Source organism: Patulibacter defluvii (assembly GCF_034096925.1).
Taxonomy (GTDB): Bacteria; Actinomycetota; Thermoleophilia; order Solirubrobacterales; family Solirubrobacteraceae; genus Patulibacter; species Patulibacter defluvii.
On sequence record NZ_JAWZSQ010000008.1, the window covers coordinates 167,327 to 217,037 of the forward strand.

55 protein-coding genes, 1 pseudogene and 1 riboswitch (1 of these 57 only partly in view) are annotated in these 49,711 nt (G+C 76.2%); of the genes and pseudogenes, 20 read left to right on the forward strand and 36 right to left on the reverse strand.

All coding sequences use genetic code 11. The features are described 5' to 3' along the window. The 5 genes from cbiE to SH587_RS10940 all read right to left on the reverse strand — a co-directional run. On the reverse strand, nucleotides 1-394 hold the start of the coding sequence (cbiE, locus tag SH587_RS10920; RefSeq protein ID WP_320670641.1) for a precorrin-6y C5,15-methyltransferase (decarboxylating) subunit CbiE. Its footprint begins 872 nt before the window's first position; the window shows 394 of its 1,266 coding nt (coding positions 1-394); the start codon lies at nucleotides 392-394; its stop codon lies beyond the left edge, outside the window. Nucleotides 395-434: 40 nt separating this feature from the next. Then, nucleotides 435-1,196, reverse strand: a complete 762-nt coding sequence (gene cobI / locus SH587_RS10925) for a precorrin-2 C(20)-methyltransferase (protein WP_320670642.1) — start codon at nucleotides 1,194-1,196, stop codon at nucleotides 435-437. Between the two features lie 36 nt (nucleotides 1,197-1,232). Continuing rightward, nucleotides 1,233-2,588 carry a hypothetical protein gene (locus SH587_RS10930; RefSeq protein ID WP_320670643.1) on the reverse strand — a complete coding sequence of 452 codons (1,356 nt, stop codon included), beginning with the start codon at nucleotides 2,586-2,588 and terminating at the stop codon, nucleotides 1,233-1,235. A gap of 43 nt (nucleotides 2,589-2,631) precedes the next feature. Further along, a complete protein-coding gene (locus tag SH587_RS10935) occupies nucleotides 2,632-3,144 on the reverse strand; it encodes a hypothetical protein (protein WP_320670644.1) in 513 nt (170 codons plus the stop codon). Between the two features lie 117 nt (nucleotides 3,145-3,261). Continuing rightward, a complete protein-coding gene (locus SH587_RS10940) occupies nucleotides 3,262-3,645 on the reverse strand; it encodes a MarR family winged helix-turn-helix transcriptional regulator (protein WP_320670645.1) in 384 nt (127 codons plus the stop codon). 89 nt (nucleotides 3,646-3,734) lie between these two features. Between SH587_RS10940 and SH587_RS10945 the strand changes: the two genes are divergently transcribed. After that, nucleotides 3,735-5,264, forward strand: a complete 1,530-nt coding sequence (locus tag SH587_RS10945) for an MFS transporter (RefSeq protein ID WP_320670646.1) — start codon at nucleotides 3,735-3,737, stop codon at nucleotides 5,262-5,264. Between the two features lie 250 nt (nucleotides 5,265-5,514). On the opposite strand, the gene SH587_RS10950 is transcribed toward SH587_RS10945, so the two are convergent. Both SH587_RS10950 and SH587_RS10955 read right to left on the reverse strand, forming a co-directional pair. Further along, nucleotides 5,515-5,874 carry a cupredoxin domain-containing protein gene (locus SH587_RS10950; protein WP_320670647.1) on the reverse strand — a complete coding sequence of 120 codons (360 nt, stop codon included), beginning with the start codon at nucleotides 5,872-5,874 and terminating at the stop codon, nucleotides 5,515-5,517. Between the two features lie 84 nt (nucleotides 5,875-5,958). Further along, complete coding sequence (locus SH587_RS10955; RefSeq protein ID WP_320670648.1) at nucleotides 5,959-7,218, reverse strand: MFS transporter; 1,260 nt, start codon at nucleotides 7,216-7,218, stop codon at nucleotides 5,959-5,961. A 36-nt stretch (nucleotides 7,219-7,254) separates the two neighbouring features. On the opposite strand from SH587_RS10955, the gene SH587_RS10960 reads away from it, so the two are divergent. Next, on the forward strand, nucleotides 7,255-7,917 hold the full coding sequence (locus tag SH587_RS10960; RefSeq protein WP_320670649.1) for a GntR family transcriptional regulator: 663 nt from the start codon (nucleotides 7,255-7,257) through the stop codon (nucleotides 7,915-7,917). Nucleotides 7,918-7,924: 7 nt separating this feature from the next. Here the strand turns inward: SH587_RS10960 and SH587_RS10965 are convergent, their stop codons facing one another. The 6 genes from SH587_RS10965 to cobA all read right to left on the reverse strand — a co-directional run bounded on the left by SH587_RS10965 (nucleotide 7,925) and on the right by cobA (nucleotide 13,919). Then, nucleotides 7,925-9,322, reverse strand: a complete 1,398-nt coding sequence (locus SH587_RS10965; RefSeq protein WP_320670650.1) for a cobyrinic acid a,c-diamide synthase CobB — start codon at nucleotides 9,320-9,322, stop codon at nucleotides 7,925-7,927. Further along, a complete protein-coding gene (locus tag SH587_RS10970; protein ID WP_320670651.1) occupies nucleotides 9,319-10,431 on the reverse strand; it encodes an AAA family ATPase in 1,113 nt (370 codons plus the stop codon). The genes SH587_RS10965 and SH587_RS10970 overlap by 4 nt, the downstream gene beginning before the upstream one ends. Nucleotides 10,432-10,522: 91 nt before the next feature. Then, a complete protein-coding gene (locus SH587_RS10975; protein ID WP_320670652.1) occupies nucleotides 10,523-11,593 on the reverse strand; it encodes an alkaline phosphatase family protein in 1,071 nt (356 codons plus the stop codon). 10 nt (nucleotides 11,594-11,603) lie between these two features. Then, nucleotides 11,604-12,197 carry a cob(I)yrinic acid a,c-diamide adenosyltransferase gene (gene cobO, locus SH587_RS10980; RefSeq protein WP_375341755.1) on the reverse strand — a complete coding sequence of 198 codons (594 nt, stop codon included), beginning with the start codon at nucleotides 12,195-12,197 and terminating at the stop codon, nucleotides 11,604-11,606. A gap of 92 nt (nucleotides 12,198-12,289) precedes the next feature. Next, complete coding sequence (locus SH587_RS10985; protein WP_320670654.1) at nucleotides 12,290-13,135, reverse strand: energy-coupling factor ABC transporter permease; 846 nt, start codon at nucleotides 13,133-13,135, stop codon at nucleotides 12,290-12,292. Then, entirely contained in the window at nucleotides 13,122-13,919 is a 798-nt protein-coding gene (gene cobA / locus SH587_RS10990; RefSeq protein WP_320670655.1) for a uroporphyrinogen-III C-methyltransferase, read from the reverse strand. Before cobA ends, SH587_RS10985 begins: the two co-directional genes overlap by 14 nt. Nucleotides 13,920-14,014: 95 nt before the next feature. Beyond that, a riboswitch (adenosylcobalamin (AdoCbl) riboswitch) is annotated at nucleotides 14,015-14,109 on the reverse strand. Between the two features lie 172 nt (nucleotides 14,110-14,281). On the opposite strand from cobA, the gene SH587_RS10995 reads away from it, so the two are divergent. Continuing rightward, entirely contained in the window at nucleotides 14,282-15,808 is a 1,527-nt protein-coding gene (locus tag SH587_RS10995; RefSeq protein WP_320670656.1) for a hypothetical protein, read from the forward strand. Between the two features lie 48 nt (nucleotides 15,809-15,856). Beyond that, nucleotides 15,857-16,600: a precorrin-3B C(17)-methyltransferase gene (cobJ, locus tag SH587_RS11000; protein WP_320670657.1), complete on the forward strand. Its 744-nt coding sequence runs from the start codon at nucleotides 15,857-15,859 to the stop codon at nucleotides 16,598-16,600. 172 nt (nucleotides 16,601-16,772) lie between these two features. On the opposite strand, the gene SH587_RS11005 is transcribed toward cobJ, so the two are convergent. Continuing rightward, a complete protein-coding gene (locus SH587_RS11005) occupies nucleotides 16,773-17,852 on the reverse strand; it encodes a radical SAM protein (protein WP_320670658.1) in 1,080 nt (359 codons plus the stop codon). Nucleotides 17,853-17,947: 95 nt separating this feature from the next. Between SH587_RS11005 and SH587_RS11010 the strand changes: the two genes are divergently transcribed. After that, nucleotides 17,948-18,466: a hypothetical protein gene (locus SH587_RS11010; RefSeq protein WP_320670659.1), complete on the forward strand. Its 519-nt coding sequence runs from the start codon at nucleotides 17,948-17,950 to the stop codon at nucleotides 18,464-18,466. A gap of 46 nt (nucleotides 18,467-18,512) precedes the next feature. Here the strand turns inward: SH587_RS11010 and SH587_RS11015 are convergent, their stop codons facing one another. Further along, on the reverse strand, nucleotides 18,513-20,297 hold the full coding sequence (locus SH587_RS11015) for an energy-coupling factor ABC transporter ATP-binding protein, CbiO family (protein WP_320670660.1): 1,785 nt from the start codon (nucleotides 20,295-20,297) through the stop codon (nucleotides 18,513-18,515). 60 nt (nucleotides 20,298-20,357) lie between these two features. Here SH587_RS11015 and SH587_RS11020 point away from each other — a divergent pair, with 60 nt between their 5' ends. Further along, the gene (locus tag SH587_RS11020) at nucleotides 20,358-21,344 is read left to right on the forward strand and encodes a TIGR03557 family F420-dependent LLM class oxidoreductase (RefSeq protein WP_320670661.1); all 987 of its coding nucleotides are present in this window, start codon (nucleotides 20,358-20,360) and stop codon (nucleotides 21,342-21,344) included. Here the strand turns inward: SH587_RS11020 and cbiQ are convergent. Further along, nucleotides 21,341-22,117 carry a cobalt ECF transporter T component CbiQ gene (cbiQ, locus tag SH587_RS11025; protein ID WP_320670662.1) on the reverse strand — a complete coding sequence of 259 codons (777 nt, stop codon included), beginning with the start codon at nucleotides 22,115-22,117 and terminating at the stop codon, nucleotides 21,341-21,343. The genes SH587_RS11020 and cbiQ overlap by 4 nt on opposite strands. 19 nt (nucleotides 22,118-22,136) lie before the next feature. Then, nucleotides 22,137-22,562: a hypothetical protein gene (locus SH587_RS11030; protein WP_320670663.1), complete on the reverse strand. Its 426-nt coding sequence runs from the start codon at nucleotides 22,560-22,562 to the stop codon at nucleotides 22,137-22,139. A 51-nt stretch (nucleotides 22,563-22,613) separates the two neighbouring features. On the opposite strand from SH587_RS11030, the gene SH587_RS11035 reads away from it, so the two are divergent. From SH587_RS11035 to SH587_RS11045, 3 genes are all read left to right on the forward strand, one after another. After that, nucleotides 22,614-23,345, forward strand: a complete 732-nt coding sequence (locus SH587_RS11035) for a hypothetical protein (RefSeq protein ID WP_320670664.1) — start codon at nucleotides 22,614-22,616, stop codon at nucleotides 23,343-23,345. 120 nt (nucleotides 23,346-23,465) lie between these two features. Then, nucleotides 23,466-24,224, forward strand: a complete 759-nt coding sequence (gene cobF / locus SH587_RS11040) for a precorrin-6A synthase (deacetylating) (RefSeq protein WP_320670665.1) — start codon at nucleotides 23,466-23,468, stop codon at nucleotides 24,222-24,224. Between the two features lie 53 nt (nucleotides 24,225-24,277). Continuing rightward, nucleotides 24,278-24,400: a hypothetical protein gene (locus SH587_RS11045; RefSeq protein ID WP_320670666.1), complete on the forward strand. Its 123-nt coding sequence runs from the start codon at nucleotides 24,278-24,280 to the stop codon at nucleotides 24,398-24,400. Between the two features lie 58 nt (nucleotides 24,401-24,458). Here SH587_RS11045 and SH587_RS11050 read toward each other — a convergent pair whose 3' ends face one another. From SH587_RS11050 to SH587_RS11065, 4 genes are all read right to left on the reverse strand, one after another. Further along, nucleotides 24,459-25,226 carry an ABC transporter permease gene (locus tag SH587_RS11050; protein ID WP_320670667.1) on the reverse strand — a complete coding sequence of 256 codons (768 nt, stop codon included), beginning with the start codon at nucleotides 25,224-25,226 and terminating at the stop codon, nucleotides 24,459-24,461. Continuing rightward, nucleotides 25,223-25,996, reverse strand: a complete 774-nt coding sequence (locus SH587_RS11055; protein ID WP_320670668.1) for an ABC transporter ATP-binding protein — start codon at nucleotides 25,994-25,996, stop codon at nucleotides 25,223-25,225. Before SH587_RS11055 ends, SH587_RS11050 begins: the two co-directional genes overlap by 4 nt. 96 nt (nucleotides 25,997-26,092) lie before the next feature. Then, nucleotides 26,093-26,500 carry a cupin domain-containing protein gene (locus tag SH587_RS11060; RefSeq protein WP_320670669.1) on the reverse strand — a complete coding sequence of 136 codons (408 nt, stop codon included), beginning with the start codon at nucleotides 26,498-26,500 and terminating at the stop codon, nucleotides 26,093-26,095. A 37-nt stretch (nucleotides 26,501-26,537) separates the two neighbouring features. Next, nucleotides 26,538-28,031 (reverse strand): MFS transporter, encoded by a 1,494-nt coding sequence (locus SH587_RS11065; protein ID WP_320670670.1) that lies wholly within the window; start codon nucleotides 28,029-28,031, stop codon nucleotides 26,538-26,540. 131 nt (nucleotides 28,032-28,162) lie between these two features. Here SH587_RS11065 and SH587_RS11070 point away from each other — a divergent pair, with 131 nt between their 5' ends. Continuing rightward, entirely contained in the window at nucleotides 28,163-28,597 is a 435-nt protein-coding gene (locus tag SH587_RS11070) for a MarR family winged helix-turn-helix transcriptional regulator (protein ID WP_320670671.1), read from the forward strand. Between the two features lie 77 nt (nucleotides 28,598-28,674). Here the strand turns inward: SH587_RS11070 and cobM are convergent, their stop codons facing one another. The 4 genes from cobM to SH587_RS11090 form a co-directional block, all read right to left on the reverse strand. Next, nucleotides 28,675-29,472 carry a precorrin-4 C(11)-methyltransferase gene (gene cobM, locus SH587_RS11075; protein ID WP_320670672.1) on the reverse strand — a complete coding sequence of 266 codons (798 nt, stop codon included), beginning with the start codon at nucleotides 29,470-29,472 and terminating at the stop codon, nucleotides 28,675-28,677. After that, nucleotides 29,469-30,074, reverse strand: coding sequence for a hypothetical protein (locus SH587_RS11080; protein WP_320670673.1), 606 nt, complete (start codon nucleotides 30,072-30,074; stop codon nucleotides 29,469-29,471). Before SH587_RS11080 ends, cobM begins: the two co-directional genes overlap by 4 nt. Next, nucleotides 30,071-32,299 carry a VWA domain-containing protein gene (locus tag SH587_RS11085; protein WP_320670674.1) on the reverse strand — a complete coding sequence of 743 codons (2,229 nt, stop codon included), beginning with the start codon at nucleotides 32,297-32,299 and terminating at the stop codon, nucleotides 30,071-30,073. Before SH587_RS11085 ends, SH587_RS11080 begins: the two co-directional genes overlap by 4 nt. Nucleotides 32,300-32,364: 65 nt before the next feature. Then, nucleotides 32,365-32,853, reverse strand: coding sequence for a glutathione peroxidase (locus SH587_RS11090; protein WP_320670675.1), 489 nt, complete (start codon nucleotides 32,851-32,853; stop codon nucleotides 32,365-32,367). Nucleotides 32,854-32,979: 126 nt separating this feature from the next. Here SH587_RS11090 and SH587_RS11095 point away from each other — a divergent pair, with 126 nt between their 5' ends. The 5 genes from SH587_RS11095 to SH587_RS11115 all read left to right on the forward strand — a co-directional run bounded on the left by SH587_RS11095 (nucleotide 32,980) and on the right by SH587_RS11115 (nucleotide 37,296). Then, entirely contained in the window at nucleotides 32,980-34,044 is a 1,065-nt protein-coding gene (locus SH587_RS11095) for a methionine ABC transporter ATP-binding protein (protein WP_320670676.1), read from the forward strand. After that, a complete protein-coding gene (locus SH587_RS11100; RefSeq protein WP_320670677.1) occupies nucleotides 34,041-34,718 on the forward strand; it encodes a methionine ABC transporter permease in 678 nt (225 codons plus the stop codon). Before SH587_RS11095 ends, SH587_RS11100 begins: the two co-directional genes overlap by 4 nt. A 20-nt stretch (nucleotides 34,719-34,738) precedes the next feature. Then, nucleotides 34,739-35,578 (forward strand): MetQ/NlpA family ABC transporter substrate-binding protein, encoded by an 840-nt coding sequence (locus SH587_RS11105; protein WP_320670678.1) that lies wholly within the window; start codon nucleotides 34,739-34,741, stop codon nucleotides 35,576-35,578. A gap of 66 nt (nucleotides 35,579-35,644) precedes the next feature. Next, the gene (locus SH587_RS11110) at nucleotides 35,645-36,607 is read left to right on the forward strand and encodes an SDR family oxidoreductase (protein WP_320670679.1); all 963 of its coding nucleotides are present in this window, start codon (nucleotides 35,645-35,647) and stop codon (nucleotides 36,605-36,607) included. A gap of 131 nt (nucleotides 36,608-36,738) precedes the next feature. After that, complete coding sequence (locus tag SH587_RS11115) at nucleotides 36,739-37,296, forward strand: hypothetical protein (protein WP_320670680.1); 558 nt, start codon at nucleotides 36,739-36,741, stop codon at nucleotides 37,294-37,296. Nucleotides 37,297-37,309: 13 nt separating this feature from the next. On the opposite strand, the gene SH587_RS11120 is transcribed toward SH587_RS11115, so the two are convergent. Further along, a complete protein-coding gene (locus SH587_RS11120; protein WP_320670681.1) occupies nucleotides 37,310-38,218 on the reverse strand; it encodes an adenylate/guanylate cyclase domain-containing protein in 909 nt (302 codons plus the stop codon). Nucleotides 38,219-38,491: 273 nt separating this feature from the next. Between SH587_RS11120 and SH587_RS11125 the strand changes: the two genes are divergently transcribed. Both SH587_RS11125 and SH587_RS11130 read left to right on the forward strand, forming a co-directional pair. Further along, complete coding sequence (locus tag SH587_RS11125) at nucleotides 38,492-39,301, forward strand: SigB/SigF/SigG family RNA polymerase sigma factor (protein ID WP_320670682.1); 810 nt, start codon at nucleotides 38,492-38,494, stop codon at nucleotides 39,299-39,301. 80 nt (nucleotides 39,302-39,381) lie between these two features. Further along, nucleotides 39,382-40,182 (forward strand): glucose 1-dehydrogenase, encoded by an 801-nt coding sequence (locus SH587_RS11130; protein ID WP_375341756.1) that lies wholly within the window; start codon nucleotides 39,382-39,384, stop codon nucleotides 40,180-40,182. Nucleotides 40,183-40,195: 13 nt separating this feature from the next. Here the strand turns inward: SH587_RS11130 and SH587_RS11135 are convergent, their stop codons facing one another. Genes SH587_RS11135 through SH587_RS11150 form a run of 4 tightly spaced genes read right to left on the reverse strand, consistent with a single transcriptional unit; the run spans nucleotide 40,196 to nucleotide 43,304 of the window. Beyond that, complete coding sequence (locus SH587_RS11135) at nucleotides 40,196-40,618, reverse strand: Na-translocating system protein MpsC family protein (RefSeq protein WP_320670684.1); 423 nt, start codon at nucleotides 40,616-40,618, stop codon at nucleotides 40,196-40,198. A gap of 6 nt (nucleotides 40,619-40,624) precedes the next feature. Then, nucleotides 40,625-40,984, reverse strand: a complete 360-nt coding sequence (locus SH587_RS11140; protein WP_320670685.1) for a hypothetical protein — start codon at nucleotides 40,982-40,984, stop codon at nucleotides 40,625-40,627. A 46-nt stretch (nucleotides 40,985-41,030) separates the two neighbouring features. Further along, nucleotides 41,031-41,495 carry a hypothetical protein gene (locus SH587_RS11145; RefSeq protein WP_320670686.1) on the reverse strand — a complete coding sequence of 155 codons (465 nt, stop codon included), beginning with the start codon at nucleotides 41,493-41,495 and terminating at the stop codon, nucleotides 41,031-41,033. Between the two features lie 27 nt (nucleotides 41,496-41,522). Next, nucleotides 41,523-43,304: a thiamine pyrophosphate-requiring protein gene (locus tag SH587_RS11150; RefSeq protein ID WP_320670687.1), complete on the reverse strand. Its 1,782-nt coding sequence runs from the start codon at nucleotides 43,302-43,304 to the stop codon at nucleotides 41,523-41,525. A gap of 136 nt (nucleotides 43,305-43,440) precedes the next feature. On the opposite strand from SH587_RS11150, the gene SH587_RS11155 reads away from it, so the two are divergent. Beyond that, nucleotides 43,441-43,926, forward strand: a complete 486-nt coding sequence (locus tag SH587_RS11155) for an SRPBCC family protein (protein WP_320670688.1) — start codon at nucleotides 43,441-43,443, stop codon at nucleotides 43,924-43,926. Nucleotides 43,927-43,933: 7 nt separating this feature from the next. After that, nucleotides 43,934-44,545 carry a flavodoxin family protein gene (locus SH587_RS11160; protein WP_320670689.1) on the forward strand — a complete coding sequence of 204 codons (612 nt, stop codon included), beginning with the start codon at nucleotides 43,934-43,936 and terminating at the stop codon, nucleotides 44,543-44,545. 15 nt (nucleotides 44,546-44,560) lie between these two features. Here SH587_RS11160 and SH587_RS11165 read toward each other — a convergent pair whose 3' ends face one another. The 4 genes and pseudogenes from SH587_RS11165 to SH587_RS11180 form a co-directional block, all read right to left on the reverse strand. Beyond that, nucleotides 44,561-45,925 carry a cytochrome P450 gene (locus tag SH587_RS11165; protein WP_320670690.1) on the reverse strand — a complete coding sequence of 455 codons (1,365 nt, stop codon included), beginning with the start codon at nucleotides 45,923-45,925 and terminating at the stop codon, nucleotides 44,561-44,563. Between the two features lie 192 nt (nucleotides 45,926-46,117). After that, on the reverse strand, nucleotides 46,118-47,368 hold the full coding sequence (locus SH587_RS11170; protein ID WP_320670695.1) for an FAD-dependent oxidoreductase: 1,251 nt from the start codon (nucleotides 47,366-47,368) through the stop codon (nucleotides 46,118-46,120). 43 nt (nucleotides 47,369-47,411) lie between these two features. Next, a pseudogene (locus SH587_RS11175) lies at nucleotides 47,412-47,645 on the reverse strand (FAD-dependent oxidoreductase); the annotation flags it as partial. A gap of 9 nt (nucleotides 47,646-47,654) precedes the next feature. Beyond that, on the reverse strand, nucleotides 47,655-47,891 hold the full coding sequence (locus SH587_RS11180) for a hypothetical protein (protein WP_320670691.1): 237 nt from the start codon (nucleotides 47,889-47,891) through the stop codon (nucleotides 47,655-47,657). Nucleotides 47,892-48,033: 142 nt separating this feature from the next. On the opposite strand from SH587_RS11180, the gene SH587_RS11185 reads away from it, so the two are divergent. Then, the gene (locus SH587_RS11185; RefSeq protein ID WP_320670692.1) at nucleotides 48,034-48,315 is read left to right on the forward strand and encodes a hypothetical protein; all 282 of its coding nucleotides are present in this window, start codon (nucleotides 48,034-48,036) and stop codon (nucleotides 48,313-48,315) included. Here SH587_RS11185 and SH587_RS11190 read toward each other — a convergent pair. After that, entirely contained in the window at nucleotides 48,284-48,535 is a 252-nt protein-coding gene (locus SH587_RS11190; RefSeq protein WP_320670693.1) for a CDGSH iron-sulfur domain-containing protein, read from the reverse strand. The two genes, SH587_RS11185 and SH587_RS11190, sit on opposite strands and share 32 nt — an antisense overlap. After that, nucleotides 48,532-49,575, reverse strand: coding sequence for an iron-containing redox enzyme family protein (locus SH587_RS11195; RefSeq protein WP_320670694.1), 1,044 nt, complete (start codon nucleotides 49,573-49,575; stop codon nucleotides 48,532-48,534). Before SH587_RS11195 ends, SH587_RS11190 begins: the two co-directional genes overlap by 4 nt. Nucleotides 49,576-49,711: the final 136 nt, after the last annotated feature.

Genomic DNA, 49,711 nt, shown 5'->3' on the forward strand with positions numbered 1-49,711 from the left:
GGGCGGAGACGACCCGCGCGTCGTCCCACGGCAGCGCCACCCGCGACCAGGCGCGGGCGACCGACGAGGGGGCGGGGTGGACGACGATCCGCTCGGCCCCGATCCGCCGCGCCAGCGTCCGCACGATCCCGAACCAGCCGGGGTCGCCGGAGGCCAGCACCGCGACCGGGCCGGCGTGGGTGGCGATCCGCTCCAGCGCCGGATCGAGCGGCGCGGTCAGGGCGATCGTCGCCGGCGGCTCCGGGCGCGCCTCCAGCAGCGGGCGCAGCGCGGCCAGCGGGCCGATCCCGCCGGCGACCAGCGTCGCCCGCTGGAGCGCGGCGGCCGCCTCGGGGGTCGCGGGGTGGTCGCCGGCCAGGCCGACGACGTGGACGGTGGCGCGCGAGTCGCTCACGGACGGCAGATGATGACGGCGTCGCGGCCGCCGATCCAGCTCAGATCGCGCGGCCGCTCTCGTCCCGCAGCTTGCCGCCGCGCTCGCCGTCGCGGCGGGCCGGGACGATCACCGTCGACAGGTAGGGCCCGCGGCGCTCGCCGCGGTCGGCGGCGGGGGTCACGTCCTGGCCGTCGACGCCCAGCAGCTCGCCGTAGACCGCGTCCTCCAGCCGACCCTCCTCGGCCAGGATCTCGCGCACCCGCGGCATCCGCCGGCCGCCCTTGTAGGCGACGACGGTGTCGGCGGTCCGCAGCGCGGTCCGCAGCGCGTCCTCGCCGGCGGTCAGCGGCAGCAGCGTCAGCGACTCGTTGCCCTCGGTCAGGATCACGTCCGAGCGCGCGGCCAGGTCCTGCATCGCGGTGATCCCGGGCACGGTCGTCACCCGCACGTCGGGCACCAGGTCGCGGACGGTGTGGGCCATGTAGGTGAACGTCGAGTAGACGTTCGGGTCGCCGAGGGTGCAGAAGGCGGCGGTCCCGCCGTCGCGGACGATCGCGGCGATCGCCGCGCCGGCGCGGTCCCAGTTCTGCTGCCGCAGCGACGCGTCGCGCATCGAGAAGCCCAGCCGCTCGACCTTCGCCGGGTCGACGTGGGGGGCGACGACGCGCTCGGCCCGGCCGACCTCGCCGGCCGCCTCGGTCACGGGGACGAAGACGCGGTCGGCGGCCGCGAGCGCCTTCAGCGCCTTCAGCGTCAGGTGGTCGGGGTCGCCGGGGCCGACGCCGATGCCGATCAGGGTGCCGGGCTGGGGGCTGCTCACGGCGTCCATCCTGACGCGCGGGCGCGGTCGGTGCCGCTACGGGGCGCTGGTGCGCAGGCGGCCGCCGGCGTCGTAGTACTCGGGATGGACCGCGCGCAGGTCGTCGTCGACCGCGAACCCGCGCAGGATCGAGCTGCACTCGTCGGTCGACCCGGCGGCCGGCGGGGCGGTGGCGGCGAACGCGCGCCAGACCTCGCCGGCGGGCCGCAGGCTGCCGTCCAGGCGGGCGAGGCCGAAGAACGCCTCGGCCATCCGCAGCCGGAAGGCCGGGTTGGCGATCCCGCCCTCGTAGCCGTCCAGCGGCGGCACCTCCATGCTGCCGGCGAGGGTGTGGACCTGGACCTGGGAGACGCCGCAGTCGGCGGCCAGCAGCCGGCGGGTGGCGGCGACGAGCGCCTGGCCACGCTGGTCGTCGCCGACGTCGGCGTCGACCGCGACGCTGCCGTCGTCGCGCAGCACCGGGACCCCGGGGATCCCGGTCTCGGTGATCGCGACCGGCTTCCAGGGCGGGATCCCGGCCATCATCAGCTTCCAGCGGGTGAGGGCCAGCTCGACCATCGTCGCGTCGGGGAAGGCGTGGTCGCCGGCGCTGGCCCCGGCCTGGTCGCCGTAGTCGTGGAGCCCGATCGCGTCGACGTCGTCGAGGATCGTCGGGTCGGCGTCGCGCATCTGGACCAGGAAGCGGTCGTCGGGGACGGTGGCGTCGCCGCGCGCCGCGTAGAGCGGGTAGAGCCCGCCGGTGATCACCGCCACCGGCCGGTCGCGGCCGAGCGCGTCGAGCGCGCTGCGGACCAGCCGGGCGTACTCGCCGCCGTTCGGCGCGCCGGTGCACCAGCGGTAGGGGTGGTTCTGCTCGTTGCCCAGCTCGATCCGCCGGACCGGGCGGGCGGGGACGTCGGGGTAGTCGCGCCAGAGCGTCCCGCCGGGGCCGTAGCGGTCGACGAACGCGCGCACGAAGGCGCCGTACCAGGCGGGGTGCTCGGGCATCCCGGCGCCCTGGCTGCCGCGCAGGCAGCGGGCCGGGACCTCGAAGGCGGGCGTGCCGTCGATGTCGGCCTGGACGCGGATGCCCTTGCGGGCCAGCTCCAGCAGCAGCTGGTCGTAGCGCCACCAGTCGTAGCGGTGGCGGCCGTCGACCGGCGGCGTCGACTCGATCCAGCCCCAGCCGACCGGCAGCCGCACCTCGCCGGCGTTCAGCGAGGCGGCCGTCGCGACCAGCCGCAGCGACCGCAGCGGGTCGCTGTACAGGTCGTTGGTCAGCTGCTGGGCGTTGAGGCCGACCCGGTCCGCGCGGGCGGCGCGGTCCGGGCCGAGCAGCCCGATCGCGGCCAGCGCCAGCACCAGCGCGGCGACGAGCGGGCGGGAACGGCGGAAGCGGGGGGCGGAGGGCATGGCCTGGGCCGGCCTCTACCCGCAGCCGGCCCGCCATCCACCCTCAGCCGACGGGCGCGGGCTCCGGGGCCGGGGTCTCGGCGTCCTGCTGGCGCAGCTGCTTGGCGGCCGCGGAGACGCAAAGGCTGAAGGGCGTGCCCTTGGCGCCGGCGACGCGCTTCTTGCTCTGGTCCTTGCAGGCGATCCGCGGCGAGCGGGTCTGGCCCGAGGCGACCTTGGCGAGCGCGGTCACGCAGAGGCTGAAGGGGGTGCCCTTGGCGCCGGCGACGCGCTTCTTGCTCTCGGCCTTGCAGGCGCGGCCGTAGGCCTTGGCCTTCGCGGCCGGGCTGGCGGTCGGGCCGGGGGTGGCGCCGTCGGCGCCGGTGGTCGGCAGCTGGCCGCCGGCGACCGGTGAGGCCTGGGCCGGCGGCGCCGGGACGGTGACCGTCGCGGGACGGTGGGCGACCCCGGGGTTGTCGGAGCCGGTCGGGTGGCTGGTCGGCGGGCCGACGGCGAGCGCGCTGGCCGGGAGGGCCAGGAGGACGGTGCCGGTGGCGACGAGCGGGGTGATCCGCATGGTGCTGCTCTCCTCGGTCGGACGTGCGTCGGGACGGTCGTCCCACCGGAGACAACGCGGGCCGGCGCCAGGGTCAGGCGCGACCGCGAGCGCTGGACGTTCGTTCGAGCGGCGGCGTCAGGCCGTGGTCGGCGTGGGGGCCAGGTGCTCGTCGAGGACCCGCCGCTGGGTCGGGCGCGCCTCGTCGTAGCGGGCGCGGCCGGCGTCGCTGATGCAGGCGTAGACGCCGCGGCGGTCGGCGGCGCACATCGTGCGGCAGAGCAGGCCGTCGTTCTCCAGCCGGGCGACGACGCGGGTGGTCGCGCTCTGGCTGAGGTGGATCGCCGAGGCCAGCTCCTGGATCCGCAGCTTCTCCGGCGCCTCGACCAGCCGCTCCAGGACCTCGAACTCGCTGACCGAGAGGCCGTGGCGATCGCCGAGCTCGCGGTCGAGCGCGCAGGTGGTGGCCGCGTGCTGCGCCAGCAGCCGCCGCCAGGCGTCGACGGTCGGATCGTCGGTCATCGCGCCGCGATGATACCAGATTCCGCCGCAGTAAATGCGTTAACAAAATATGCGCACCAAGCTTATGCGTCTGCATATACTTCGCCGTCATGTCCCACAGTCCCGTCCCCACGCCAGGGGGTGGTGCCGCCGCGGCCGGCGGCACCACCCGCTCCTCTTCCTCCTCCGACCAGGCCGACGGCCTGATCACCTCCGACCGCTGGAGCGCCCGCACCTGGGGCGCGCTCTTCGTCCTCTGCGGCGCGCTCTTCCTCGACGGCCTCGACGTCTCGATGGTCGGGATGGCGCTGCCGTCGATCGGCGGCGACCTGCACCTCTCGGCCGGCACCCTCCAGTGGGTCGTCTCCGGCTACGTGCTCGGCTACGGCGGCCTGCTGCTGCTGGGCGGCCGCGCCGCCGACCTGCTCGGCCGGCGCAAGGTCTTCCTGGCCGCGCTCTGGATCTTCGCCGGCGCCTCGCTGCTCGGGGCGGTCGTCGACGACGGCACGCTGCTGATCGCGACCCGCTTCATCAAGGGCATCGCGGCCGCCTTCACCGCCCCGGCCGGCCTCTCGATCATCACCACCACCTTCGCCGAGGGCCCGGCCCGCAACCGCGCGCTCTCGATCTACACCGCCACCGGCGCCAGCGGCTTCTCGCTCGGCCTGGTCTTCGGCGGCCTCCTGACCGAGGTCGGCTGGCGCTTCACCTTCCTCGTCCCCGGCCCGCTGGCCGTGCTGGTGGCGCTGGCCGCGGCCCGCTTCATCGCCAAGGACCGTCCCGCCGAGGACGCCCACGGCCACTACGACCTGGCCGGCGCGGCGACGGTCACCGGCTCGATGCTGGTGCTCGTCTACACGGTGGTCGAGGCGCCGATGCGCGGCTGGGGCGATCCGCTGACGGTGGGCGGCTTCGCGCTCGCCGTCGCGCTGCTGGCCGCCTTCGTGGCGATCGAGCAGCGGACGGCGCACCCGCTGGTGCGGCTCGGCGTGCTGCGCTCGAAGCACATCACCCACGCCAACGTGACCGCCTTCACCGTCTTCGGCGGCTACGTCGGGTTCCAGTTCATCGGCACGCTCTACCTGCAGGACGCGATGGGCTGGTCGCCACTGGAGACCGCGCTCGGGTTCCTGCCCGGCGGCCTGCTGGTGGCCTTCGGCGCGCCGCGGGCGGGGGCGCTGATCGACCGGATCGGCACCCCGAGGGTGATCCTGATCGGCATGACGGCGTTCGTCGTCGGCTACGCGCTCTTCCTGCGCGCCGGCAGCAACCCGTCGTTCCTCTCGCTGATGCTGCCGACGATGCTGCTGGTCGGCGTCGGCTTCGCGCTCTGCTTCCCCTCCTTCAACGTCCAGGCGACGAGCGGGATCGAGGACCACGAGCAGGGCCTGGCGTCGGGGCTGGTCAACACCAGCATGCAGATCGGCGGCGCCGTCGTGCTGGCGCTGGTGACCGCGGTCGTCAGCTCCCGCGGCGGCGGCGAGGGCACGACCGGCGGCGGCGTCCTCGACGCCCTCCACCCGGCCACGCTGCTGGTCACCGGGGTCGCCGCGATCGGCGTCCTGCTGACGCTGCTGGTGCTGCTGCCGCGGCTCGGCGGCCGCCGGGTCGGGGCCTCCTCGGCCGTCGGCGCCGACTGAGCCTGGATCCACCGGTGGTCGGTTGAGCCTCGGCGTGGAGGACCAAGACGGTGGTCAGGCCACAGGTGATGACGGTCGGTGACCATCAGATCCTGTGGCGTGGCCACCGTCGCCGGTCATCCGCGGCGAGGCGACCCGAGAATCGGTGGATCCAGGCTGAGGGGCGGGGCCGGCCGGTCTCCCGGTCGCGCCGATCCGCCGCACCCGCGAGGGGCGGCGGGGCGCGACCGGGAGACCGGCCGGCCCAGGCTCAGACCCCCCGGAAGCTGCCGCGCATCATCGAGGCGTGCGGATCGCAGACGTAGCGGTACGTGCCCTTGCGGATCTTCAGCCGGAAGCTGATGGTGCCGGTGCCGCCGACGCTGGTGCGGCGGTTGACGCCCGGGCCGGAGAGGTGGAAGTTGTGCATCGACGAGCGGTCGCGGAGCACGAAGCGGTAGGTCGCCCCGGCCTTCAGCGTCCGCACGGTCGTGCTGCCGCGCTTGAGCGTGATCGTGAACCCGGGGCCGACGGTGCCGGTGACGGTCGGGGTGGCGGCGCCGGCGGTGGCCGGCAGGGCCAGCAGCGCGAGCGCGGCGCCGAGGGCGACGGTGTTGCGGGTGCGGGACACGGGGGACTCCTTGGGTCGGTGGCGGGCCGGGAGCGGCCGTCGCAGGGGTAGGACGCCGACCGGCCGCCGATCCTTCCCGGCGGGTCAGTCGGCGGCGATCGGCGTTCGCGCGCCGGCCGCCGCCGGTCGCCGCCGCCAGGCCATCCGGGCGCAGCCGAGCGTCCCGATCGCGGCCACCACCAGCACCGGGACCATCGCGTGCTGGACCGCGACCGGCGATCCGGCCGCGCCGATCAGCGGCCCGATCGCCAGCGCCCCCAGCGGCGCCGCCAGGAAGCCGCCGCAGTTGACCAGCGCGCCGGTCGCGCCGGCCGCCACCGGCGGGGCGTCGCGACGGGCGATCTCGAACGCCATCATCGCGCCGCCGCCGGCGATCCCGGTCAGCGCCAGCGCGGCCAGCAGCACCCCGCGGGGGACGGTCCCGCCGGGCCAGGCCAGCAGCACCGTCCAGGCGACGGTCGGCAGCGCGGGCAGCGCCACCGACAGCCACCGCTGGCGGCCCTCGTGGTGGCCGGCCAGCAGGCCCAGCGTCGGGCCGGCGGCGGCGAAGCCGAGCACCATCGCCAGCAGGAAGGTCGAGGCGGTGCCGCGGGTCATCCCCTGGCTCTCGACCATGTAGGGGACGCCCCAGACCGCGCCGACGATCGCGAACGGCGCCATCGCCCCGACGTGCAGGAACCAGCCGTGGCGGGTGGCCGGGCGCCGTGCCGCCTCGACCAGCGTGCGGACGATCGGCAGGTGGTCGTGGCGCTCGGGGGCGGGCACGCCGGGCGGGCGGTCGCGGAGCAGCATCAGCGGCACCAGCACCAGCAGCGCGGTCGCGGCGCCGCCGAGCAGGAAGGTCGCGGTCCAGCCCAGGTGCTCCAGCCCCAGGTGCAGCGGGGCGGTCGCCAGCAGCTGCCCGAGCGCGCCGACGAAGCCGGTCAGGGCGGCCAGCAGGCCCTGCATCCGGCCGGGGAACCAGGCGTGGGCGATCCGCAGCACGTTGAGGAAGGTCAGCGCGTCGCCGACCCCGACCAGCGCCCGCCCCGCGAGCCCGGCCGGGAGCCCGTCGGCGACGGCGAACAGCGCCTCGCCGGCGGCCATCAGCAGCAGCCCGACGGCGAGCGTCCGGCGCGGGCCGAAGCGGTCGGCGGCGAGCCCGGCCGGGACCTGCATCGCCAGGTAGACGAGCAGCTGCAGCGCGGCCAGGTAGGCCAGCGCCGAGGCCCCGACGTCGAGCCGGTCGGCCGCCTCGAGCCCGGCCACGCCGAGCGCCATCCGGTGGAAGATCGCGACGAAGTAGGCGCTCGCGGCGAGCCCCCAGATCGTCCACCCCCGGCGCAGGCACCGGTCGTCGAACACGGCTTGCATCTATGTTGGATCTATAGCATGGACGGCGTGTCGCCCGAGCCCCCCGCCTCCCGCCGCGCCTACGAGCTGGTCAAGGCCCGCTGGCTCGACGGCAGCCTCCGCGACCACGAGCTGCTGAGCGAGGGCGCGGTCGCGAGCGAGCTGGGGATCAGCCGCACGCCGGTCCGCGAGGCGTTCCTCCAGCTCCAGGCCGAGGGCCTGCTGGAGCTGTACCCGAAGCGCGGGGCGCTGGTGGTGCCGATCTCCGACCGCGACGCCCGCGAGCTGTTCGAGGCCCGGCGGCTGATCGAGCAGCACGGGCTCGACCGGCTGCTGGCGGCGCCGCCGGCCGAGCGCGAGGCACGGCTGGCGCCGCTGCTGGCCGAGCTCGACGAGCTGGTCGCCGAGCAGCGCCGTCACCTGGCCGCGGGCGAGGTCGGGGCCTACGTCGACGCCGACCGCCGGCTCCACCGGGCGTGGGTCGCGGCGGCCGGCAACCGGGTCCTGCTCCAGGTCTACGACCAGCTCCGCGACCGCCAGCAGCGGCTGACCGCGAGCTTCGTCACCAGCCGCCGGCGCGACCCGGGACGGCTGGTCGACGAGCACGAGGCGATCGTCGCGGCCCTCCGCGCGGGCGACCGCGCCGCCACTGCCGAGCGGCTCGAGCGCCACCTCGAGGGCACGATCGCCGTCGCGCTCGGCCAGGTCTGAGCGACCGCTAGCCGCCTGCCGCCCGCACCAGCCGCACCGCCGCCTGCGGAGTCGCCGCCCAGTGGGTGTGCAGGTAGCTGGCGTGGAGGCCCGGGCGGGCGACGCCCTCGTCGCGCTCGCGGCCGCGGGCCCGCAGCGTCCAGGCCGGCGGGTCCGAGGCCTCGGGGGTGCTGGTCGAGTAGTGGAACTCGTGGCCGCGGACCGCCTCGCCGGCGCGCCAGAGCGGCGAGTCGGCGCCGGCGGTCGCCTCGCGGTAGCCGAGGGTCAGGCGGGTGCCGAGCCGGCCGACGCCGTCGAGCACCCCGCACATCGCGTGGCCGTCCAGCTCGCGGCCCAGGTAGAGCAGGCCGCCGCACTCGGCGACCACGGGCCGCCCGGCCGCGGCGTGGGCGGCGACCGCGGCCCGCAGCGGCGCGTTCTCGGCCAGCGCGGCGCCGTGCTCCTCGGGGAAGCCGCCGCCCAGGTAGAGCCCGTCGCAGCCCTCCGGCAGCGCCGGGTCGTGGAGCGGGTCGAGCGGCACCAGCTCGGCGCCGGCGGCCTCCAGCAGCTCCAGGTTCTCGCTGTAGCGGAAGCTGAACGCGGCCCCGGCGGCGACGGCGATCCGCGGCCGGCGGGCCGGCGGGTCGGGGACCGCGGCCAGGCCGTCGGTGCCGCGGGCGGCGGCGGCGACCGCGGCGACCGGATCCCACGGCGCGACCCCCAGCGGCGGCGCCTCGCGGGCCAGCCGCAGCAGCGCGTCGAGGTCGAGCTGCTCGGCGATCCGGTCGGCCAGCACCGCCAGCGTCTCGCGGGCGCGGGCGTCGCGCTCGGCGACCGGCACCAGGCCCAGGTGGCGGGAGGGCGCGACCAGCCGCTCGTCCCGCACCAGCGCCCCGAGCACCGGCACGCCGATCGGCTCCAGCGCCTCGCGCAGCAGGTCGGCGTGGGCCTCCGAGCCGACCCGGTTGAGGATCACCCCGGCGACGTTCACCGCCAGGTCGTAGTTGCGGTAGCCGAGCACCAGCGCGGCGACCGAGCGGGCCATCGCGGCGGCGTCGACCACCAGCACCACCGGGCTGCGGGTGAGCTTGGCGACGTGGGCGGTCGAGGCCAGCTCGCCGCGGCCCGAGGCGCCGTCGAAGAGCCCCATCACGCCCTCGACGATCGCCAGCTCGGCCGGCGCCCCGTGGCCGACCGCGTGGGCCAGCAGCGGCGCGATCAGGTCGGGACCGGAGAGGAACGCGTCGAGGTTGCGGGCCGGCCGGCCGGTGGCGAGCGCGTGGTACCCGGGGTCGATGAAGTCGGGCCCGACCTTCGCCCCCTGGACGGTCAGCCCGCGGGCGCGGAAGGCCGCCATCAGCCCGCTGGCGATCGTCGTCTTGCCGGCGCCGGAGGTGGTGCCGGCGATCACCAGCCGTGCGGTCATGGGGACACCTCGTTGCGGCGCCGGAGCCAGATCTCCAGCAGCGGGTCGATGATCGTGGAATCGCCGGCCTCGACCTGGCGGCCGTCGCGCGTCAGCCGGCGGAGGGCGTCGGCGAGGGTCGAGCGCGGCAGCCGCGAGCGGTCGGCGACGGCGTGCCCGGTCGGCGGCAGGCCGTCGGCGAGGGCGACCAGCACCGCCCGCTCCGGCTGGTCGAGCTGGTCCCAGACGGTGGCGTGGGCGTCGGCCGTGTCGTGGAGGGCCAGGTCGAGGGCGCGGGCGGCCAGCGACTCGTCGGCCGTCGCGCCGCCGTCGAGCAGCTCGAAGAGGTGGTGGGCCAGCAGCATCGTCCGCTGCGGATGGCCGGCGCCGAGGGCGACCACGTCGGCGACCGCCTCGCCGCCGTCGAGCCCGTGGCGGCGGAGGGTGGCCTCGACGTCGCGGGCGGTCTCGTCGGCTGGCAGCCGGCCGATCGCGATCGGCCGCGCCTGGCCGTAGAACGGGCGCTCGCGGTCCTCGAACAGGGCCCGCATCATCGTCGGCGCGGACCCGGCGAAGAGGTAGCTGACCTGGTCGCCGTGGTGCTGGATCACCGATCGCAGCAGGCCGTCGAGGTCGCGGTCGGCGGTCATCACGTCCTGGAACTCGTCGAGCGCGACGACGGTCCGCCCGCCGTCGGCGAGCGTCGCCGGCAGGTCGAGGATCTCGGCCAGCAGGAACCGCGCCTGCTCCTCGCCGGGCGGCTCGGTGCGGGCCGGGCTGAGGGTGACGGCGATCCCGGCGGCGCCGATCGTGACGCCCAGCCGGCGGGCGATCCGGGCCAGCGCGCCGCGGGCCGGTCCGCCGAACGGCTGGTAGGCCCGGACCAGCCGCACGCAGACGTCGGTCACGGTGCTGACCCGCGAGAGGTCGACCCGGGCGACCCGGTGGCCGGTGGCGGCCATCCGCGCCAGGTGGGCGTCGATCACGCTCGTCTTGCCGAACCGCCGCGGCCCGGCCAGGCGGACGCTGACGCCGGAGGCGACGGCCCGCGCGAGCTGGTCGAGCTCCTCGCGCCGGTCGATCAGGGCGTCCGGCGCGACCGGCCCCACGAACCGGAACGGGTTGGTCACCGGCCCATCGTAGTCCGTACGGGATTCCCGGACAACTCCGTACGGAAATCCCGTACAGACTCGTCCGGTCTTCCCGGACCGACCCGCTCGCTCACGGCGCCCACGGCGACCCGACCGCGGCCAGCCCGGCGACGCCGCGCTCGGTCACCCGTTCGGGGCCGCGGCGGCCGATCGCGGGCCCCCAGACGACCGCCGGGACCGGCGCCGCGGTGTGGCGGCCGCTGTCCGGGTCGGTGCCGTGGTCGGGGCAGACGGCCAGCGTCGCGCCGAGGTCGAGGGCGACCCCGGCCAGCGGGGCCAGCAGGTCGCGGTCGAGCTGCTGCAGCACCCGCGCCTTCGCCCGCCGGTCGCGGGCGTGCGACGCCTCGTCGGGCCCGCCGACGTGGACCACCACCATCGGCGTCCCGGCCCGCAGCAGCGCGACCGCGGCGCGGGCCTTGGCCGGCAGGTCGCTGGCCGCGTCGCCGGTGGCGCCGCTCGGGTGGACGGTCGCCGCGCCCAGCAGCCGCGCGATCCCGGCGGCGGTGCTGCGGGCGGCGCAGACGACCGTCGTCTCCCGCTCGTCGAGCAGCGGCGGCGGCAGCGCGCCGTCGGCCCACAGCTGCAGCCGCGGCGGGTCGTCCGGGTCCTCGACCCCGGCGACGCCGGCCGCCGCCCCGACCCGCACCAGGTCGCGCAGCAGCGCCGGCCCGCCGAGCAGCGGCTCGGTGTGGGCGAAGACGACGATCCGGTGGCCGCTCAGCCGCTGGACGTGCAGCGCCTCCTCGCCGCCGGCCCCCCGCAGCAGCGTCGCCGCCGCGTCGCCCAGCTCGGGCCAGGGCCGGCCGTCGGCGTGGCGGACGTCGACCCGGTGGACGACCGCCCCGTCCGGCTCGCGGAGGCCGTGGGCGGCGGCGTCGATCCGCCCGCGCGAGAGCGGCCGCGGACGGCCGTGGGCGTCGCGCTCCGGGGTCCAGCCGAGCAGGGTCGGGATCCCGGTCTCGCTGCCGGGGTGCAGGCCCTCGGGCGTGACCGCCACCGGCCGCACCGCCCCGCGGCGGGCGATCGCGTCGAGCGCCGGCGTCGCGGTCCGCTCGAGCGTCGTCGGTCCCGCGGTCGCCCCGTCGTCGCCTGGGGGCGTCTCCGCCAGGCCGTCCGGGATCACCAGCACCCGCTGGCTCATGCCCGCCCGCTCACCACTCGATGCCCTGCTGCGCGCGGATCCCCTGCGCGATCGGGTGCTTCACGTTCTGGACCTCGCTGACCAGGTCGGCCAGCTCGATCAGCTTCGGGTCGGCGTTGCGGCCGGTGACGATCACGTGCTGGAAGCCGGGCCGGTCGCGGATCGTGGCGACCACCTCGTCGACGTCGATCCAGCCCCAGTTGATCGGGTAGGTGATCTCCTCCAGCAGCAGGAACTCGTAGCGGGCCGCGGCGATCCGCCGCTTGACCTCCGCCCAGCCCTCCTTGGCGATCTCCTCCGACTCGGACATGTCGCGCTGGATCCAGGTCCAGCCCTTGCCCATCGTCTCCCAGTCGATCGTGCCGCCCTCGCCCGAGGCGGAGAGGACCTCGGCGGCCTTGCGCTCGCCGACCTTCCACTTGCCGCCCTTGACGAACTGGAAGACGCCGCAGCGGTAGCCGCGCGCCCACGAGCGCTGGAGCATCCCGAAGCTGGCCGTCGACTTGCCCTTGCCGGGACCGGTGATGACCGCCACCAGCGGCACGTCGCGGCGCTTGCGGCGGACCTGCTCCTCGCTGCCGCGGTCCTCGGGACGGTGCGGCAGGTCGGCGCCGGCGTGGCGGGCGGCGGCCTCCTGCCCGGGCGGCCGCGAGGGGTCGGCGGCGGTGGCGCCGTCGTCGGCGGGGGGCGTGTCGCTCACGCGGATCCTTCTTCCGGTCGGGAGGTGAGGGCGGGGACGTCGGCGGTCGAGCGCTGCGGCTCGCAGCCGGGCGGCGGGGGCGGTGCCGCCGGGCGCGCGCGCTCCGGCTCGCTGCCGGCGGGCGGCGGCACGCTCGCCGCCGCGCGCGGGGTCGGCCGCGGACGGCGCTGCGGTCGCCGCAGCTCGGGCGGGGCGATCAGCACCAGGTCAGGCCGCCGCGCCAGCAGCGCGGCGACGACCCCGGCGGTGATCACCGCCTCGATCACGGCCACCACCGCGTAGGTGCCGATCGTCGTCCCCGCCAGCGCGCCGAGGTCGATCGGGGTCTTGTGCCCGAGCGCGTACTCGGCCACGAAGAGGACGCTGGCCAGCACCACGTTGACGAACGCCGCGGCCCCGCAGGCGAGCGCCAGCCCGCCCGGCGATCCGCGGCCGCGGACCGACGCCACCGCCCGCTGGATCGCGCGCAGGATCGGCCAGCCGACGAAGGCCGGCACCAGCGCGCCGTTGACGATGTTCAGGCCGAGGGTGGTGATCCCGCCGTCGCCCTGGACCAGCGCCTGGACGATCGTGACGACGCTGATCGTCAGCGCCCCCAGCCACGGTCCGAGCAGCGCGACGGCGAGCGTGCCGCCGAGCAGGTGGCCCTGGGTGCCGACGCCGATCGGCACGAACGGCGAGTCGCCGACCAGGAAGAAGGCGCCGGCCAGCCCGGCCAGCGGCAGCCGGCCGTCCTCGCCGGTGACGTCGGCCTTGCGGACGCAGAAGGCCAGGCCGGCGACGGCGACCGCGGTCCCGACGCCGGTCACCTGGCCGGTCAGGAAGCCCTCAGGGATGTGCACGGGGCCTCCCGTCGGCGGGCGCGATCGGGGCCTCGGCGCCGGTCTCGGCGACCGTCTCGGCGCGGCCGTCGGCGAACCAGGCGAGGTCGATCTCGGCGACGTCGCCGATCACGAAGGTGACCGGCGGGTCGAGCCGCGGCGGCAGCGCGGCGAGCGTGCCGCGGACGGTCCGCTGGTGGCCGGCACGGCCGGCGGCGCTGATCGCCGCCACCGGCGTGCTGGCGGGCAGGCCGCCGTCGATCAGCCAGCCGGCGATCCGCCGCATCCGCGAGCGGCCGGTCAGCACGACGATCGTCCCGCCGAGCGCGGCGAGCGCGGCCCAGTCGACCTCGCCCGGGTACTCGGGATCGCTGTTGCCGGCCAGGATCGTGACCACCCGCGAGCGCTGGCGGACGTGGACCGGGATCCCGGCGAAGGCGGGGGCGGCGAGGCCGGCGCTGATCCCGGGCACGATCGTGAACGGCACCCCGGCCCGCTGCAGGGCCAGCGCCTCCTCGCCGCCGCGGGCGGCCACGAACGGGTCGCCGCTCTTCAGCCGCACCACCTCGCGGCCGCTGCGCCCCAGCTCGACCAGCAGCTGGCCGACCTGCTCCTGCGGCAGCGCCGGCTGGCCGGGGGCCTTGCCGACGAGGATCCGCTCGGCCGCGGGCGGCGCCAAGGCGACGACCGGGTCGGTCGAGGGGCGGTCGCTGACGACCACCTCGGCGCGCCGCAGCAGCTCGGCGGCGCGGACGGTCAGCAGGTCGGGGTCGCCGGGGCCGGCGCCGACCAGGTGGACGGTCACGTCCCGCTCCGCGAGCGGGGTGGGAGGGAGGCCGCGCGGCCGGCGGCGGTCGGGAATCGGTGCTCCATCGGGATGTCGCGTCCCTCGTTCGGCGGCCGTGGCGGTGTCGTTCCTGACTTCGGCCGCGGAGCGGGCCGTCACAGTGGCGCGACCGTGCCGGACTTGCACCGGCTTCCGCGCACCACCACGGAGGTCGAAACCGTAGCGGACGGTCGTCGCCGGCGGTGATCGGTCGCCGTCGGCACGGCCGTCTCGATCGTTCGGCCAGCTGCGCACGCTGTCCACTGCCGGGCTTAGAACGTTCGTCCAGAGGCGGTGGACGGTCGTCCAGTCCCACGCGCGCGTGGTCGACCCCGTGGAGGATGGATCGACGTGCCCGCAAGGACTTCGCGGTGGCGGCCGCGGTGGGCGCCACCCTCGCGGTGGGCACGTTGACCGTGGGCGTGGCCTTCGGCCCCGCGTCGGGCCCTGGCGTCCGCGACCTGGTCGGCGACGCCGAGTCGCGCGCGCTGCCGGTGGCCCGCGCCGTCGCGGCCGGCTCCGGCACGGATCGCAACGGCCCGCGCGCCAGCGCCGGCGGCTCCGGCGGCGTCGTCGACGGGCCGGCGGCCGGCGGGCGCGCGAGCGGCGGGCTCGGCCTCGGCCTGGGGCTGGGCGGCAGCGCGGGGCCGGGCAGCGGCAGCGGCTCCGGTGGCGGTCGACCCGGCGGCCGCGGGGGCGAAGGCGACGGTGGTCGCGGCGGGCGCGATTCCGGCTCCGGCTTCGCGGGCGGCGGCGCCGGCGGCGTCGATCCCTCGACCGGGACGCCCTCCTCGCCGAGCCCGTCGACGCCGACCCCGGGCACCCCGGAGGAGCCGGCGACCTCGCGCGTGCGGCTGCGGGTGCTCGGCGTGACGCTGGCGGGCGCGGACGGTGCGACCACCCTCGAGCCGGGCAGCGAGGTCCGGCTGCGGCTGGCCGCCTCGCCCGAGGCGATCGCCCCGACCCCGACCCCGACCGCCACCGTTCCGCGGCTGAGCACGGCGGTGCCGCCGCAGCTCGACCTGCGGTTGAAGCTGGACGCCGACGCGGTCGCCGAGCTGAAGCGCCACGCGCGCCAGGTCGACGGGCCGCTGGCGCTGCTGGCGCGGGTCGACCTCGTCGACGACGCGCCGGTCGGCGTCGCGCCGCCGCGGGTGCGGGTGCGGCTGCAGCTGGCCGCGCAGCCCAAGGGCAGCGACGCCGTCACCACCGACGACTCGGGCGCCGGCGACGGCGTCAGCAACGTCGTCGAGGTGCGGGCCCCGATCGCGGTCCGCGCGCCGGGCAAGCCGAGCCAGGGCGACGGGCCGAGCGCGCCGTCGACGGCCGACGGGGCGGCGGTCGAGGTCCGGCTGCCGCTGCCGAGCACGCCGGGCACGCCGACCGACGGCGGCACCAGCGTCGATCTGCCGCTGCCCGAGGGCGCGACGCCCGGGGGCGAGGGCGACGATCCGACCGCGCGCGGCAACGCGGGCGTCGGCGTCCAGGTCCACGTCCCGACGGCCGACGAGCCGCTGGGCGGCACGCCGGTCGACGGCAGCGGCCCGACGACGCCCGGCGGCAGCGCGGAGTCGGGGAGCGGCCGCCCGGGCGCGGGCACGGACGACGGCAGCGTCGGGGCCGGCGCGGGCGGTTCCGGCGAGACCCCGACCACCGGCGGCACCGACGCGGCCGCGGGCGGCGGAGGCGGCACCGGCGGTGGCGGCGTGGCCGGTGGCGTCGTGGGCGGCGGTGGCGTGGCCGGTGGCGTCGCGGGCTCGGGCGGGGTGGCGGCCGGCGGCGGCGCAGGCTCGGGTGCGGGCACCGGCGGCGGGGCGACCGCGACCACGACCCCGACCCCGGCGACCAGCGGCGCCGCGACCCCCTGAGCGGCATCGGCCGGCCGCCGTCGGCCGCCCGTTCGTAGAGTTCCGGCGATGTCGGGAGTGCTCTGGATCGTCGGCCTCGGCCCGGGAGGCGCGGCCACCCGCACCGGCCGCGCGGCCGAGGCGGTGGCGGCGGCCGAGGTGATCGTCGGCTACGGGCCGTACGTCGACCAGTGCGCCGACCTGTTGCGTCCCGAGCAGGAGCAGCGGCGCGGCACGATGGGCGGCGAGCGCGAGCGGGCCGAGGAGGCGCTGGCGCTGGCGGCCGAGGGCCGACGGGTGGCGTTGGTGTCGTCGGGCGACGCCGGGATCTTCGGGATGGCGGGCCTGGCCCTGCGGGCGGCGGCCGCGCTGCCGGACGATCGGCGGCCCGAGGTCGAGGTCGTCCCCGGCGTGACGGCGGCGGTGGCGACGGCGGCCCGGCTCGGCGCGCCGCTGGGCGACTTCGCGACGGTCTCGCTCTCCGACGTCCTGATCCCGTGGGAGCGGGTCGAGGCGCGGATCGCCGCGCTGGCCGCGACCGACCTGGCGCTGGCGATCTACAACCCCCGCTCGCGGACGCGGACCTGGCAGCTGGACCGGGCGCGCGAGCTGCTGCTGGAGCACCGCGACGGCGGCGATCCGGTGGCGCTGGCCACCGACGTCGGCCGCGACGAGGAGCGGCTCGAGGTCGCCACCCTGGCCGGCTTCGACGCCGAGCGGGTGGCGATGCGGACGCTGGTGCTGGTGGCCGCGCCCGGCACCGAGCGGGTCGGTCCGTGGCTGGTCGCCTCGCGCCACCCGCGGGCCGACTGAGCCTGGATCCACCGGTGGTCGGTTGAGCCTCGGCGTGGAGGACCAAGACGGTGGTCGGGCCACAGGTGATGACGGTCGGTGACCATCAGATCCTGTGGCGCGGCCACCGTCGCCGGTCATCCGCGCCGAGGCGACCCGAGAATCGGTGGATCCAGGCTAAGGGCCGGCCGGATCAGAAGAGCGACTGCTGGACGTCGCGGCGGCGGCTTCCCGGTCGCCGCGGTCCGCCGTCGGGCCGCGAGCCGCCGCGCGGACGGGCGGCGGTGCCGCCGAAGCGCGCGCGGGCGACGGGGGACCAGCTGCGGGGACCGGAGCGCTCGTCCTCGCTGATCGAGCGGGTCAGCCGCAGGCTCTCGGCCTTCGGCAGGTAGGGGCCGTGGCGGTAGAGCTCCTCGTAGCGGTCGACCAGGTCGGGCCGGGCGTCGCGCAGCCAGTCGAGGAAGACCTGGCGGGTGCTGCCCCGCAGGTGCAGGCCGATCCCGCGCACGGCGACGGCACCGGCGGCGCTGCAGGCGGCCAGCAGCGCCTCGATCTGGGCCGGGTCGTCGTTGATCCCGGGCATCAGCGGCGCGGCGAGCACCGCGGTCGGGATCCCGACCCGGTTCAGCTCGGCCACCGCGGCCAGCCGCGTGCGCGGGTGGGGCGTGTGCGGCTCGGTCGCCCGCCAGGCGGCCTCGTCCAGGCTCGGCACCGAGAGCGCGGCCTCGAACCCGCCGGCGTCGCGCAGCTGCAGCATCAGGTCCAGGTCGCGCAGCAGCAGCGGCGACTTCGTCAGCACCGAGGCGGGCACCCGGGCGTCGCGCAGCGCCTCCCAGATGCCGGGCATCAGCCGGTAGCGCGACTCGACCCACTGGTAGGGGTCGGTGTTGGTCCCGAGCGCGACCTCCTCCGCCGCCGCCGGCGTCCGCGCCCGCCGGGCCAGGTCGGCCCGCAGCCGCTCGGGCGCGTTGACCTTGACCACGATCTCGCGCTCGAAGTCGCGACCGGCGCCGAAGTCCAGGTACTCGTGGGTGGGGCGAGCGAAGCAGTATTTGCAGGCATGGCTGCACCCCCGATAGGGGTTGACCGTCCAGCCGAACGGCATCGCCGAGCGGCCCGGGACGCGGTTGAGGACCGACTTGGCGTGGATCTCGTAGAAGCGCATGTCGAGCGCCTCGGGAGCGTCGAAGCGCCGGACCACGGCCGGGTCGCGGAGGCCGGGAAGGGCGTGGGTCTCCTGGTGGTCGTCGAGCTTCAGGTGATCCCAGCGCATGCGAACGTATGTTCGCACGGTCGGCGGATGCCGGGGCTGGGACGTCCGTCCACGGAAGGTGCGGAGGGACCGTCCGCCGACCTACCGTGGGTTGGGTGCGCACGCTCCCGTCCGCTCACCGCGTCCGCCGGCTGCTGGCCGCCGGCGCCTGCCTGGCCGCCCTCGCGATCGGGCCGGCCGCGACCCCCGCGGCGGCCGACGACCTGAGCCTGGTCAAGAGCGTCCAGCTCCACGCCCAGCGACTGGAGCCGCGGGCCAAGACGCTCTCGACCGCCCTCGCCCGCTACGCCAAGGCCCCGACCGACCGCGCCCGTGCCGGCCGGGCCTCGCGCGCCGCCGGCGCCGTCCGCCGCGAGGTCTCCTCGTTCCGGGCCGCCCTCCGCTACGACCGCTCCAACTCGGCCGAGGGCCGGCAGCTGCGAACCGCCCTGCTCGGCGCGCTGGCGGACGTCCGCTCCGGCACCGCGACGCTGGAGTCCGGCCTCGCCCGCGTCGCGCGGAGGACGGCGAGCCTCGCCACCCTCCGCGCGCTCCAGGCCGCGCAGCGGACGCTGGAGCGCGGCCTGCGCAACGGCGAGAAGGCCGTGCGGCGGATCCTGGCCGCGGCCACCTGACCGGGGCGCGCTTGGTACCTGGGCGGTGCGAAACGCGCCCCGGTGGTCAGGCCGCCAGCGGGTTGAACCCCGCCGGCAGCTCCAGCCGGTGGGCCCGCATGAAGCCCTCGTCGGCCAGGATCTGGCGGGTCGGCCCGTCGGCCACCACCTGGCCGGCGTCGAAGACGATCGACCGCGGGCACAGCTCCAGCGCGTAGGGCAGGTCGTGGGTCACCAGGATCGTCGTCGTCGGCAGCCGCCGGATCACGTCGGCCAGCTCGCGGCGGGCCGCCGGGTCGAGGTTCGACGACGGCTCGTCGAGCACCATCAGGTCGGGCTCCATCGCCAGCACGCCCGCCACCGCCGCCCGCCGCCGCTGGCCCATCGAGAGCTGGTGCGGGGCGACCTCGCGCAGCTCCTCCAGGCCGAAGGTCCGCAGCGCCGCCGTCACCCGCTCCTCCAGCGCCTCGCCGGTCAGGCCCAGGTTGGCCGGGCCGAACGCGACGTCGCTCTCGATCGAGGGCATGAACAGCTGGTCGTCGGGATCCTGGAAGACGATCCCGACCCGCTTGCGCAGCTCGCGCGCGGTCCGCTTCGTCAGCGCGGTGCCGGCGATCTCGACCGTCCCCTGCTGCGGCTGGAGGACGCCGTTCAGGTGCAGCAGCAGCGTCGTCTTGCCCGCCCCGTTGGGGCCCAGCAGCGCCACCCGCTCCCCCTCGCGGATCGTCAGGTCGACCCCGGTCAGCGCCTCCGACCCGTCGGGGTAGGCGAAGTGCAGGTCGCGGACCGCCACCGCCACCGGCGCGTCGGCGGCCACGCCGCCCGGTCCCCCGATGGCGCCGGTCCTGACCCGCCCGCGGTCGCCCGCCCGGCCCTCGTCGGCCAGCGCCAGCGCCGGTGCCTTCTGCGGCGCGCGGGTCGCCCGCCGGTTGCGCCGCCGCCCGCCCGCGGGACCGTCGCCGTGCGGGGTCAGGCTGATCGGCAGCCCGACCTTCTCCTCGTAGCCGGGCAGCGTCACCCGGTAGACGCAGAGGTCGCAGTTCATCCGCACGTCGCCCTGGAAGCCCTCGCGGTAGCGGTCGAGCGCCACCCGCGCCAGCCGCCGGTCGGCGCCCAGGTGCGGTCCGCCGCGAACGGTCAGCTCGGGGTGCTCCTGGGCCCAGGCGGCGGCCTGCTCGTAGATCCGGTGCAGCAGCACGCCGGTGAAGAGGAAGAAGGGGACGACCGCGATCGTCGTCGCGCCCAGCCGCCGGCAGCGCTCGAGCGCGTCGGGCACCCGCGGCTCGGCGACCGAGATCCAGGCCGGCTCGACGATCGGCAGCCCGCGGCGGTCGCTCAGCAGCCGCGCCACCTTCGCCAGGTCGCCCGAGGCGTCGGGGTCGCTCGACCCGCGGCCGACCAGCACCACGCCGGCCGTCTCCGCCGGGGCGTCGCCGAGGGTGGCGGCGATCCGGTCCTCCGCCACCTCCAGCACCCGCGGCTCGATCCCCAGGTCGCGGCTCATGTGGAAGGTCACGCCGGGGTGGCGGATCCGGGCCCGGGCCAGCGTCGCCGGGCCGTCGTTCTTCAGGTGGCCGGCGGCCAGCAGCACGATCGGGACCGAGACGATCTCCGTCGCGCCGTCGGCCACCAGCCGGTCGATCGCCACGTCGGCCGAGGGCTCGGCCAGCTCGATGAAGCCGCCCGCGTGGTGCAGCTCCGGATCCAGCTCGCCGACGAAGCGGACCAGGTCCCAGAACTCCTCGACGTGGTCGGCGTCGCGCGAGCCGTGGCCGATCAGGACCAGCGACGGGCGGTCGGGGGAGGGATGGCCGGCGGTGCCGGCGCGCGCGTCTGAGCGACCGAGGGCCACCGCCGAAGGGTAGCCACCGCCGTTCGCCGGCCGCCGCGCCGGGGTAGGGGACGTCGCACCATGACCTCTCCCGAGTACTGGTTCGCCGGATCGACCGAGGAGTTCACCCCGCCCGAGCTGCTGGCTCAGGCGCGCGCCGCCGAGCAGGCCGGCTTCGACGCCTTCGGGCTCTCCGACCACTGGGCGCCGTGGTTCCCCGACGGCGAGGGCGCGAGCGCCTGGATGACCCTCGCGGCGGTCGGCCAGGCGACCAGCCTGCCGCTCGCCACCGGCGTGACCCCGATCGTCCACCACTACCACCCGGCGGTCGTCGCCCAGGCGTTCATGGGCCTCGAGCACCTGTACCCCGGCCGCGTGACGCTCGGGGTCGGCTCCGGCGAGTCGGTCAACGAGACGCCGCTCGGCCTCGACTGGCCGCCGGTGGCCGAGCAGCAGCGCCGCTTCGCCGCCGGGCTCGAGGCGATCCGGCGGCTGTGGGACGGCGAGACGGTGACCGTCGACGGCGGCTGGTTCCGGCTCCAGGAGGCGCGCCTCTTCACCCGCGCCGAGGGGCGGCCGCGGATGATCGTCTCCGCCTTCGGCCCGCGCGCCGCCCGGATCGCCGCCGAGCACGGCGACGGCCTGTGGACGCTCGGCGACCCCGAGCAGGCCCCGGCGGTGATCGAGGCCTACCGCGCCGCCTGCGCCGAGCAGGGGCGGCCGGCCGGTCCGATCGTGCTCCAGACCGGGATCGCCTGGGCGGCCGACCGGGCGGCGGCGATCGGTGGCGCGCGGCGCTGGAAGCCGACCCAGCTGCCGGAGCTGTACACCGACGACATCGCCGACCAGGAGGCGATGCAGCGGTTGGCCGACGAGCGGATGACCGACGAGCAGTTCGCCCGCGAGGGGTTCGTCGTCAGCGAGGACCCGGACGAGCACGTCGAGCGGATCCGCGAGATCGCCGCGCTCGGCGCCGACGCCGTCTCGCTGCAGCTGATCGGCCGCGCCGACCCGGCCGGCACGATCCGGCTCTACCGCGAGCGGGTGCTGCCGGCGTTGCGCGACTAGCCGACGACGATCCGGGCCGCGACGGTGATCGACGCGGCCAGCGCGGCGACCACCAGCGTCCCCAGCCACTCGACCCGGGTGGCGGGGACGGTCAGCAGCCCGGGCGGCATCCCGCCGTCCCAGCCGCGGCTGACCATCGCCAGCTGGACCCGCTCGCCGCGCTCGAAGCAGCGCACCAGCAGGGTCCCGGTCGAGCGCAGGACCGCCCGCGCCTGCCAGAGGAAGCGGGGGTCGTCGCCGCGCGCGATCCGGGCGATCCGCATCCGCCCCAGCTCGGCCAGCACGACCTCGACGTAGCGGATCGTGAAGCCGGCGATCGCGGTCAGGGCCCGCGGCGCCCGCAGCCGCTCGAAGCCGGCCAGGATCGCGGCCGGCGGGGTGCAGGCGGCGACCACGGCCGTGGCCAGCAGCACCAGCGTCGCCTTCGAGACGATCGCCCAGGCGGTCCACAGCCCCTCGACCGCCATCGGGATCCCGAGCACGTGGGTCCGCTCGCCCTCGGTCACGAACGGCAGGATCAGCACGAAGAGGACGAAGGGGATCTCGATCACCAGCCGCCGGGCCAGGTCGAGCGGCGGGACGCGGGCGACGGTGGCGGCGCTCAGCACCACCAGCAAGTGCAGCGCGTAGGGCCAGACGACGTGGGTCGGGGTCAGGGCGACCGCGACCGCGAACAGCACCAGCGCCGCCACCTTGCACTGGGGCGGCAGCCGGTGCAGCGGCGTGTCGAGGCCGAGCAGCTCCTCGTTGCCTCCGTGCGCCGCGCCGCTCATCGCGGAAAGGGTAGGCGGTTCAGTAGTGCAGCAGCGGGCGCTTGGGCCGCTGGCCCAGCACCGGGCGCTCCAGCTCGGGTCGCGGCTCGGCCGAGGGCGTCGCCGGATCGTCGTCGTGGCTGCGGGCGGTCGGCTCCGGCTGGTCGGTGGCGGTCATCTGCATCAGCATCGTCACGATGTAGGCGGCGCCGCCGACGACGGCCAGCAGCGCGACCACGGCCAGCCCGATGCCGACCTGGGCGCTGAGGGCCATCACGACGGTCACGACCAGGACGATCGCGGGCATCGCCACCAGCAGCCGCATCGAGCCGATGCCGGCGGGGTCGTCGGGCGGGGACAGCTCGGGCAGGGCGCGCTCGCCGGGCGGCGGGTTGCCGCCGGTCGCCGAGGGGTGGTCGCCGGTGCCCGTGCTCGCGGAGACGGAGCGGTCGAGGTTCGGGCTCATGACCGGCCGCTACCCGGCCGGCGGGAGCCGCAACCGTTCTACGATGGCCGCGTGTCCGTCCCGACCGCCAGGTCCCCGCTGGCGCTGCTGCTCGCGGTGCTGATGACGTTGGTCGCGTTGGCCGGCTGCGGCGGCGGCGAGACGACGACTGGGCCGGCGCCGGCGTCGACCACGGCGACCACCGCCACGACGACCACCAGCGGCGATCCGACGGCGCCCTACGACCGGGTCGAGGGCGGCGGACCGTCGACCGGCCGCTCGACCGCGACCCCGACCCCGACCCCGACGGGCGGGACCGGGACCACCGCGGCCCCGCCCGGGCCCTGCGCGGTGCTGCCGGGGAAGGGCCCGATCGCGCGGCTGCTGGTGCCGGGCTGCAGCGCGGCGATCGACGGGGTCGGGCAGGTGACGGCCGTCGCCCGCGACATCTCCGCCTGCCGCCCGACCGACTTCGCCTGCGGGGTGCGGACGATCGTGGCGATGCGGCCGCCGATCGAGCGGCTGATCCGCAGCGACCGTCAGCTCGAGCGGTCGCGGGCCTTCCGCCGGCTGCCGGCCCGCTGCCGGGCGGCGCTGCTGCGTCCGGCCGGCGCGCGGCGGGTGCTGCGCGAGGCGCGGGCGGGCGTCGACCGGGTCCTGCGCGCCCACCGCGCCGACGACCTGCCCCGGCTGGCGAGCGCAATGCAGCAGTTCGCCGGCGCGGCCGGGGAGCTGGCGGACGCGGTCGGCGCCACCGTCCGCCCGGCGGCGGTGCGGGAGGGGTGCGGGGTCGACCTGGGGTGAGCGAACCCCCGCGCAACCCCACCGCCCCCGCTCGGCGCCCGCGCCGGCTGCGCTAGCGTGGCCCGGGCCGCCGGCTCCGGACGCCCGGCGCGACCACCCCGAGCGACCCGGAGGACCGTGGTGCGACACGTCTCGATCATCGGCATCGGCGCCGGCGACCCCGACCAGGTGACGGTCCAGGCGATCAAGGCGATCAACGCCGTCGACGTCTTCTTCGTGATCAGCAAGGGCGCCGGCACCGACGAGCTGGTGGCGCTGCGGCGGGAGATCCTCGACCGCTACGTCGAGGGCGACGGGTACCGCACCGTCGAGCTGGTCGACCCGCCCCGCGGCCGCTCGGCCGACGCCCACCGAGCGGTCGTCGACGACTGGCGCCAGCGGCGGGCGGACCAGTGGCAGCAGGCGATCCGCGACGAGCTGGGCGAGGACGAGCGGGGGGCGTTCCTGGTCTGGGGCGACCCGGCGATCTACGACAGCACCCTCGGCGTGATCGACGACGTCCTGGCCCGCGGCGAGGTCGCCTTCGAGCACGAGGTGATCCCCGGCATCAGCAGCGTCCAGGACCTCGCCGCCCGCCACCGGATCGCCCTCAACCAGGTCGGCGGGACGATCCGGATCACCCCCGGCCGGCGGCTGGCCGAGCAGTTCGCCGACGGTGAGGACGTGGTGGTGATGCTCGACGCCCACCAGGCCTTCGCCGAGATCGACGACGACCAGGCCGAGATCTACTGGGGCGCCTCGATCGGCGCGCCCGACCAGGTCCTGATCGCCGGCCGCCTGGCCGACGTCAAGGACGAGATCGTGCGCGTCCGCGCCGCCGAGCGCGAGCGCAAGGGCTGGCTGTTCGATAGCTACCTGCTGCGGCGGCCGCGGAGGTAGCGGGGTTGGTGGCGGTCCGGCGCGGGATTGGCACCCGTCGCTAGCCTCCGTCCGTGGCCACGGTCGACATCGACGAGGCGAAGACGCAGCTCTCGCGGCTGGTCGAGCGGGCGCTGGCCGACGACTGGGACGAGCTGCCCGAGGACATGGCCCGGGCGCTCGGGATGATCGATTGACGTCAGCGCCGACCCGTGGGTCGGCGCCTACGACGTCGCGGTGCTGCGCTGACCGCCCTCACGCCCGCAGCTTGTACCCCGACCGGAACAGCCGCAGGTTGAGCAGGAAGAGCCCCGCGGTGACCACGGTCAGCAGGCCCAGCGAGAGCGCGATGTTGACCTCGGAGTAGCCGAGGAACCCGTACCGCACCAGGCCGATCATGTAGTAGACCGGGTTGAACTGGGTCAGGGTGCCGAACGGCTCCGGCAGCAGCGTCGCCGAGTAGAAGACGCCGCCGAGGAAGATCAGCGGCTGGAGCACGAAGGTCTGGGCGAACGCGACGTCGTCGAACTGCTCGGCCCGGACGCCGACCAGCACCCCGAGCTGGGCGAAGAACATCCCGACCAGGAACAGCGCCGGGATCAGGACCAGCACGTGCGCCACCGGCAGGTCGGTCAGCAGCGACGCCGCCAGGAAGGTCAGGGTCGAGATCAGCAGCCCGCGCAGGAAGCCGCCGAGCGAGAAGGCCAGCAGCAGCTCCGCGGGCGAGGCGGGGGAGGAGAGCTGGTCGTCGATCGCGCGCTGGAACTTCTGCTGCAGGATCGAGGAGGAGTTGTTCGAGAAGGCGTTGATCGCCCAGGCCATCATGATCAGGCCCGGCACGATGAAGACCACGTAGTCGAAGCCGTGGAGGGTGTCGATCCGACTGCCGAGCGCCGCGCCGAAGACGGAGATGTAGAGGAACGTCTCCAGCAGCGGGGCCCCGATCGTCTGGCGCTTGATCTTCAGGAATCTGTTGACCTCGCGCCGCAGCAGCGCCAGGAACCGGATCTGGGCGGCGCTCACTCCGACACCTCGCCGACCAGGCCGCCGCCGCGCGACAGCTCCTTGCGCCCGACCAGCTCCAGGTAGGCGTCCTCCAGGCTCGAGACGCCGTACTGCTCGGCCAGCTCGCCGCTGGTGCCCTCGGCCACGACCCGCCCCTCGTTGATGAAGGCGATCCGGTCGCAGAGCTGCTCGGCCTCCTCCAGGTAGTGCGTGGTCAGCAGGATCGTCGTCCCCTCCTGGTTGATCCGCTGCACGTAGTGCCACAGCTCCAGCCGCAGCTCGACGTCGACGCCGGCGGTCGGCTCGTCGAGGATCAGCAGCCGCGGCCGGTGCATCAGCGCCCGGGCCAGGATCAGCCGCCGCTTCATCCCGCCCGACAGCGTGCGGGTGCGGTCGTGGCGCTTGCCGCTGAGCGAGAACGCGTCGAGCAGCTCGGCGATCCGCTCCTTGCGCTCCTTGCGCGGCATCCCGAAGTAGCCGCCGTGGTAGTCGAGCGTCTCCTCGAGCGTCAGGAACCAGTCGATGTTGAGGTCCTGCGGGGCCAGGCCGACGGCGATCCGCGCCTGCTCGTAGTGGTCGACGGCGTCGTGGCCGAAGACCCGGATCGCGCCCGAGGTCGGCCGCGCCAGGCCGGTGGTGCAGTGGATCAGCGTCGACTTGCCGGCGCCGTTGGGGCCCAGCAGGCCGAAGAACTCGCCGGGCTGGATCTCGAGCGAGACGCCGCGCAGGGCCTCGGTGCCGGTCGGGTAGCGCTTGGTCAGGTCGCTGACCGCGAGCGCCGCCGTCACGCCGGGACCCTCGCGCGGGTCCTGGCGGCCGCCGGTGGACGAAGGGGTGAGGGGAGGGACATGCACCCCATGATGGCGGTTCGAGTGCGCTTGAAGTCAAGCCGCCAGCGGCGGACCGACGACGATCGTCTGCGGGTACTCGTCGGTCGCCCAGGCCGGCGGCTCGCGGCCCTCGATCCCGGCGGCCAGGCGGGCGAAGTAGCGCTCGAAGCCGCCCGGCGTGCAGACGATCAGGTACCGGGCGGGCCGATCGCTCAGGTTCGCCAGCGTGTGGACGCTGCCGGCGGGGGCGAAGACCGTCTCGCCCGGGCCGGCCGTCCGCCGCTCGTCGCCGAGCTGGAAGGTCAGCTCGCCCTCGAGGACGTGGAACGCCTCGTCGAAGTCGTGGTGGTGCAGCGGCGGGCCCGCCCAGCGCCCGGGCAGGGCGTTGCGGACGATCCCGACGCGGCCGTCGCTCTCCTCGCTGCGGACGAGGATCTCGATCGCGGCCAGCTGGTCGCTCATGGCGGTGCTCCTGGGTTCGGGGGTTCGGGGGTGGAGGTCAGACGGCGGGCCGGGCCGGGCGCGGGTCGGCGGCCGGGCGCGGCTCGGGGCGGCGGGCGCTCTGGAGCGGGACCTCGACCAGCAGCAGCGTCACCAGCAGCCCGAGCAGGGCGATCGGCGCGGCGACCACGAAGACCGCCTGGACGCCGTCGATCACCGGCGCGGCGGCCGTCGCGGCGCTGCCGGTGACGCGGGTGCCGCCGGCGTGGGCGGCGAAGACCGCGCCGAGGGCGGCCGCCCCGACCGCGCCGCCGAGCGCCCGGAAGAAGCCGGTGGTGGCGGTCGCCACGCCCAGCCGGCGGCGGTCGGTGCTGTTCTGGACCGCGACGATCAGCACCTGGCCGACCATCCCGAAGCCGAGCCCGAAGACGGCCAGCGCGACGCCGGCGGTGGTCCGCGAGGGGTGGCCGGCGACGATCGCCATCGCGGTCAGCGCGACGGTCATCAGCGCCAGGCCGGCGATCGGGAACGCCTTGTAGCGGCCGCTGCGGGCGATCAGGCGGCCGGAGACGTTGGTCGAGAGCGCGATCCCCAGCATCGCCGGGATCAGCAGCAGGCCGGCCTCGGTCGGCGACGCGCCGGTCGTCGCCTGCAGGAACAGCGGGACGAAGACGGTGATCGCGAACATCGCCGCGGTGGTCAGGAAGAGCGCGCCGCTGGCGACGGCGACGTTGCGGCTGCGCAGCAGGTCGAGCGGGACGATCGGGTCGACCGCGCGCCGCTCGCGGACCACCAGCGCGACGGCCAGCGTCACGGTCGCGGCCATCAGCCCGACGATCGTCGGCGACGACCACCCGTAGCGGTCGCCGCCCCACAGGCAGGCGAGCATCAGCGTGGTCGTGCCGCCGGCCAGCAGCGCGGCGCCGAGCAGGTCGAGCGGGGCGGCCGGGCGCTCGACCGGCGGCGACGGCAGCCGCAGCCGCAGGCCGGCGAGGGCCAGCAGCCCGACCGGCAGGTTGACGTAGAAGACCCAGCGCCAGCCGACGTGCTCGACCAGCAGCCCGCCGAGCAGCGGCCCGACGATCGTGGCGGCGGCGAAGGTGGCGGCGATGTAGCCCTGGTAGCGGCCGCGCTCGCGGGGCGCGACGAGGTCGCCGACGGCGGCCATCGCCAGCGTCATCAGGCCGCCGGCGGCGACGCCCTGGACGCCGCGGGTGACGACCAGCGCGGTGATGTCCTGGGCCAGCCCGCAGGCGGCGGAGGCGGTCAGGAAGAGGCCGAGCGCCAGCTCCAGCAGCCGCTTGCGGCCGAGCCGGTCGCCGAGCTTGCCCCACAGCGGGGTGCTGGCGGCCGCGGCGACGACGTAGGCGGTGACGACCCACGAGAGGTCGCCGAGCCGGCCGAGGTCGCCGGCGATCGTCGGCAGCGCGGTGGCGAGGATCGTCTGGTCGAGGACCGCCGGCAGCATCGCGAGCACGATCGCCGCGAACGGGATCGCGACGGCGGCGGTGGGATCGGGGGTGGACGGCGGGGTGGTGGTGGGCTGGCGCATCGGTCGCTCCTGGGACTCGGATGCGGCTAGATTAGATCTCTAACGATTAGATGTCAAACTGTGATCGACGGCGGGGCGGGCCGGCGCGATCTCGTAACCATTCGATATCGAAGTTTCGCTACGATCGGCGCATGTCCGGACCGCCCGCCGAGCCGCCGATCGGCCTTCAGCTGTCCCGCACCGCGCGGGCGGCCAGCCAGGCCTTCGAGCGCGCGCTGGCCGCGGCCGGCGGCACCACCGCCACCTGGCAGGTGCTGCTGCTGGTGCGCTCGCGCAACTGGGGCACCCAGTCGGAGCTGGCGAAGGCGATGGGGGTGACGGCGGCCACGCTCACCCACCACCTGAGCGCGCTCGAGCAGCGGGGCCTGATCGTCCGCGAGCGGCAGGCGGAGAACCGGCGGATCCAGCAGGTCGCCCTGACCGCGGCGGGCGAGGCGATGTTCGATCAGCTGCGCGGCGCGGCGCTCGCCCACGACCAGCGGCTGCGCGCGGCCCTCGACCCCGACGAGCTGACCCAGCTCCGGACCCTGCTGGCCCGCCTCGACGCCGCGCTCGCCACGCCCTGAGCGCTCGCGTGGCGGATCGCCCCCGCACGCCGGGGGTCAACCGCCACGCGAGGCGTGGGGGCGGGCGGAGGGGTCGGCTAGGGCTCGCGGTAGCGGGCGGGCGAGCCGAGGCGCCGGTAGCGGTGCCCGTAGGTCGGGCGGTAGACGTGCGAGCGGCGGTCCTGCTCGTCGTCGCGCAGCGCCGGGCCGAGCACGATCAGCGCCTGGGTGGTGATCTTCTCGGCCTTCAGCGTCGCGGCCAGCTCGTCGAGCCGGCAGCGGATGATCCGCTCGTCCGGCCACGACACCCGGTACCCGATCGCGGTCGGGGTGTCGGGCGCGTAGCCGCCCTCCAGCAGGTCGGCCTGCAGCTCGCGCGGGCGCCGGACCGACAGGTAGAGCGCCATCGTCGTGCCGTGGCGGGCGAAGTCGACCAGCTGCTCGTTGTCGGGCATCGGCACCCGCACCGCACGGCGGGTCAGGACCAGCGACTGGGCGACCTCGGGCACGGTCAGCTCCTGGCCGAGCGCCGCGGCCAGTGCCGACAGCGACCCGACCCCGGGCACGATCTCGTAGGCCAGGTCCATCCGCCGGCAGGCGTTGATCTGCTCGTGGAGCGTGGCGTAGAGCGCCGGATCGCCCGACTGCAGCCGGCAGACCGTCAGGCCCTCGACCTTCGCCCGCGAGAAGAGCGCGATCACGTCCTCGAGCGTGTGGTCGTCGCTGGTCAGCACCTCGGCGTTGGGCCGCGCGTGCTCCATCACCTCGGGCGGGACCAGGCTCCGCGGCCAGACGACGACGTCGGCCTCGCCCAGCACCCGCGCCCCGCGCAGCGTCAGCAGGTCGGCGGCGCCGGGGCCGGCGCCGACGAAGACGACGCGGCCGTCGCCGCTCACCGGACGCTCCCGGTCGCCGCGGCGGCGGCCAGCAGCCGGCCGGCGCGGGCCGCGTTCCACGGCACCACCACCAGGCTGGCGTGGAGGTCGGGCGCCGACCAGCCCTCGTGGCGGCGGCCGATCGTCCAGGCCGGGCGGCCGCCGGCGGTGACGTCGAAGGCGACCGCGGCCGACGGCTGGCCGATCCGCTTCTCCCCGATCGCGTGGACGGGGCCGTCGGCGGCGGCCATCAACTCGACCGCGGAGGGCACGCCGCCCGGTCCGGGAACGGCGGTGGCGGGAAGCAGGTCGCACATCGGGTGGCCATCGAGGGTCGTGGTCAGGTACGCGGCGCCGGCCCCCTCGGCGACGATCGGCGCACCGCGCCGGTGGAGCGCGACGACCGCATCGCGCAGGCTGGAGTTGGCGGAGAGCGCGGCGGCGTGCGGCACCGGGGCGCCGTCGCCGAGCACCAGCGCGGCGGTCCCGGCCGGCAGCGCGGCGTCGGCCACCAGGTCGACCGTCGCGACCGCGGCGCCGGCGGTGGTCAGCGCCTCGCGCAGCGCCCGCGAGGGCTCGAGCAGCGCCGGCCCGGCGGCGACGGCGACCAGCGGCCGGCTCATCGCGGCGCTCCCGCGGGGCGGGCGCGGCCGGCGGCCAGCGGCTCGCCGGTCAGGACGCCGACCGGCAGCAGCCGGGCGCCGGCGCGGTCGGCGATCCGGCGGCTGAGGCCCAGCCGCACCCGTCCCTGCTCGCTGTCGAAGACGACGACCCCGTCGGCCACCTGGCCGAGCCGCTCGGCGGCCCGCTCGGCCGCGGCCAGCCCGGCCTTGCCGCCCGACGCGCGGCCGTCGGTGACGACGACGCAGAGCGAGCGCCGCTGCGGGTCGCGGCGGCGGTGGGCGGCGACCAGCGTGGCGGCCGCGTCGAGCCCGGCGGCGAGCGGGGTGCCGCCGCCGGTCGGCAGCTGGGCCAGGCGGACGGCGGCCCGCTCGACCGAGCCGGTCGGCGGCAGCACCACCTCGGCGCGGCTGCCGCGGAAGGTCACCAGCGCCACCCGGTCGCGCCGCTGGTAGGCGTCGAGCAGCAGGCCGAGGGCGGCGTCCTTGACCGCGGCCATCCGCTTGCGGGCGCCCATCGAGCCGGAGGCGTCGACGCAGAAGGTCACCAGCGTGCCCTCGCGGCCGGCCCGGATCGGGGTCCGGTGGTCCTGGGAGGCGACGGCCAGCCGTGAGCGCTCGCCGCGGTCGCGGTCGTGGCCGACGCCGGCCGTGGTCGCGCCGCGGATCGCCGCCGCCCGCAGGGTCGCCGGCACGGCCAGCGGCTCCTCGGCGGTCTCGCGCGGGCGGACGTCGACCGGGTGGCCGTGGGCGCCCGAGGTCCGGCCGCGGCGGCCGGCGACGCCTCCGCCGCCGCGCGCCAGCTCCAGCAGCGGCGCCAGCCCGGCGGCGCCGCCGGGGGCGTCGGTCCGCTCCCGCGCGCGGGCGGAGGGATCGAAGGGCCGGTCGCCGGCGGGGGCGCCGGACGGGGGCCGCTCGGCCGTCGGGCCCGGCCCGCCGTCGTCCGCCTCCGGCGCGGCCGCCGGCTCGGGCCGGTCGTCGGAGGACGGCGGCGCCGACGCCGCGGGGCACCCGCGGTCGGGCGCGGCGGACGACGACGGCGGCGGCGCGTCCGACCCGGCCGGCGGCGGGCTGGCCGGACCGCCGGATCCGGGCCCGGGCCCGTCCTCGTCGTCGGGACCGCCGTCGGGATCGTCGCCCGGCCCGCCCGCGACCGGCGGCGGCTCGTCGTCGCGGGCCTCGTCGAGCGCGCCGTCCAGCTCCTCCGGCTCCAGCCCGGGCGGGTCGAGCGGCCCGCGCCGGCGGCGGTGGGGGAGCGTCAGCAGCAGCGCCTGGCGGACGTCCTCGTCGGTCACCTCGTCGCGGCCGTCGAGCGCGGCCAGCGCGCGAGCGCAGCGCGAGGCGACCAGGTCGGCTCGCAGGCCGTCGACCTGGAGCCGGGCGCAGGCGCCGGTGATCAGCCGCAGCATCCGCTCGCCGAGCGTCACCCGCGGCAGCAGCGCGACGGCGTCGAGGATCGTGCGGGCGACGGCCGCCTCGTCGTCGCGGAAGCGGGCGGCGAACGCCTCGGGGTCGGCCTCGAAGGCCAGCCGCCGGCGGACGACCTCGGCCCGCACCGCCGGGTCGGTCGAGCCGGCGACGGTCACCGACAGCCCGAAGCGGTCGAGCAGCTGCGGCCGCAGGTCGCCCTCCTCCGGGTTCATCGTCCCGACCAGCAGGAACCGCGCCGGGTGGCGGACGGAGACGTTGTCGCGCTCGACCACCGCCTCGCCCTGGGCGGCGGCGTCGAGCAGCACGTCGACCAGGTGGTCGCCGAGCAGGTTGACCTCGTCGACGTAGAGGATCCCGCGGTGCGCGCGGGCCAGCAGGCCGGGCTGGAGGACGGCCTCGCCCTCCTGCAGCGCGCGCTCCAGGTCGAGCGTGCCGACCACCCGGTCGACGGTCGCCCCGACCGGCAGCTCGACCAGCGGCGCCGGTCGCCGCTCGCTGCCGCTGATCGGCGCGCCGGCGCGGGCGCGCGCCTGGCGGCCGTCGGCGACCAGCGCCGCGCAGGCCGGGCACGGGCAGCGGTCGGCCTCGGCCGGGGCCGAGCCGTAGGGGCAGCCGGCGACCACGTCGACCGCCGGCAGCAGCCCCTCGAGCGCCCGCACCGCGGTGGTCTTCGCCGTTCCCCGCTCGCCCCGCACCAGCACGCCGCCGACCTCGGGCGCGACGGCGTTGATCAGGAGCGCGCGGCGGAGGTCGTCCTGGCCGACGAGCGCGGTGAAGGGGAAGCGGACGGTCGGCACGAGCCCGTGACGCTAACGGGTGCGGCGCGGCGACCGTGGGCACGTGCGCCCACCGCGGGCCGGCCCTAGCGCGGCAGCACGGCCTCGATCGCGGCGATCAGCTCGGGCGCCTCCGGCTCGGTCTTCGGGCGGAAGCGGCCGACCACCTCGCCGCCCGGCGCGAGCAGGAACTTCTCGAAGTTCCACTGGACGTCGCCGGCCTCGCCGTCGGCGTCGGCGGTCGCGGTCAGGGCGGCGTAGAGCGGGTGGCGGTCGTCGCCGTTGACGTCGCTCTTCTCCAGCAGCGGGAAGCTGACCCCGTAGGTGGTCGAGCAGAAGGTGGCGATCTCCTCGGCGCTGCCCGGCTCCTGGCCGGCGAACTGGTTGCTGGGGACGCCGATCACCTGCAGGCCGCGGTCGCCGTAGGTCTGCTGCAGCCGCTCGAGCCCGGCGTACTGCGGGGTCAGGCCGCAGCGCGAGGCGACGTTGACGATCAGCAGCACCTTGTCGGCGTGGTCGGCGAGCGAGGTGGGCTCGCCGGCGAGGGTGCGGACGGGCGTGTCGAGCAGCGGCATCCGCCCACCCTACGCCGCCGCCGGCGCGACCCCGGCGGATCGCCCGCGAACGGCCCGCGACAAAAGGTACGTGCGCTGTACCACAGAAAGCCGATCTGCTTTTCTGTAATTATCTCCCGTCCGCCCGTGATCCAGGTCGAGTCCCTCCGCAAGACGTTCCGCCGCGACGGCCACGACGTGGTCGTGCTCGACGACGTCTCGCTGACCGTCGAGGCCGGCCGGATCGCCGGCGTGATCGGCCCCAGCGGCGCCGGCAAGAGCACGCTCGCGCGGACGATCAACCTGCTGGAGCGGCCGACCTCGGGAACGGTCGTCGTCGCCGGCCAGGAGCTGACGCGGCTGCGCGAGCGCGAGCTGCAGGCCGCCCGCCGCCGGATCGGCACGATCTTCCAGTCGGCCAGCCTGCTGAGCGCGCGGACGGTCAGCGGCAACGTCGCGCTGCCGCTGGAGCTGGCCGGCATCGGTCGCGCCGAGCGCCGCCGCCGCGTCGCCGAGCTGGTCGAGCGGGTCGGCCTGACCCACCACGCCGACGCCTACCCGGCGCAGCTCTCCGGCGGCCAGCGGCAGCGGGTCGGGATCGCCCGCGCGCTGGCGCTGCGGCCCGACGTGCTGCTCTCCGACGAGGCGACCTCCGGTCTCGACCCCGAGACCACGCGCACGATCCTGGCCCTGCTCCGCGAGCTGCGCGACGACCTCGGCCTGACGATCCTCCTGATCACCCACGAGATGGACGTCGTCCGCGACGTCTGCGACGAGGTCACGCTGCTGCGCGACGGGCGGGTGGTCGAGTCCGGTCCGCTGCAGCGGCTGGTGACGACGCCGGACTCCGTGCTCGGCCGCGGCCTGGTGCCCGAGCGGCCGATCGGCGCCGCCGGTGCCGGCCGCGAGAGCTGGCGGATCGGCTACGCCCGCGCCGACGTCGATCCGGCCTGGCTGGCCACGCTCCAGGCCGAGCTGGACGCCCCGATCGAACTGCTGGGCGCCGCGGTCGAGGCGATCGACGGCCGCCCGGCCGGGCACGTGACGATCGCGCTGCCGGCCGGCGGCCCCGACCTGCGGGCGCTGCTCGCCGGCCGCGGGCTCGACGCGCGGCGGATCGACGGCGACGCGGCGGCCGCGGCGGCCGACCGGCTGGCGGCCGCCGCCGCCGGCGATCCGCTGGCCGTCGCCGCCGAGGGGGCCGATCGATGAGCGCGCTCGCCGCCAGCACCCCCTGGGGCGAGATCTGGCCGCTGCTCTGGCCGGCGCTCCAGGACACGCTGAAGATGGTCGTGATCGCGACCGCCATCACCGGTCTGCTCGGGATCCCGCTCGGCGTGCTGCTGCACGTCACCGCGCCCGGCGGCCTGCGGCCGCTGCGGCCGGTCAACGCCGCCGTCGGGCTGGTGGTCGGGGTCGGTCGCTCGGTGCCGTTCATCGTCCTGCTGGCGGCGATCATCCCCTTCACCCGGCTGGTGGTCGGCACCTCGCTCGGGACCAGCGCGGTGATCGTGCCGCTGGTCGTGGCGCTGGTGCCGTTCTACGCGCGGGTGGTCGAGCAGAGCCTGCGCGAGGTCCCCGGCGAGCTGGTCGAGATGGCCCGCGCGTCGGGCGCCTCGCGGCTCCAGACCGTCCGCAAGGTGCTGCTGCCCGAGGCGGTGCCGGGCCTGATCGGCGGCCTGACGATCACGCTGGTGGCGATCGTCGGCTTCTCGGCGATGGGCGGCGCCGTCGGCGGCGGCGGCCTCGGGGCGCTCGCGATCGACTACGGCTACAACCGCTTCGACGGCAACGTGATGCTGGCGACGGTGGTGCTGCTCGTGGTGATCGTCCAGATCTTCCAGTTCGCCGGCGACCTGCTGGTCCGCCGGTTCTCCCACCGATGACCCTCCACCGGAGCATCTCCATGCCACGACGCATCCGACCGCTGCTGATCCTCGTCCTGGCCCTCGTGGCCGCCCTCGGCCTGGTCGCCTGCGGCAGCGACGACTCCGGCGATTCCGGCTCGTCCGCCGACGCCCCGCTGAAGGTCGGCGTCAGCCCCGTGCCCCACGGCGAGATCCTCGACTTCGTGAAGAAGGAGCTGGCCCCGAAGGCCGGCCTGAAGCTCGACGTCGTCAGCTACGACGACTACGTGCAGCCGAACGTGGCGCTGCAGGAGGGCAAGCTCGACGCCAACTACTTCCAGCACGTGCCGTACCTGGAGTCGCAGCAGAAGGACAACCCCTCGTACGGCGACCTGGTGGCGCTGAAGCCGGTCCACCTGGAGCCGCTCGGCGTCTACTCGAAGAAGCTGAAGGAGATCGGCCAGGTGCCGAACGGCGGGACCGTGACGCTGTCGAACGACCCGGCCAACGAGGCCCGCGGCCTGAAGCTGCTGCAGCAGGCGGGCCTGATCACGCTGAAGCCGGGCGCCGGGCTGGAGGCGACGCCGAAGGACATCGCCGAGAACCCCAAGGACCTGAAGTTCCAGACGATCGCCCCGGCCAACCTGCCGCGGACGCTCGACGACGCCGACCTGGCCGTGATCAACGGCAACTACGCGATCGAGGCCAAGCTCTCGCCGGCCAAGGACGCGCTGGTGCTGGAGTCGGCGAAGGACAACCCCTACGCCAACCTGGTCGTCGTCAAGAAGCAGAACGTCGACGACCCGCGGGTGAAGAAGCTCGAGCAGCTGCTGCACTCGCCCGAGGTCCGCAAGTTCATCGAGGACAAGTACCAGGGGTCGGTGATCCCGGCCTTCTGAACCGGCCGCGGCGGCGGACCTACTCGCCAGTAGCGTTCTTGGCTACGGGGGAGTAGGATCCGCCGCATGTCGAAGAGCGTCACGGGCAAGGTCGTCCTGATCACGGGTGCGTCGCGGGGGATCGGGGCCGAGACGGCCCGGATCCTGGCGCGGCGCGGCGCGAAGCTGTCGCTGGTCGGGCTCGAGCCCGAGCGGCTGCGCGAGCTGGCCGCCGAGCTCGGCGCCGGGCACGTCTGGTTCGAGGCCGACGTGACCGACCAGGCGTCGATCGAGGCGACGGTCGCCGGCACGGTCGAGGCGCTCGGCGGGATCGACGTGGTGGTGGCCAACGCCGGCATCGCCAACAACGGCACCGTCGCGATCAACCCGGCCGACGCGCTGGTGCGGACGATCGACGTCAACCTCAACGGCGTCATCCGGACGGTCAGCGCGGCGCTGCCCCACGTGACCGAGCGCAGGGGCTACGTGCTGGTGGTCGCCTCGCTCGCCGCCTTCACGGTGATGCCCGGGATGGCCGCCTACTGCGCGTCGAAGGCCGGTGCCGAGCAGTTCGCCAACGCGCTGCGGCTGGAGGTCGCCCACAAGGGGGTCAAGGTCGGCAGCGCCCACCCCTCGTGGATCGACACCGACCTCGTCCGCGACGTCGAGAAGGACCTCTCGACCTTCCGCGACGCCCGCTCGAAGCTGCCCGGCCCGCTCGGCTCGACGACCTCGGTCGAGGCCTGCGCGACCGCCTTCGCCGACGGCATCGCCAAGCGCAAGCGGCGGATCTACGTGCCCCGCTCGCTGGCCGTCGTCCAGGCCCTGCGGACGATCGTCATCAGCCCGCTGAGCGACATCGGCCTCAAGCTCCAGGCCCGCAAGATGGTTCCCCAGCTGGAGGCCGAGGTCGCCGCCCTGGGCCGCTCGTTCAGCACCACCACGGTCGCCGCCGGCGGCGACGAGCGGGTCACGGTGGCCCAGGCCGAGGCCCGCCGCGAGGCCGCCGCGGACGCCGTGTCGGTCGCGGCGTCCAGCGAGGTCGGCTGAGGCCGCTGGACGATCATTCGGGGGACGCGCCGGATCCCGCGGCCCAGCCGCGGGACGCCGTCCACCGGAGCCGTGCCGCGGGCCGTCGCGCTTGACGGACGCGGCCCGACTGTTCACGCTGCCCCGGGTCCATGCGCGTCGCCCTCCCATCCCCGCCCCAGCTGATCCCGAAGATCGAGCGGGCGCTCGACGCCGTGATCGCGCTCGAGCGGACCCTGCGGACGCTGCCCGACGAGATCCGCGCGCTCCAGGTCGAGCTGGCGATCCTGACCGAGGTCCGCGACGACATGAAGGGGATGCGCTCCGACATGCGGGACGTGATCGCCTCGGTCGAGGGCCTGCGGAGCGAGATCGCCGGGCTCCAGCCGGACAACCTGCGGCGGGCCGTGGTCGGGATGAGCGGCGGCGTCGGCCGGATGGAGGAGGCGGTCTCGCCGCTCGCCGACGTCCTCGCCGGGGTCGAGAAGAGCATCGGCGAGATGAGCGAGTCGCTGGTCCAGATCGACCGGATCGCCCGGCGCTTCGCCAACCCGCTGCGGCGCCGCTCGCGCATCCGCGGGGCGGCCGACGAGGGCGGCGGCGACGCGCTCGAGGGCGGATCGGCTGACGATCCCGAGGGCGAGAACGGCCTCGACGCCGGCGAGGCGACCGGCCTGGCCGGGATCGATTCGCCCCGGTCCCCGAGCTGACGGCGGGGAGCGCTCAGCGGCCGCGGACCGCGTGGACGCCGACCTCGGTCGGCACGCCCTTGGCCCGGAACCGCCGCCGGCGCTTGGCCACCACCCGCTCGGGATCGAGCAGCTCGACCGCGCGGTCGGAGGCCAGCAGCTCGCCGGTGCCCGCCGCCTCGGCGACCCGCGCCGCGATGTTGACGTCGATCCCCAGGTAGTCGCTGCCGACCCGCCGCGGACGCCCGTGGTGCATGCCGGCGCGGATCCGCGGCTGGTAGCCGGCGACCTCGATCGCGCCCAGCCGCTCGTGCCCCTCCTCGACGGCGGCCAGCGCGTCGGCCGGCTGCCGGAAGACGGCCATCATCCCGTCGCCCAGCCACTTCACCACCCGGCCGTGGTGGCGGCCGACGGCCGGGTCGAGGACCGCCGCGACCTCGCGCAGGAGCAGCAGCGTCGCCTGGTCGCCCGCCTCCAGCGCCCAGCGCGAGAAGCCGACCAGGTCGGTGAAGAGGACGGTCAGCTCGACGTCGCCGCGGCCGCGGCCGCTCGACTCGGCGGCCGCCTGCCAGACCTGCAGCGCGCCGAGCCCGAGCTCGTGGAGGACGCCACCGCGCTGCTGGCCGGCGAGCCGCGCGATCTGCCGCCGCAGCGCCGCCGAACCGTGGGCCTCGCCCGTCTCCGCCGTCGACAGCGGGTCGCCGAAGCGGCTGTCGCCCGGTAGCCGGTTGCGGAGCGTGGAGACGGCGCCGAGCAGCCGCTCGCTGTCGTTCAGCGCCCGCAGCCGCCCGACCACGCCGCCGGCCGCGGCCGCCGCCGCGGGGGCCGATCGGGCGACCGCCGAGCCGGGCGCGGGCGGCGATCCCTCGTCCGCCTCCGGCGTTGCGGCGTCGGGATCGGGCAGGGGAGTGCGCGGAGGCTCCTCGGCCGGCGGCTCGGGCATCGGCACGGACCCTTGCACACCGGCGGGCCGATCACGAGATCGGGGATGAAACCGCGGCCCGACCGTGTTAGGTTCAACGCAGTGCCGGTCGTCGCAGCGCGACGCCGAACGACGCTCACTCCTCGCTAGGGGTGGACGACGGAGACGAACGCGGGGGGGGGTCTCTCCTACGGCGACGGGCATGACGAGCATCGGTGCACCGTCATCGGAACGTCCCCCTACGTTCCCACGGCGCGCGCCCGCCCGATCGCCACGTCACAAGGAGGCTTTCGCATGCGCGAGAGCACCAGCGGCCGTGAGCAGCGCGACATGCAGCTGCTGCGCCGTTACCACCGTCAGCACGACCCCGCCGACCGGGAGCAGATGGTCCATCGCGGCCTGCCCCTGGTCCGCTCGCTCGCCCGTCCCTACGCGGGCAAGGGCGAGCAGCTGGAGGACCTGGTCCAGGTCGGCTGCGTCGGGCTGCTGAAGGCCATCGATCGCTTCGATCCCTACGCGGGCACGCGCTTCGTGACCTTCGCCGCCCCCAACATCACCGGCGAGATCAAGCGCCACTTCCGCGACCACTGCTGGTCGGTCCACGTCCCGCGCGGGATCCAGGAGCTGGACGCGCGGGTCAACCGCGCCGCCGAGCGGATCGCGGCCGACCGCGGCCGCACCGCCACCACCGAGGAGATCGCCCAGCACCTGGCCGTCGACCCGGCCCAGGTCGAGGAGGCGGTCCGCGGCGGCCAGGGCTACCGGCCGCTGTCGCTCGACCACCCCGCCGGCGAGGCCCGCGAGGCGCTCGACCTCTGCGGCGAGGACGAGGACGGCTTCGCCGCGGTCGAGCGGCGGCAGCTGCTCTGGTCAGCCTGCGAGGCGCTCGACGAGCGCGAGCGCGAGGTCGTCCTGCTGCGGTTCTTCGACGGCCGTCTCCAGCGCGAGATCGCCGAGCGGCTCGGCGTCTCCCAGATGCAGGTCTCGCGGATCCTGCGGCGGGCGCTGGAGCGGATGCGGGCGGCGCTCGACGCCCGCGACGCCGACGCCGAGCTCGGCCCGGCGTCGAGCGGGCCGCAGGTCGCCGCGGGGGCGGGCACGTGAGCGGCGACGATCCCCGCGAGGGCCGGCTCTCCGAGGCGCCGCCGCCCCAGCGCCAGTCGCAGCCCGGCCGCGAGCACGAGATGGAGCCGCGGCCGGCGCCCCGCGCCGAGGACCGGCGCGGGTCGGGGCGGCTGCGCGAGCGGGCGGTCCTGATCTCCGGCGGCGACAGCGGGATCGGCCGCGCGGTCGCGGTCGCCGTCGCCCGCGAGGGCGCCGACGTGGCCCTCCTCTACCGCTCGCAGGAGGAGGACGACGACGCCCGCGAGACCGTCCGGCTGGTCGGCGAGGAGGGCCGCACGGCGGTCTGCGTCCGTGGCGACGTCGGCGACGTCGGGGTCGAGGAGCAGGCGGTCGCGACGGCGATCGAGGCCTTCGGACGGCTCGACGTGCTGGTCAACAACGCCGGCGAGCAGCACGTCCAGGAGCGGCTGGAGGACGTCACCCCCGAGCAGGTCGAGCGGACCTTCAGGACCAACGTCTTCGGGATGTTCGGCCTGACGCGGGCGGCGCTGCCGCACCTGCGGGCCGGCTCGACGATCGTCAACACGACCTCGGTGACCGCCTACGCCGGCCACCCGGCGCTGGTCGACTACGCGGCGACGAAGGGCGCGATCGTGGCCTTCACCCGCTCGCTGGCGCTGCAGCTGGCCGACCGCGGCGTGCGGGTCAACGCGGTCGCGCCGGGGTCGATCTGGACCCCGCTGATCCCGGCCACCTTCGACCGCGAGCACGTCGAGCGGTTCGGCGAGGACGTGCCGCTCGGCCGTCCCGGCCAGCCGCAGGAGGTCGCCGAGTGCTTCGTCTTCCTGGCCTGCGACGACAGCTCGTACATGACCGGCCAGGTGCTGCACCCGAACGGCGGCCGGATCGTCGGCGGCTGAGCGCCGGCCCGGGTCAGAACGCCCCCGAGCTGAGGCCCGGGGGCGGCTCGGGGCCATCCGGCCTGGGCGGCTCGTCGTCGAGCAGGAAGACCTCGGCCGAGACGTCGGCGCGGGTGTCGATCCCGCTGACGAAGGCCCGCACCCGGCGGCCGGTGGCCGCCTCGACCGGGCGCTTCAGCTCGTCCTCGGTCGCGTACTGGAAGAAGAGCCGGACGTCGCGCAGCCGCTGGTACTCGCCCAGCTCGACCAGCCGCCGCTCGGCCGGCGTCTGGGTGTCCTCGAGCACGCAGACGACGGTGTCGGGGCCGGCGAAGAAGGTCCGGACCTTGGTCGGGCCGCGGCCGAACTGCGACTTGTAGATCTGCGCCATCGCGTTCGAGATCGACTGCAGCGGACTCTCGTGGTTCTCCGTGTAGACGGAGTCGGGTGGATGCACGGAGGCTCAGTCCCTGGGACGCGGATGCTGGACCGGGGCCGGCCGATCGCCCTCGCCCGCGGGGGGCGACGGCTCGCCGGGCCAGTGGCCCTCGCGTTCCAGGGTACGCCTCGCGGCCCGCTCGTGGTCACGATCTCGCTGACTGCCGATCGCGAGCCGGATGATCCGGTCGGTCACGAAGGCGATCACCGCGACCGCGGCGAAGATCCCCGCCAGGCCGGACGAGCCGGCGATCAGGGCGACGACGGCCGCCGCCAGCAGCGCCAGCGGCAGGCCGACGCGGGCGAACCAGCGCCCGTCCCGTCCCGGTCCCGAGCCGGCTGCCGGCTCGGGACGCGGGTGGGGGGGATCGGCGGAACGGGACACTCCATCCACCCGTACCCGCGGCGACGGAGCGCCAAACCGGCGCCGGTCAGCGGAGCACGGCGCCGGCCAGCCGCTGGCGCTCGTGCTCGATCCGGTCGTGCTGGTCCTCGGCCCGGGCCACCAGCCGCGGCAGGTCGACCGCCGCCAGTCGCGGGTCGTCGAGCTGCTGGAGCGCGCGCCACAGGCAGCGCTTGCCCTGGACGGCGATCGCCAGCCCCTCCAGCTCGACCAGGCTCGACAGCGGCGAGCGGCGCAGCAGCCGGCCGTTCGGCTTCAGCCGCCCGAGCTGCTCGGCGGCGACGGCGGCGGCCTGCTTGAGCGGGTCGCGGCGGACGCCGAGCAGGTCCATCGTCCGCTCCAGCTCGCCCTTGTCGGCCTCGATCTCGTCGGCGATCCGGGTCAGGGTCCGGCCACGCTCGTCGGCCTGGGCGTCGCGGGCGCGGCGGGCCAGGCGGGCGCCGCCGGTCGACGCGGCGAGGTGGTCGTTCAGGTAGATGGCCAGCGGGCGCATCGCGGTCCTCCGGGGTCGTGGTTCGGGTCAGCGGTGGCGCAGCTCGGCGAGCTTGCCCCGCAGCGTCTGGCGGACGATCCGGCTGGCGGCGGGGTCGCCGCGCAGCAGCGCGCGGCCGAGCCCCTGGGCCATCTCCAGCCGCACGTGCGGGGGCAGCGGCGGCACCTCCGGATCGGTCCGGACCTGCAGCAGCACCGGTCCCTCGGCGGCCAGCGCGCGGTCCCAGGCGCCGGCGACGTCCTCGGGCCGGTCGACGAGGATCCCCTCGAGCCCGATCAGCCGCGCGTAGCCGGCGTAGTCGAACGGCGGCAGCGTCTGCGACGCCTCGAGCTTCGCGTCGCCGGCCATCACCCGCTGCTCCCAGGTGACCTGGTTGAGGTCGCCGTTGTCGAGCACGCAGATCACCAGCCGCGGGTCGCGCCAGCGGTCGCGGTAGCGGGCGACGTCGATCAGGGCGTTGATCCCGAGCATCTGCATCGCGCCGTCGCCGATCACCGCCACCACCGGCCGGTCGGGCAGCGCCAGCTTGGCCGCCAGCGCGTAGGGCACCGCCGGGCACATCGTCGCGAGGGTGCCGGAGAGGATCGCCTCCATCCCCGGCCGCAGCTTCAGGTGCCGGGCCCACCAGTCGGTGCTCGACCCGGAGTCGGCGGTCAGCACGCAGCCGTCGGGCAGCCGCGGGCTCAGCTCGTGGAAGACCAGCCGCGGGTTGATCGGCTCGGCGGGCTGGTGGGCCTGCTCCTCGAGCGCCGTCCACCAGGCGTCGACGTGGCCGGCGATCTCGTCGCGCCACGAGCGGTCGTCGTTGCGGCGCAGCAGCGGCAGCAGCGCGGCGAGGGTGGCGGCGGCGTCGCCGACCAGGTCGACCTCGGTCGGGTAGCGGTTGCCGACCCGGCGGCCGTCGACGTCGATCTGGACGGCGCGGGCCTGGCCCGGCTCGGGCAGCCACTCGCTGTAGGGGAAGCCGGTGCCGACCAGCAGCAGCGTGTCGCAGCCCTCCATCAGCTCGTAGCTCGGGCGCGTCCCCAGCAGCCCGATCGAGCCGGTCACCCACGGCAGGTCGTCGGGCAGCACCGCGCGGCCGTTGAGGGCCTTGGCGACGCCGGCGCCGAGCCGCTCGGCGACCGCGGTCAGCTCGTCGGCGGCGTCCTTCGCCCCGCGACCGGCGAGGATCGCCACCCGCTCGCCGCCGTTCAGCAGGTCGGCCGCCGCCTCCAGCGCCCCGCGGCCCGGGATCGGCGCGGTCGGCTCGCGGTGGTCGGGGGAGGAGAACGTCGCCCCGTGGACGCGGCCCGGCGGGTCGAAGCGCTCCTCCTGGACGTCCGACGGCAGCACCAGGCAGGTCGGGGAGCGGGTCGCGCGGGCGATCCGCAGCGCCCGGTCGACCAGGTGCGGGGCCTGGGCCGGGGTCATGCAGGTCTGGACGAACTCGCCGGCGACGTCCTTGAAGAGCGACGGCAGGTCGACCTCCTGCTGATAGTCGGAGCCGAGCGAGATCCGGGCCTGCTGGCCGACGATCGCCAGCACCGGCTGGCGGTCGAGCTTGGCGTCGTAGAGCCCGTTCAGCAGGTGGATCGCGCCGGGACCGGAGGTGGCCGCGCAGACGCCGACCTCGCCGGTCAGCTTGGCGTGGGCGCAGGCCGCGAGGGCGGCGATCTCCTCGTGACGGGTCTGGATCAGCTCGACGCCGGCGACCTGGTGGAAGGCGCCGAAGAAGCCGTTGATCCCGTCGCCGGGGTAGCCGTAGATCCGCCGCACGCCGGAGTCGTGCAGCCGCTGGAGCAGGAACTCGCCGGTGGTCGTCGTCATGGGGTCCGCCTCTCGCCAGGGGTCCGGCGGCCGCTACCCGGCGCGGCGCCCGGGCACACCGCCGCGGCGCTCGTTTCGCCGCCGGAGGGCCTGGGTACCGGCGGGATCCGCAGCCACCGAGCACGAGGAGCAGACGATGAGCAGCACCGTCGAGCAGTCGATCGAGGTCGCCGTCCCGATCCGCACCGCCTACGACCAGTGGACCCAGTTCGAGGAGTTCCCGTCCTTCATGGAGGGGGTCGAGGAGGTCCGCCAGCTGGACGACACCCACCTCCACTGGCGGGCCGAGATCGCCGGCACCGAGCGCGAGTGGGACGCCGAGATCACCGAGCAGCGGCCCGAGGAGCGGGTCGCCTGGCGGAGCACCGCCGGGCTCACGAACGCCGGCGTCGTGACCTTCCACAAGCTCGACGACGGGCACACGAAGGTGATGCTCCAGCAGGACGTCGAGCCGTCCGGCTTCGCCGAGCGGGCAGCCGAGATGCTGGGCATCATCGAGCGCCGCGCGAAGGGCGACCTCGAGCGCTTCAAGGACCTGATCGAGCAGCGCGGCGCCGCGTCCGGCGGCTGGCGCGGCGAGGTCCCGCGCGAGGGCGGCGGGACCGCGACGCCGGGAGCGTGACCGCGGCATGCGGGCGCTGTGCCTGAACTGCACGCTGAAGCGGTCGCCGGAGCCGTCCAACACCGGTGACCTGGCCCAGGTGGTCCTCGACGCGCTCGAGGGCCACGGGGTCGAGACCGAGCAGGTCCGGGTCGTCGACCACCAGGTCGGCCCGGGGGTCGTCTCGGAGCCGGTCGACGAGGGCGACGAGTGGCCCGCGCTGCGCGAGAAGGTGGTGGCGGCGGAGATCCTGCTCGTCGCCACCCCGACCTGGCTCGGCCAGCCGTCGAGCGTCGCCAAGCGGGTCCTGGAGCGGATGGACGCGATGCTCTCCGAGACCGGCGACGACGGCGAGACCCCGATCGCCTACAACCGCGTGGCCGGCGTCGTCGTGACCGGCAACGAGGACGGCGCCCACCACTGCATCGGCGAGGTCTGCGCCGCGCTCAACGACATCGGCTACACCGCGCCGGGCCAGAACTGGACCTACTGGAACAAGGGTCCCGGCCCCGGCGACGAGCAGTGGCTGAGCAGCGACGAGCGCGACTGGACGGTCAGCACGGCGAAGGCCGCGGCCGGCAACCTGGTCGCGGTCGCCCGCGCGCTCGCCGCGCAGCCGATCGGGCCGCCGGCGTCCTGAGCGGCGGCGAGGCGATCAGCGGACCGCCGCGACCGGCCGCGGCGCGGCGGCCTCGCCGCCCGCGATGTCGGGCGCCGGGCGGCGGGTCGCCGTCACCAGCCCGCCGTGGAGCGGGACGACGACGGTGGCCCGCTGGACGGCCCGCTCCGGCCGCGGCGACAGCGGCCGCAGCCGCAGGGCGGCGAGCACCGTCGGCACGATCGCCGCCCGCTCGACCGCGGTCAGCGGGGCGCCCGGGCAGCGCCGGGTGCCGCCGCCGAAGGGCAGGAAGCTGGCCGGCCGCTCGTCGGAGCCGGCGAAGCGGTCGGGCCGGAAGGCGTCGGGGTCCGGGAACGCCCGGGGGTCGCGGTGGAGCAGCGAGATCGGGACCAGCACGTCGGTCCCGGCCGGCAGCAGGTGGCCGGCGGCGTCGAACGGCTCGCGCAGCCGGCGCAGCGCCCCGAGCGCCGGCGGGTGCAGCCTCAGGCACTCGTCGAGGACCGCGTCGAAGGCCGGGTGGTCGGCGCCCTCGACGGCGATCGCCTCGGCCAGGTCGCCCTGGCGCGCGATCCGGTCGAGGGTCCAGGCGAGCGCGATCGACGACGGCTCCTGGGCGGCGGCGAGCACCACCAGCAGCTCGTCGACCACGTCGTCGGGCGTCGCGTCGGGGCGGGCGGCGAGCAGGTGGCCGAGGACGTCGATCCCGGGCACGTCCGGTCCCGAGGCGTCGCTCGCCCGCCGCTGCGCCAGCTCGTCGGCGATCACCCCGCGCAGCGGCCGCAGCCGCTGGCGCAGCAGCGCGTCGACCGTCCGGCCGAACGGCTGCCCGCGGTCGGGTGGGGTCAGCGGCGGGTTGCCGGGGGTGGCGAGGATCCGTTCCATGGCGTCGACGGCGCGGCGGGCGCGGGCGTCGTCCTCGATCGCCAGCACCAGCCGCACGAAGCAGTCCTGGAGCAGCCGCCGCAGCCGCGGCAGCAGCCGGAAGGGGCGGCCGGTCGGCCAGCCGGCGACGTGGCGGGCGGTCAGCTCGACCACCGCCCGCTGGTGGCGGGCGACCGCCTCCGGGGCCAGCGGCGGCGCGATCCGGCGGCGGGCCCGCTGGTGCTCGGCCCCGTCGGCGCCGAACATCGACCGCGGCGAGGCCTGCGGCAGCACGGCCCGCCGCGCGGCCCCGGCGCCGGCCCGCTCGGGATCGCCCTCGACCAGCCGCAGCGCGGCCGCCGGATCGGCGACGACGACGGTCCGGCGGCCGAGCGGCACCGCCAGCGTGAAGACCGGCCCGTAGCGGTCCTGCGCCCGCCGCAGCGTCCCGATCGGGTCGCGGGCCAGCAGCGGCGCCTGGACGGCGGAGGGCGCGGTCGGCCCCGGCGGCGGGGCGGGCGGCAGCGGCGGACGGCTCATGCTCCCGCCGGTGCCCGCCGCGGGCGCGACGGAAACGGATCCGGGGGAGGAGGGGCGAACGTCACATGGGCGGCGCCCCCGCCGGCCCGTGCGACGTTCGCCCCCGCCGGCGTCGGCGTTCGTCGCATGGCCGGGCGGGACGGCGCGGCGTGCGACGTTGCCCCCTGCCCGCTCGCGTCCCGCGGTGGCCGGTCACCCGCCCTTCCGCTCCGGCAGCGGGCGGACGGCGGGGCCCTCGAGCACGCGGCCGTCGCGGGCGTCGAAGCGCGAGCCGTGGCAGGGGCAGTCCCAGCTCCGCTCCGCCGGGTTGAAGACGACCTCGCAGCCGAGGTGGGTGCAGACCGGCGAGCGGGCGTGGACGCGGCCGTCGTCGTCGCGGAAGGCGGCGGTGCGGCGGCCGCCGACGCGGACGATCGCCCCCTCGCCCGGGGCCAGGTCGTCGCTGCCGTGCGGCCGTGGGCGCCGCAGCCGGTCGCCGACCAGGTGGGCGGCGACCTGGGCGTTCCAGTTCGCCAGTCGCAGCGCCGAGCGCGGCGCCAGCTGCCGCCAGCGGTCGCTGTCCCAGAGCGCGCGGTGGCGATCCTCGCCGCCGCCGATCCGGGCGGCCAGCGCGTGCGCGGCGGCCGTCCCGCCGCTCAGGCCCCACTTGCCGAAGCCGGTCGCCGTCCACAGCCGCGAGCTGCCGGGACGGACCGGCCCGACCAGCGGCACGTCGTCCGCCGTCCGCGGATCCTGCGACGACCAGCGGTGGGTCGTCTCGCAGCCGCCGAAGCGCTCGGCGGTCCACCGCTCCAGCCGCCCGTAGCGGGCCTCGGTGTCGCCGCCGCGGCCGGCCGGGTGGCCCTCGCCACCGACCACCACCAGCGGCTCGCCCTCGGGCCCGCGGGCCAGCCGCAGCGACCGCATCGGCGGTCCCGCGTCGTAGTACATGCCGGGCGCCGGCGGCTCCGGGACGCGGGCGGCGATCGCGTAGGAGCGCTCGGGGTGGCAGCGGGCGAAGAACAGCCCGCGGTCGAGGATCGGGAAGTGGGTGGCCAGCAGCACCTGGCCGGCGCGCAGCTCGCCATCGGTCGTCCGCAGCCGGCAGGGGTCGCCCTCGTGGACGGCGAGCACCCGCACGCCCTCGGCGATCCGGGCCCCGTCGGCCTCGGCCATCCGCGCCAGCGCCTCGGCGTAGCGGCGGCCGTGCAGCTCGCCGCCGTCCTCGACGCGGACGCCGGCCAGCATCGGCGTCGGGCCCGGCTCGTCGGCGACCGGGCGGGCGGGAAGGCCGACGGCGATCGTCGCCTCGGCCTCGTCCTCCAGCGACCGGCGCTCGGCGTCGACGCTGGTGAAGGTCCAGGCGGGCAGCGCCCGCCAGTCGCAGTCGATCCCCTCGGCCTCGATCAGGTCGGCCATCCGGCCGACCGCGGCCTGGTTCGCCTGCGCGTAGTCGCGGGCCAGCTCGGGGCCCGATCGTGCGCCGCAGCCGCGCGTAGCGGACGCCGTGAGCGGCGGTCGCCTTGCCGGTCGTGTAGCCGGTCACCCCGCGCCCGACCCGGTCGGCCTCGACCACGGTCACGCGGGCTCCGGCCCGGGCGAGCAGCAGCGCGGCGGTGGTGCCGACGATGCCCGCCCCGACGACCACGACGTCGGCGGTGCGGGCCTGCTCGTCGAGCCGCCGGGGCGCGACCGCCGCGTCGGCGGTCGCGTCCCACAGCGAGCGGCTGGCGGCGGGCATCGGCCCGGCTCAGGCGCTCAGCCGCTTGGCCAGCAGCGCCTTGCCCTGCTCGCCGCCCTTGCGGCTCGCCTCCTGGGCGCGGCGGAAGAAGTCGGCCAGGTCGCCGTCGCCGGAGCGCTCGGCGTCCTTGGCGTAGATCTCCATCCGCAGCGCGTTGCTCAGCGACTGCTCGGTGAACCAGAGCAGGTTGTAGTCCTTGTCGGTGGTGCCGGTGATCTCGCCGGTCTCCGAAGCGGTGATGCTCATCGTGGCCTCCGTGGGGTGGGGAGTGGACGTGCCGCCGCTACCCGCCGGTTCGCGACCGCACACACGGGCGCGGGTTTCCGCCCGCGGGGCGGCGGGTAGGCATGCAGCACGCACGCCAAACGCACCGACGGAGGGAGACCAGGTGTCGGACGGCATTGCCCACTGGACCACCGATCACGAGCAGATCCGGCGATGGGTGGAGGAGCGCGGGGGCCGGCCCGCGACCGTGGCAACGACCGCCGACGGGGACTGGCCCGGGATCCTCCGGATCGACTTCCCCGGCCACGGCGACGAGGAGGCCCTGGAGCCGATCGACTGGGCCGCGTTCTTCGCGAAGTTCGAGCAGGAGCAACTCGCCTTCACCTACGAGGAGCGGACCGCGAGCGGGGAGGTCAGCCGCTTCTCGAAGCGGATCCGCCGCTAGCGCGACGGTCCTCGCGGCCGCTCGGCGCCGCGAACCGGACCAGCTTGTGGGATCCGTCGCAGAACGGGCGCTGGCGCGAGCGCCCGCAGCGGCAGAGCGCGACCGTCTCGCGGCCGGCGGCGATCGGCGCGCCGTCCTGGTCCCGCAGCTCGAACGGCCCGCGGACGATCAGCGGGCCGTCACGGTAGGGGGTGATCCGGGCCGGGTCGGTGCCGCTCACGGCGCCACCGCCTGCCGCTCGCGATCGTCGGCCGTGGCCCGCAGCGCCGACCGCCCCGCCCGCCAGCGGTCGAGCACGCCGGCCGCCCAACGGGCCTCGAGCGCGGCCAGGCAGCGGGCGCCGAAGAGCACGTCGCGGGCCAGCTCCGGCTGCTGCCGGACCAGCCCGCCGGCGAGGTCGATCGTGGCCAGCTGCTCGTGGACCGCGTCGGCCTCGACGTGCTCGTCGAAGAAGGCCGTCGCCCGCGGGTCCGGGACGGCGAGTCGCCGGAGGCCCTCGGCGTAGCGGCCGTTGGGGATCGACGAGGTCGACTCGAACAGCGCCAGGTGGCCGACGATCGCACCCCGCCAGCGACGGTGGAGGCCGAAGAGCGACATCAGGTTGACCGTCGCCAGCGCGGGGGCGGGGATCCGGTCGAGGTAGGCGCCGTAGGTCGGGTCGAGCCCGAGCGCCTCCATCGCGTCGGCGAAGAGCCGGGCGTGGATCCGCTCCGGGCGGCCGTTGCCGTACTCGTCGACCTGGATCTCGACCAGCGCCGCCTTCGGCGGGCCGTCCAGCCGCGGCATCGCCCACGAGTGCGGGTCGGCCTCCTTCAGCTGGTAGGCCGAGCGGTGGATCAGCACCTCGCGGTAGTGGTCGAGCGTCGCCTCGCGCTGGAGGAAGCGCGAGAGCGACGGCGCCTCGGCCGCGGCGATCGCGCGGATCGCCAGGTCGATCTCGTCGGGCGCGACCGGCCCGTCGCCGTCGTCGTCCGGCACCAGCGCCCGCAGGCCGGCCTCGAAGCGCGCCTCCAGCCGCGCCCGCAGCGCCAGCAGCGACGGCTGCCACTCCCAGGTCGGATCGACGCCGTCGAGCCCGCGGTAGTGCAGCTCGTAGGCGCAGTAGAGCGCCAGCTGCTGGTCCTCGTCCGCGAACGGGTCGGCGGTCGGCGGCGGGGCGACGTCGGCGAGCGGATCGTCGGCGGGAGCGGGTGGTGGACCGGTCAGCGCGGCGAGCAGCCGCTCACTGACCGGGCCGCGGGGCGAAGGGATCGCGGGCACGGCCGGCGTCTACCCGCAACGGCCCCCGATCATGCGGCGGCCGGCAGCGCGGCGGTCAGCTCGTCGGCGCAGCGGCCGGCCAGCCAGGCGGCGGCCGCGCGCGGGTCGCCGGCCGCCGCCGCCCGCTGCCGCGCGG

Coding starts and splice junctions, on each gene's coding strand:
- SH587_RS11020 (WP_320670661.1), top strand. CDS start 20,358: ATGACCTCTCCCGAGTACTGGTTCGCCGGATCGACCGAGGAGTTCACC.
- SH587_RS10975 (WP_320670652.1), bottom strand. CDS start 11,593: ATGAGCCAGCGGGTGCTGGTGATCCCGGACGGCCTGGCGGAGACGCCC.
- SH587_RS11100 (WP_320670677.1), top strand. CDS start 34,041: ATGAGCGCGCTCGCCGCCAGCACCCCCTGGGGCGAGATCTGGCCGCTG.
- SH587_RS11155 (WP_320670688.1), top strand. CDS start 43,441: ATGAGCAGCACCGTCGAGCAGTCGATCGAGGTCGCCGTCCCGATCCGC.
- SH587_RS11150 (WP_320670687.1), bottom strand. CDS start 43,304: ATGACGACGACCACCGGCGAGTTCCTGCTCCAGCGGCTGCACGACTCC.
- SH587_RS10945 (WP_320670646.1), top strand. CDS start 3,735: ATGTCCCACAGTCCCGTCCCCACGCCAGGGGGTGGTGCCGCCGCGGCC.
- SH587_RS11180 (WP_320670691.1), bottom strand. CDS start 47,891: ATGAGCATCACCGCTTCGGAGACCGGCGAGATCACCGGCACCACCGAC.
- SH587_RS10965 (WP_320670650.1), bottom strand. CDS start 9,322: ATGACCGCACGGCTGGTGATCGCCGGCACCACCTCCGGCGCCGGCAAG.
- SH587_RS11125 (WP_320670682.1), top strand. CDS start 38,492: ATGCGCGAGAGCACCAGCGGCCGTGAGCAGCGCGACATGCAGCTGCTG.
- SH587_RS11165 (WP_320670690.1), bottom strand. CDS start 45,925: ATGAGCCGTCCGCCGCTGCCGCCCGCCCCGCCGCCGGGGCCGACCGCG.
- cobJ (WP_320670657.1), top strand. CDS start 15,857: ATGTCGGGAGTGCTCTGGATCGTCGGCCTCGGCCCGGGAGGCGCGGCC.
- SH587_RS11065 (WP_320670670.1), bottom strand. CDS start 28,031: ATGCGCCAGCCCACCACCACCCCGCCGTCCACCCCCGATCCCACCGCC.
- SH587_RS10930 (WP_320670643.1), bottom strand. CDS start 2,588: ATGCCCTCCGCCCCCCGCTTCCGCCGTTCCCGCCCGCTCGTCGCCGCG.
- SH587_RS11115 (WP_320670680.1), top strand. CDS start 36,739: ATGCGCGTCGCCCTCCCATCCCCGCCCCAGCTGATCCCGAAGATCGAG.
- SH587_RS11160 (WP_320670689.1), top strand. CDS start 43,934: ATGCGGGCGCTGTGCCTGAACTGCACGCTGAAGCGGTCGCCGGAGCCG.
- SH587_RS11060 (WP_320670669.1), bottom strand. CDS start 26,500: ATGAGCGACCAGCTGGCCGCGATCGAGATCCTCGTCCGCAGCGAGGAG.
- SH587_RS11005 (WP_320670658.1), bottom strand. CDS start 17,852: ATGCGCTGGGATCACCTGAAGCTCGACGACCACCAGGAGACCCACGCC.
- SH587_RS11145 (WP_320670686.1), bottom strand. CDS start 41,495: ATGCGCCCGCTGGCCATCTACCTGAACGACCACCTCGCCGCGTCGACC.
- SH587_RS11080 (WP_320670673.1), bottom strand. CDS start 30,074: ATGAGCCGGCCGCTGGTCGCCGTCGCCGCCGGGCCGGCGCTGCTCGAG.
- cbiQ (WP_320670662.1), bottom strand. CDS start 22,117: ATGAGCGGCGCGGCGCACGGAGGCAACGAGGAGCTGCTCGGCCTCGAC.
- SH587_RS10935 (WP_320670644.1), bottom strand. CDS start 3,144: ATGCGGATCACCCCGCTCGTCGCCACCGGCACCGTCCTCCTGGCCCTC.
- SH587_RS11120 (WP_320670681.1), bottom strand. CDS start 38,218: ATGCCCGAGCCGCCGGCCGAGGAGCCTCCGCGCACTCCCCTGCCCGAT.
- SH587_RS11130 (WP_375341756.1), top strand. CDS start 39,382: ATGGAGCCGCGGCCGGCGCCCCGCGCCGAGGACCGGCGCGGGTCGGGG.
- SH587_RS11105 (WP_320670678.1), top strand. CDS start 34,739: ATGCCACGACGCATCCGACCGCTGCTGATCCTCGTCCTGGCCCTCGTG.
- SH587_RS10995 (WP_320670656.1), top strand. CDS start 14,282: ATGGATCGACGTGCCCGCAAGGACTTCGCGGTGGCGGCCGCGGTGGGC.
- SH587_RS11030 (WP_320670663.1), bottom strand. CDS start 22,562: ATGAGCCCGAACCTCGACCGCTCCGTCTCCGCGAGCACGGGCACCGGC.
- SH587_RS11090 (WP_320670675.1), bottom strand. CDS start 32,853: ATGCCGCTGCTCGACACGCCCGTCCGCACCCTCGCCGGCGAGCCCACC.
- SH587_RS10940 (WP_320670645.1), bottom strand. CDS start 3,645: ATGACCGACGATCCGACCGTCGACGCCTGGCGGCGGCTGCTGGCGCAG.
- SH587_RS11070 (WP_320670671.1), top strand. CDS start 28,163: ATGTCCGGACCGCCCGCCGAGCCGCCGATCGGCCTTCAGCTGTCCCGC.
- SH587_RS11110 (WP_320670679.1), top strand. CDS start 35,645: ATGTCGAAGAGCGTCACGGGCAAGGTCGTCCTGATCACGGGTGCGTCG.